The sequence below is a fragment of the Lacticaseibacillus daqingensis genome (assembly GCF_003946115.1).
GTDB lineage: Bacteria > Bacillota > Bacilli > Lactobacillales > Lactobacillaceae > Lacticaseibacillus > Lacticaseibacillus daqingensis.
In genome coordinates, this window is sequence record NZ_RHOH01000007.1 from 1 (window position 1) to 55,612 (window position 55,612).

Annotated in this window: 61 protein-coding genes and 1 other RNA gene (1 of these 62 cut by a window edge); 17 read left to right on the top strand and 45 right to left on the bottom strand. The window is 57.5% G+C overall.

What is annotated here, in order from left to right; translation table 11 throughout:
- Positions 1-292: 292 nt before the first annotated feature.
- From serS to EKM88_RS09140, 3 genes are all read right to left on the bottom strand, one after another.
- Entirely contained in the window at positions 293-1,576 is a 1,284-nt protein-coding gene (gene serS / locus EKM88_RS09130; protein WP_125705438.1) for a serine--tRNA ligase, read from the bottom strand.
- A 291-nt stretch (positions 1,577-1,867) separates the two neighbouring features.
- A complete protein-coding gene (locus EKM88_RS09135; protein WP_125705440.1) occupies positions 1,868-2,527 on the bottom strand; it encodes a Crp/Fnr family transcriptional regulator in 660 nt (219 codons plus the stop codon).
- Positions 2,514-4,076: a helix-turn-helix domain-containing protein gene (locus EKM88_RS09140; protein WP_125705442.1), complete on the bottom strand. Its 1,563-nt coding sequence runs from the start codon at positions 4,074-4,076 to the stop codon at positions 2,514-2,516. Before EKM88_RS09140 ends, EKM88_RS09135 begins: the two co-directional genes overlap by 14 nt.
- A gap of 233 nt (positions 4,077-4,309) precedes the next feature.
- Between EKM88_RS09140 and EKM88_RS09145 the strand changes: the two genes are divergently transcribed.
- Together EKM88_RS09145 and EKM88_RS09150 are read left to right on the top strand one after the other, a co-directional pair.
- Positions 4,310-4,963 (top strand): deoxynucleoside kinase, encoded by a 654-nt coding sequence (locus EKM88_RS09145; RefSeq protein WP_191988715.1) that lies wholly within the window; start codon positions 4,310-4,312, stop codon positions 4,961-4,963.
- A 275-nt stretch (positions 4,964-5,238) separates the two neighbouring features.
- Positions 5,239-6,756: a helix-turn-helix domain-containing protein gene (locus tag EKM88_RS09150; RefSeq protein ID WP_125705444.1), complete on the top strand. Its 1,518-nt coding sequence runs from the start codon at positions 5,239-5,241 to the stop codon at positions 6,754-6,756.
- 43 nt (positions 6,757-6,799) lie between these two features.
- Here EKM88_RS09150 and EKM88_RS09155 read toward each other — a convergent pair whose 3' ends face one another.
- The 7 genes from EKM88_RS09155 to rpmG form a co-directional block, all read right to left on the bottom strand.
- Positions 6,800-7,579, bottom strand: coding sequence for a hypothetical protein (locus EKM88_RS09155; RefSeq protein WP_125705446.1), 780 nt, complete (start codon positions 7,577-7,579; stop codon positions 6,800-6,802).
- 81 nt (positions 7,580-7,660) lie between these two features.
- On the bottom strand, positions 7,661-9,058 hold the full coding sequence (locus EKM88_RS09160) for an amino acid permease (protein WP_225418467.1): 1,398 nt from the start codon (positions 9,056-9,058) through the stop codon (positions 7,661-7,663).
- 161 nt (positions 9,059-9,219) lie between these two features.
- The gene (gene budA / locus EKM88_RS09165) at positions 9,220-9,933 is read right to left on the bottom strand and encodes an acetolactate decarboxylase (protein ID WP_125705450.1); all 714 of its coding nucleotides are present in this window, start codon (positions 9,931-9,933) and stop codon (positions 9,220-9,222) included.
- 22 nt (positions 9,934-9,955) lie between these two features.
- Positions 9,956-11,626, bottom strand: a complete 1,671-nt coding sequence (gene alsS, locus EKM88_RS09170; RefSeq protein WP_125705452.1) for an acetolactate synthase AlsS — start codon at positions 11,624-11,626, stop codon at positions 9,956-9,958.
- Between the two features lie 253 nt (positions 11,627-11,879).
- Entirely contained in the window at positions 11,880-12,434 is a 555-nt protein-coding gene (locus EKM88_RS09175) for a hypothetical protein (protein WP_125705454.1), read from the bottom strand.
- A 98-nt stretch (positions 12,435-12,532) separates the two neighbouring features.
- The gene (locus tag EKM88_RS09180; protein ID WP_125705456.1) at positions 12,533-13,063 is read right to left on the bottom strand and encodes a GNAT family N-acetyltransferase; all 531 of its coding nucleotides are present in this window, start codon (positions 13,061-13,063) and stop codon (positions 12,533-12,535) included.
- Positions 13,064-13,375: 312 nt separating this feature from the next.
- The gene (gene rpmG / locus EKM88_RS09185) at positions 13,376-13,528 is read right to left on the bottom strand and encodes a 50S ribosomal protein L33 (RefSeq protein WP_125705459.1); all 153 of its coding nucleotides are present in this window, start codon (positions 13,526-13,528) and stop codon (positions 13,376-13,378) included.
- 241 nt (positions 13,529-13,769) lie between these two features.
- On the opposite strand from rpmG, the gene EKM88_RS09190 reads away from it, so the two are divergent.
- The 4 genes from EKM88_RS09190 (at position 13,770) to EKM88_RS09205 (ending at position 16,773) form a co-directional block, all read left to right on the top strand.
- Positions 13,770-14,219, top strand: a complete 450-nt coding sequence (locus EKM88_RS09190; protein WP_125705461.1) for a PTS sugar transporter subunit IIA — start codon at positions 13,770-13,772, stop codon at positions 14,217-14,219.
- Between the two features lie 113 nt (positions 14,220-14,332).
- Complete coding sequence (locus EKM88_RS09195; protein ID WP_125705463.1) at positions 14,333-15,268, top strand: LacI family DNA-binding transcriptional regulator; 936 nt, start codon at positions 14,333-14,335, stop codon at positions 15,266-15,268.
- Positions 15,269-15,324: 56 nt separating this feature from the next.
- On the top strand, positions 15,325-16,230 hold the full coding sequence (locus EKM88_RS09200) for a proline-specific peptidase family protein (RefSeq protein WP_125705465.1): 906 nt from the start codon (positions 15,325-15,327) through the stop codon (positions 16,228-16,230).
- Between the two features lie 210 nt (positions 16,231-16,440).
- Positions 16,441-16,773 carry a DsrE family protein gene (locus tag EKM88_RS09205; protein ID WP_125705467.1) on the top strand — a complete coding sequence of 111 codons (333 nt, stop codon included), beginning with the start codon at positions 16,441-16,443 and terminating at the stop codon, positions 16,771-16,773.
- A gap of 274 nt (positions 16,774-17,047) precedes the next feature.
- Here EKM88_RS09205 and EKM88_RS09210 read toward each other — a convergent pair whose 3' ends face one another.
- Both EKM88_RS09210 and EKM88_RS09215 read right to left on the bottom strand, forming a co-directional pair.
- Entirely contained in the window at positions 17,048-18,931 is a 1,884-nt protein-coding gene (locus tag EKM88_RS09210) for an OPT/YSL family transporter (RefSeq protein WP_125705469.1), read from the bottom strand.
- Between the two features lie 198 nt (positions 18,932-19,129).
- On the bottom strand, positions 19,130-19,597 hold the full coding sequence (locus tag EKM88_RS09215; protein WP_125705471.1) for a nucleoside deaminase: 468 nt from the start codon (positions 19,595-19,597) through the stop codon (positions 19,130-19,132).
- Between the two features lie 61 nt (positions 19,598-19,658).
- Between EKM88_RS09215 and EKM88_RS13585 the strand changes: the two genes are divergently transcribed.
- Entirely contained in the window at positions 19,659-19,784 is a 126-nt protein-coding gene (locus tag EKM88_RS13585; RefSeq protein ID WP_263853034.1) for a hypothetical protein, read from the top strand.
- 38 nt (positions 19,785-19,822) lie between these two features.
- On the opposite strand, the gene EKM88_RS09220 is transcribed toward EKM88_RS13585, so the two are convergent.
- Positions 19,823-20,731 (bottom strand): Gfo/Idh/MocA family protein, encoded by a 909-nt coding sequence (locus EKM88_RS09220; RefSeq protein WP_125705473.1) that lies wholly within the window; start codon positions 20,729-20,731, stop codon positions 19,823-19,825.
- Positions 20,732-20,903: 172 nt separating this feature from the next.
- Here EKM88_RS09220 and EKM88_RS09225 point away from each other — a divergent pair, with 172 nt between their 5' ends.
- Positions 20,904-21,503, top strand: coding sequence for a sunset domain-containing protein (locus EKM88_RS09225; RefSeq protein ID WP_125705474.1), 600 nt, complete (start codon positions 20,904-20,906; stop codon positions 21,501-21,503).
- The gene (locus EKM88_RS09230) at positions 21,500-22,357 is read left to right on the top strand and encodes a DNA/RNA non-specific endonuclease (protein ID WP_164512062.1); all 858 of its coding nucleotides are present in this window, start codon (positions 21,500-21,502) and stop codon (positions 22,355-22,357) included. The genes EKM88_RS09225 and EKM88_RS09230 overlap by 4 nt, the downstream gene beginning before the upstream one ends.
- Before the next feature lie 200 nt (positions 22,358-22,557).
- Here the strand turns inward: EKM88_RS09230 and EKM88_RS09235 are convergent, their stop codons facing one another.
- From EKM88_RS09235 to EKM88_RS09245, 3 genes are all read right to left on the bottom strand, one after another.
- Positions 22,558-23,898, bottom strand: a complete 1,341-nt coding sequence (locus EKM88_RS09235; RefSeq protein ID WP_125705476.1) for a glucose-6-phosphate isomerase — start codon at positions 23,896-23,898, stop codon at positions 22,558-22,560.
- Positions 23,899-24,036: 138 nt separating this feature from the next.
- On the bottom strand, positions 24,037-24,888 hold the full coding sequence (locus EKM88_RS09240; RefSeq protein WP_125705478.1) for a GRP family sugar transporter: 852 nt from the start codon (positions 24,886-24,888) through the stop codon (positions 24,037-24,039).
- Between the two features lie 416 nt (positions 24,889-25,304).
- On the bottom strand, positions 25,305-25,913 hold the full coding sequence (locus EKM88_RS09245) for a VanZ family protein (RefSeq protein ID WP_125705479.1): 609 nt from the start codon (positions 25,911-25,913) through the stop codon (positions 25,305-25,307).
- Positions 25,914-26,073: 160 nt separating this feature from the next.
- Between EKM88_RS09245 and EKM88_RS09250 the strand changes: the two genes are divergently transcribed.
- The 4 genes from EKM88_RS09250 to EKM88_RS09265 all read left to right on the top strand — a co-directional run bounded on the left by EKM88_RS09250 (position 26,074) and on the right by EKM88_RS09265 (position 31,423).
- Positions 26,074-28,320, top strand: a complete 2,247-nt coding sequence (locus EKM88_RS09250) for an LTA synthase family protein (RefSeq protein WP_225418462.1) — start codon at positions 26,074-26,076, stop codon at positions 28,318-28,320.
- Between the two features lie 283 nt (positions 28,321-28,603).
- Positions 28,604-29,350 carry a hypothetical protein gene (locus EKM88_RS09255; RefSeq protein ID WP_125705481.1) on the top strand — a complete coding sequence of 249 codons (747 nt, stop codon included), beginning with the start codon at positions 28,604-28,606 and terminating at the stop codon, positions 29,348-29,350.
- Between the two features lie 32 nt (positions 29,351-29,382).
- Complete coding sequence (locus tag EKM88_RS09260; protein WP_125705483.1) at positions 29,383-29,949, top strand: hypothetical protein; 567 nt, start codon at positions 29,383-29,385, stop codon at positions 29,947-29,949.
- Positions 29,950-30,121: 172 nt separating this feature from the next.
- On the top strand, positions 30,122-31,423 hold the full coding sequence (locus EKM88_RS09265; protein ID WP_125705485.1) for a Y-family DNA polymerase: 1,302 nt from the start codon (positions 30,122-30,124) through the stop codon (positions 31,421-31,423).
- Here the strand turns inward: EKM88_RS09265 and EKM88_RS09270 are convergent, their stop codons facing one another.
- The 6 genes from EKM88_RS09270 to EKM88_RS09295 all read right to left on the bottom strand — a co-directional run bounded on the left by EKM88_RS09270 (position 31,424) and on the right by EKM88_RS09295 (position 35,503).
- Positions 31,424-31,918, bottom strand: coding sequence for a hypothetical protein (locus EKM88_RS09270; protein ID WP_125705487.1), 495 nt, complete (start codon positions 31,916-31,918; stop codon positions 31,424-31,426).
- 134 nt (positions 31,919-32,052) lie between these two features.
- Positions 32,053-32,487: an ACT domain-containing protein gene (locus tag EKM88_RS09275; protein WP_125705489.1), complete on the bottom strand. Its 435-nt coding sequence runs from the start codon at positions 32,485-32,487 to the stop codon at positions 32,053-32,055.
- Positions 32,488-32,555: 68 nt separating this feature from the next.
- On the bottom strand, positions 32,556-32,843 hold the full coding sequence (locus tag EKM88_RS09280) for a hypothetical protein (RefSeq protein ID WP_125705491.1): 288 nt from the start codon (positions 32,841-32,843) through the stop codon (positions 32,556-32,558).
- 21 nt (positions 32,844-32,864) lie between these two features.
- Positions 32,865-34,340: a sensor histidine kinase gene (locus EKM88_RS09285; protein WP_125705493.1), complete on the bottom strand. Its 1,476-nt coding sequence runs from the start codon at positions 34,338-34,340 to the stop codon at positions 32,865-32,867.
- A gap of 3 nt (positions 34,341-34,343) precedes the next feature.
- Positions 34,344-35,066: a response regulator transcription factor gene (locus EKM88_RS09290; protein WP_125705495.1), complete on the bottom strand. Its 723-nt coding sequence runs from the start codon at positions 35,064-35,066 to the stop codon at positions 34,344-34,346.
- 17 nt (positions 35,067-35,083) lie between these two features.
- A complete protein-coding gene (locus EKM88_RS09295; protein ID WP_125705497.1) occupies positions 35,084-35,503 on the bottom strand; it encodes an SdpI family protein in 420 nt (139 codons plus the stop codon).
- 120 nt (positions 35,504-35,623) lie between these two features.
- Here EKM88_RS09295 and ssrA point away from each other — a divergent pair.
- Positions 35,624-35,990, top strand: a transfer-messenger RNA (tmRNA) gene (ssrA, locus tag EKM88_RS09300).
- Positions 35,991-36,750: 760 nt separating this feature from the next.
- Here ssrA and EKM88_RS09305 read toward each other — a convergent pair.
- The 12 genes from EKM88_RS09305 to EKM88_RS09360 form a co-directional block, all read right to left on the bottom strand.
- On the bottom strand, positions 36,751-37,395 hold the full coding sequence (locus tag EKM88_RS09305; RefSeq protein WP_125705499.1) for a hypothetical protein: 645 nt from the start codon (positions 37,393-37,395) through the stop codon (positions 36,751-36,753).
- Positions 37,396-37,487: 92 nt separating this feature from the next.
- On the bottom strand, positions 37,488-37,907 hold the full coding sequence (locus EKM88_RS09310; RefSeq protein ID WP_125705501.1) for an ArpU family phage packaging/lysis transcriptional regulator: 420 nt from the start codon (positions 37,905-37,907) through the stop codon (positions 37,488-37,490).
- Complete coding sequence (locus tag EKM88_RS09315; protein WP_125705502.1) at positions 37,894-38,355, bottom strand: ArpU family phage packaging/lysis transcriptional regulator; 462 nt, start codon at positions 38,353-38,355, stop codon at positions 37,894-37,896. The genes EKM88_RS09310 and EKM88_RS09315 overlap by 14 nt, the downstream gene beginning before the upstream one ends.
- Before the next feature lie 509 nt (positions 38,356-38,864).
- Positions 38,865-39,659 (bottom strand): P-loop NTPase family protein, encoded by a 795-nt coding sequence (locus EKM88_RS09325; RefSeq protein WP_125705506.1) that lies wholly within the window; start codon positions 39,657-39,659, stop codon positions 38,865-38,867.
- Position 39,660: 1 nt separating this feature from the next.
- Complete coding sequence (locus EKM88_RS09330; protein ID WP_125705507.1) at positions 39,661-40,533, bottom strand: helix-turn-helix domain-containing protein; 873 nt, start codon at positions 40,531-40,533, stop codon at positions 39,661-39,663.
- Entirely contained in the window at positions 40,520-40,978 is a 459-nt protein-coding gene (locus tag EKM88_RS09335; protein ID WP_125705508.1) for a hypothetical protein, read from the bottom strand. Before EKM88_RS09335 ends, EKM88_RS09330 begins: the two co-directional genes overlap by 14 nt.
- On the bottom strand, positions 40,978-41,382 hold the full coding sequence (locus EKM88_RS13495; protein WP_225418463.1) for a hypothetical protein: 405 nt from the start codon (positions 41,380-41,382) through the stop codon (positions 40,978-40,980). The genes EKM88_RS09335 and EKM88_RS13495 overlap by 1 nt, the downstream gene beginning before the upstream one ends.
- Complete coding sequence (locus EKM88_RS09345) at positions 41,379-41,831, bottom strand: hypothetical protein (RefSeq protein ID WP_125705509.1); 453 nt, start codon at positions 41,829-41,831, stop codon at positions 41,379-41,381. The genes EKM88_RS13495 and EKM88_RS09345 overlap by 4 nt, the downstream gene beginning before the upstream one ends.
- A 94-nt stretch (positions 41,832-41,925) precedes the next feature.
- Positions 41,926-42,084 (bottom strand): hypothetical protein, encoded by a 159-nt coding sequence (locus tag EKM88_RS13335; protein WP_164512063.1) that lies wholly within the window; start codon positions 42,082-42,084, stop codon positions 41,926-41,928.
- Positions 42,077-42,376: a hypothetical protein gene (locus tag EKM88_RS09350; protein WP_125705511.1), complete on the bottom strand. Its 300-nt coding sequence runs from the start codon at positions 42,374-42,376 to the stop codon at positions 42,077-42,079. The genes EKM88_RS13335 and EKM88_RS09350 overlap by 8 nt, the downstream gene beginning before the upstream one ends.
- 70 nt (positions 42,377-42,446) lie before the next feature.
- Positions 42,447-42,722: a helix-turn-helix transcriptional regulator gene (locus EKM88_RS09355; protein WP_125705513.1), complete on the bottom strand. Its 276-nt coding sequence runs from the start codon at positions 42,720-42,722 to the stop codon at positions 42,447-42,449.
- Positions 42,723-42,769: 47 nt separating this feature from the next.
- The gene (locus EKM88_RS09360; protein ID WP_164512064.1) at positions 42,770-42,988 is read right to left on the bottom strand and encodes a helix-turn-helix domain-containing protein; all 219 of its coding nucleotides are present in this window, start codon (positions 42,986-42,988) and stop codon (positions 42,770-42,772) included.
- A 146-nt stretch (positions 42,989-43,134) separates the two neighbouring features.
- Between EKM88_RS09360 and EKM88_RS09365 the strand changes: the two genes are divergently transcribed.
- The 3 genes from EKM88_RS09365 to EKM88_RS13590 all read left to right on the top strand — a co-directional run bounded on the left by EKM88_RS09365 (position 43,135) and on the right by EKM88_RS13590 (position 45,629).
- Positions 43,135-43,722, top strand: coding sequence for a helix-turn-helix domain-containing protein (locus EKM88_RS09365; RefSeq protein WP_125705517.1), 588 nt, complete (start codon positions 43,135-43,137; stop codon positions 43,720-43,722).
- Positions 43,723-43,894: 172 nt separating this feature from the next.
- Positions 43,895-45,064 carry a tyrosine-type recombinase/integrase gene (locus EKM88_RS09370; RefSeq protein ID WP_125705519.1) on the top strand — a complete coding sequence of 390 codons (1,170 nt, stop codon included), beginning with the start codon at positions 43,895-43,897 and terminating at the stop codon, positions 45,062-45,064.
- Positions 45,065-45,506: 442 nt separating this feature from the next.
- Positions 45,507-45,629: a hypothetical protein gene (locus EKM88_RS13590; RefSeq protein WP_263853035.1), complete on the top strand. Its 123-nt coding sequence runs from the start codon at positions 45,507-45,509 to the stop codon at positions 45,627-45,629.
- 1,868 nt (positions 45,630-47,497) lie between these two features.
- On the opposite strand, the gene EKM88_RS09375 is transcribed toward EKM88_RS13590, so the two are convergent.
- From EKM88_RS09375 to EKM88_RS09425, 11 genes are all read right to left on the bottom strand, one after another.
- Positions 47,498-48,859, bottom strand: a complete 1,362-nt coding sequence (locus EKM88_RS09375) for an amino acid permease (protein ID WP_125705521.1) — start codon at positions 48,857-48,859, stop codon at positions 47,498-47,500.
- A 132-nt stretch (positions 48,860-48,991) separates the two neighbouring features.
- Entirely contained in the window at positions 48,992-50,368 is a 1,377-nt protein-coding gene (locus EKM88_RS09380; RefSeq protein WP_125705523.1) for an amino acid permease, read from the bottom strand.
- Positions 50,369-50,518: 150 nt separating this feature from the next.
- A complete protein-coding gene (locus EKM88_RS09385) occupies positions 50,519-50,971 on the bottom strand; it encodes a hypothetical protein (RefSeq protein WP_125705525.1) in 453 nt (150 codons plus the stop codon).
- Between the two features lie 55 nt (positions 50,972-51,026).
- Positions 51,027-52,217, bottom strand: coding sequence for an acetate/propionate family kinase (locus EKM88_RS09390; RefSeq protein ID WP_125705527.1), 1,191 nt, complete (start codon positions 52,215-52,217; stop codon positions 51,027-51,029).
- Between the two features lie 12 nt (positions 52,218-52,229).
- A complete protein-coding gene (locus EKM88_RS09395) occupies positions 52,230-53,240 on the bottom strand; it encodes a class I SAM-dependent methyltransferase (RefSeq protein ID WP_125705529.1) in 1,011 nt (336 codons plus the stop codon).
- Positions 53,241-53,324: 84 nt separating this feature from the next.
- Positions 53,325-53,525: a hypothetical protein gene (locus EKM88_RS09400; RefSeq protein ID WP_125705531.1), complete on the bottom strand. Its 201-nt coding sequence runs from the start codon at positions 53,523-53,525 to the stop codon at positions 53,325-53,327.
- Positions 53,506-53,970 (bottom strand): type II secretion system protein, encoded by a 465-nt coding sequence (locus EKM88_RS09405; RefSeq protein WP_125705533.1) that lies wholly within the window; start codon positions 53,968-53,970, stop codon positions 53,506-53,508. The genes EKM88_RS09400 and EKM88_RS09405 overlap by 20 nt, the downstream gene beginning before the upstream one ends.
- Positions 53,930-54,223: a hypothetical protein gene (locus EKM88_RS09410; RefSeq protein ID WP_125705535.1), complete on the bottom strand. Its 294-nt coding sequence runs from the start codon at positions 54,221-54,223 to the stop codon at positions 53,930-53,932. The genes EKM88_RS09405 and EKM88_RS09410 overlap by 41 nt, the downstream gene beginning before the upstream one ends.
- Positions 54,220-54,600 (bottom strand): hypothetical protein, encoded by a 381-nt coding sequence (locus EKM88_RS09415; protein ID WP_125705537.1) that lies wholly within the window; start codon positions 54,598-54,600, stop codon positions 54,220-54,222. Before EKM88_RS09415 ends, EKM88_RS09410 begins: the two co-directional genes overlap by 4 nt.
- A 35-nt stretch (positions 54,601-54,635) precedes the next feature.
- Positions 54,636-54,965: a type II secretion system protein gene (locus EKM88_RS09420; RefSeq protein ID WP_125705539.1), complete on the bottom strand. Its 330-nt coding sequence runs from the start codon at positions 54,963-54,965 to the stop codon at positions 54,636-54,638.
- Positions 54,962-55,612, bottom strand: the 3' portion of a protein-coding gene (locus EKM88_RS09425; protein ID WP_164512065.1) for a type II secretion system F family protein. 321 nt of this gene lie beyond the right edge of the window; only the last 651 of its 972 coding nucleotides appear in the window; the start codon falls outside the window, past its right edge; it ends in the stop codon at positions 54,962-54,964. Before EKM88_RS09425 ends, EKM88_RS09420 begins: the two co-directional genes overlap by 4 nt.

Consider the following 55,612-nt stretch of genomic DNA (forward strand, 5'->3'; position numbering starts at 1 on the left):
GCAATGTTTTAATTCTCTTCGATTCAAGATCGAAGACCCTATCACATTTACGAAACTTTGTTCAGTTTTCAAAGGACTACTTTGTCCAAAAGACAACTTGATTAGTCTATCAATTGGATGTTCACTTGTCAACGATAACTTTCAAAAACTTGTTTGAATAAAAATTCAATCAGTGGCTTTTCATAAGCTATCTCGCTGACAACGTTGACTATCATACCAACTGGGATATGGCCCGTCAACCCCTTTTTCACAAAAAAACAGCCGCATTGCTGCGACTGTATAAAGATACGACTTACCCCTCTGGCACAATAACGGTCTGACCGGCCATATAAGGGACCAGCACCTCGGGGATCGTGACCGTGCCATCCGCGTTTTGATAGTTCTCAAGGATGGCCGCCACGGCGCGCCCAACTGCGAGACCGGAACCGTTCAGGGTGTGCACGAACTGCGGCTTCCCGTTGTCATCGCGGTAGCGAATCTGCGCCCGCCGCGCCTGAAAATCCGTACAGTTGGAGCAACTGGAGATTTCGCGGTAACGGTCTTGGGCAGGCAGCCACACTTCCAGGTCATTGGTCTTGGCGCTGGTGAAGCTGGCATCCCCGGCCGCTAAGGTGATGACGTGGTAAGGCAGACCCAGCTTTTGCAGCAAGTCCTCTGCATCATGCACCAGCTTCTTGAGCTCCGTCCAGGAGTCTTCCGGCTTGCAGAACTTCACCATTTCCACTTTGTTGAACTGGTGCATCCGGATCAGTCCACGGGTGTCGCGCCCGGCACTGCCGGCCTCGGAACGAAACGCCGGCGACAGCGCAGTGAAGCTGACTGGCAACTTTTCACTTGGCACGATCTCGACACGGTAGTAGTTTACCAATGGCACCTCGGCCGTTGGGATCAGCGTCAGCGGTTCGCCGTCGTTGGTGATGCTGTAGACGTCTTCCGTAAACTTGGGAAACTGGCCCGTCCCAAACATGGAATCGTTATTCACGAGGTACGGCGTGATCATTTCGGTGTAGCCTTCCTTGGCGTGCTCATCCAAGAAGAAGTTGTACACGGCACGTTCAAGCCGCGCCCCGGCGCCTTTATAGTAAACAAAGCGGCTGCCGGAGACCTTCGCGGCGCGCTCGAAGTCTAAGATCCCCAAGTCTTCGCCGAGTTCAAAGTGGGCCTTCGGGGTGAAGTCAAAAGTCCGTGGGGTGCCCCACTTGTACTCTTCGCGTGCATCTGCCTCATCCATCGACATCGGCACATCATCCGCCGGGAAGTTGGGCAGGCGAACAAGAATGTGAGTCACTTTGGCTTCAACTTCTGCCAGTTGTTGATCCAGCGCGCTGATCTCCGTCCCGACGGCGCGCATGGCGGCAATCTGATCATCGGCGTTTTCCTTCGCGCGCTTCTTAGCTGCGATTTCACCTGACACCGCGTTGCGCTTCGCCTTCAAGTCCTCGGTTTGCACAATGATGCGGCGCCGTTGTTCATCCAGCGCCAGCGCGTCGTCGATCGTCTCTGGCTTCACGCCGCGCGCCGCAAGCTTGGCTTTGGCCCAGTCGGGGTCTTGGCGCAATTGCTTAATATCTAACATGATGGTCCTCCCTTAGTAACGTCTTCGTGAACGCAAAAAAGCGTCAATTCATCCCCACAATGGGACGAATTGACGCTTACTCCGCGGTACCACCCAAGTTCAGCCAAACGGCCACCCTCATTCTGGTAACGGTCAGCTGCCGTGCGGCTTCTCGCCGCCCACTGTCGCGCTGGAATGCGGGCTTGAATGGCTTGCACCGACCGCCATCTCTCTGCACTGCCCTTAGGCGCCTAATCACGTGTTTGTTGTGTGCCTTAAGAATACGATAGTTTCACGCGGGTTGCAAGCCCTTCACGCCTGGTTGGCCAGTGCATGCCGGTCCAGAATGGTGATCACATTCCCCTTGGCTTGCTTCAGCCAACCGGCAGCCTCGAACTGCTTCATTTTGCGACTGACGGTTTCCGGGGTCGTTCCCAGGTAGCGCGCCAGGTCCTGACGCTTCATCGGCAGCGTGAACGTGGTATCCGCTTGCGCCGCCAGATAGGTGCCCAGTCGCGTCCCCACCGGTGTGGTGGCTAAGGTGTTGCGTTGCTCTAAGGTCTCGATCCGCTGCGTCAACGCCTGGATCAACGGCAAACTCAGCGCCGGCTCGGTCAGCAGCAGGTGTTGAAAGTCTTTTTGGTACAGGACACACGCAGAGACCGGGGCCATGGCCGTGGCACTTGCCTGGTGCGTGGCCGCGATGAACAGCGCGTGATCGCCGTCAAAGTCGCCCGGCGTCAAGACGCGCAAAATGTGCTCATCGCCATCCGCGCTGGTTTGGGCCAGCTTGACCTGCCCTTGATGAATGATGTACAAGGCGGCCGCTGGCGTACCAGCGGCGTACAGGGTGGCCCCTTGGGCAAACTGAGTATGCTGAACGAGCGCTTCGAGCTGTTCCAGAACCGACTGAGGGAGGTGCGCAAAAATCGGCACCGTCCCCACACACAGATGCGCGTTAGTAGTCAACATTGCCTCCCAAACTTAGCTTGTCATCCCAGATCTGGCGCACTTCCGCGTATAGTTCGCCGAACCAGTCATTGGACGAATTGGCCGCCCACTTGTAGGTCAACACATCTCCACGCCGCGCAACGGCATCCGGGACAGTGGAGCTTTCGATGACCAGATCCGCCGCGGCGACCTGCTCCGGTGGCAGCAGTTCAACGATCGGCTGGCTGATCAAGAAGGCCAGCAAGTCAATGTAGCCCAGCACGGTTTGCTCGATCATCAGCGCGACCTTCACCTTCACCGGTGGCACGAATTGGGTCGCCAAGTGCAACAGATTGCGGTAGTAAGACTCGATGAGCGTCTCCAAGTACGGGTCAAACTCGTTGAGCTTGCGTGCAAAAACCACGTGTTCCAGCGTCTGGCGCACTTTTTTGGCAAGGGCTGGATTGTCCGGGATCTGACGCAGCTTGTCGTTCATCTCGTACGCGATCGCCTGCGAGATGTCGTCCCCAAACTCAACGGTGGAAACGGTATTGGCCAGCAGATTCGCCTTGAGCATGTTCATCGCCTGCTCCGGTAGCCGGTCTTGCTCGACAAAGCTCACCGGCAGTTTGGCTAAAAAGTCCGTCACCAGCGTGTAGATAGCCAAGTTGTAATGCTTGAAGCGCTGCATCGTCTTGGCCAGGTCGGTCGCGCTCGTGGTGACGTAAAACGGCAGGAAATTGAACAGGAAGTAGACCGCTGCGCTTTCGCCCAGCTGCTCGGACAGGCTCAATTCGGGCCACGGGAAGTCCGCTGCCAGCTCCTCGAAGATGTTGGCCGTTGGGTACTTCAGCGTGAGGCTGCTTTCATCGTACGGAATGGTTGCCCCGTCCTGAATCCGGTACTGAGAGATAGCCGTGTAGTACATGGCGATTTCGCGCGTGACCATGTTCGGCGTGCCCACATCATACAGCTTCACGACGCCGTCCACCAGCGCCCCCGTGGTGTCGCGCGCGACGTTGTCGAATGGCCAGACTGCCCCGTCTGTCGCCAGCCAACAGATCATCGTCAAAAACAGGCGGACGCGCTTCTCCTCGCCCTGGATGGTCAGGGTCTCGTAGGAAAACCGGACGCCGAACTTGCGCGAAAAATCGCGCAGTGCCTTAAGGTGCCGCAACATTGTGGCCTTGCTCGTCTCCTCGTGGGTCAAGAACGCGTCAAAGTTCTCGTACTCATGGGTGAGCAGTGCCTGCAGAAACTTGTACGGGTGACTTTGCATCACAAAGTACGCGCGCACGGCACTCGAAGACAAGTTGAACAGCTTTTTAGCCGACACGCTTTTGCTGCCCGTCATCGCCTCCAGCGCTGCGACTAACCCATTGTAGGTGTTATAAACACTCCCATAATTGCGGCCCGTTAAGGAGGCAATCTGCTTCAAGTTCACGTCTTTAACCAGTGGTTCATGCGCCCGTTCCGCGCCCAATCGGTCTGCCACAGGTGTCTGGGCAGTCCGAGAGTTCACGATCTTGCGGAACAGGCTCATTTTTTCCGCCTCTGACATAGACAGAAAGATATCCTCGCGTCCCCGCATTTTATATTCCCCCAAAAATCTTATATATGACCGGTTGCTTCGATAATTATAACCTTGAGTTATGACCGGTTTCAAACTGATTTATCTAAAAATGAGTTTCGTTCTCATGCACCCGTCCCAACAATTCTGCCGGGGGTGTCTTGCAATCTGGCTAAGCGGCCATTAAGATGGAATCTGCGTCACCTGGCGCCACATTCCACGGGCCACCGCCCACCAGACAAAAGAGGACACCCATGACACTGATCGTATTAGCCGGCACCATTGGCGCGGGTAAAACCAGCCTCACCACCATGTTGGCCGACCACCTCGGCACCCAAGCCTTCTATGAATCCGTTGAGGACAACGAGGTTTTGCCCCTGTTCTACGAGAACCCGAAGCAGTACGCCTTTTTGCTTCAAATCTACTTTCTTAACAAGCGCTTCGACGCCATCAAGCAGGCCTACTCAGAGGATAACAACATTCTCGACCGGTCGATCTTCGAAGACTCCCTGCTTTTTCATCTGAATGCGGACCTCGGGCGGGCGACCGCCACGGAGGTCCGTGTCTATGATGCCCTGCTGGCCAATATGATGCAGGAGTTGCCCTACGCTGCTTACAAAAAGCGCCCCGATTTGCTGGTGCATATCCGCGTCTCGTTTGACACGATGCTGCAACGCATCAAGCGGCGCGGCCGCAGCTACGAGCAACTGGACGTGGACCCGAGCTTGTACCACTACTATGAAGAGCTGAACCGGCGCTATGACCAGTGGTACGCCGATTACGACCAAAGCCCCAAGATGCAGATCGACGGCGACCAGCTCGACTTCGTCACCAATGCGGCCGACCGCGCCGAGTGCCTGCGCTTGATCGATGCGCGCTTGGCGCAACTCAAGGCCCCCACCGCGTAACCCCGAAGGAACCGTTGCCCTTGGCAGCGGTTCTTTTTTTGAGGCTGAGCCAAAAAGCGGTTGTGTCCGGAATGGCAACACGGGCGTTGCGTTTTAATTTGAACATTCTGGCATGTCGTGGTTCATTCTTAGGCCATTAATGATGTCCCGCCCCATCTTTCTCACGCCACCAACGGGCTCAACCTGGTCGTCCAGATTAGAATCCTGTTTTATTATTTTGAGATTTTGATATACTAGGAATGAAAAACTGACTGGATTTGGAGGTGCCCGTGGCGATGCGCTTTGAAGAACTCTTCCTCGAAAAGGCTGACCTGCAAAAATTCGACATGTTTCGCCGGCTCGTCCGCGCGCACAATGACACGCTGACGATCACGGACCTCAGTTTGCAAATGAATCTCTCCTACCAGCAAAGCTACAACATCTTCCAGGAACTCCTGCAGGATGTCGCCGCGTTGACCGGGTTATCACGCGCAACGGCCAAGCGGGCCCTCACGCAGGGGACGCTGACGCTTTCGGTCGACCGCTACCGCTACACCTTGCTGGAGGACACCATCGCCTTCCAGTTTCTCGACTACGTGGTTCAGGCCAGTCAACCGCGCGTGGATCAATTCTCGGCGGACCACTACATCAGCCACTCCACGCTACTGCGCAAAACCACGCCGCTGCGGCGCTTTTTGACGCGTTACCGGCTCAAGCTATCCCTCACCCAGGCCAAACTGACCGGGGACGAAAAGCAGATCCGGCTGTTCCTCCAGCAAGTCTACTGGCTGGCGTACCGCGGGTTACGCTGGCCCTTTAAGGCGATCGATCAACCCGCACTTGTCGCCCAGTACCAGGCCCTGCCCACCGCGGCCACGGATCCGATCCTCGCGATGCAGGAGCAGGTCTTTTGGGCCGTTTGCCGCACGCGGATCGCCCACAATGACATCCTCAAATGGACGGACCGGTTCAAGCAGCTGTTCACGGGGTACCCGACCCCGTCCCTGATTTATCAGACCAGCCAGTTTCCGCGGCTCACCCAGCGCGAAGTGCAAGCGGAAAGCGACTTCTTTGACTTTTACCAGCAAAAAAACGTCCGCTTCACCCCGCTCACACCGCGCGAAGATGCGCTCATGACTTACCTCAAGGCGCGCCCGCACACAGGCTGGTCGGTCGTCAGCCGTCTCATCAACGCCCTCAACGCCGAGGATGCCACCACGGTTGCGCCGCTGTGGGCCGACCCGCAGCTGGTGATGAACATGTTACGACTGGCCACGTCCTTTTACCTGATGGACGGCAACTACCTGAAGCAAGCGGACTTTTTCACCACGGCGCAGCTTGTGTACCAGCAAACCCAATTGCGTGACTATCTGACGGCGGTCATCAACGGCCTGCCAGACACTCCTGAATTTGCCCCGTACAAACGGGAGGCAGCCGTGTTCAGCCAGATGTTGTCCCTGCTGTTCGTGCCGGTGCTGAACCGCTTCGCCCAAGACACCACCGTGGCTGTCAAACTGGTCATGGCCTCAAGCGACATCGTGCACGGCGACATTCGGGAATTTCTGGCTAACATCGCGGTGGTCACCGTTTTGCCGGCCGACGCACCACTCACCGCGGCTGACCTGCTGATCACCGCCGAAGACGACTTCATCACCCCGCACCAAGTCTTCACCCCGCCAGCCGTTGCCACCTTCGATTGGTACTTGGACGCCACAGAAACCGACTACTACCTGCTTTACCAGCGCATCTACCAGCTGTACCAAGCCAAACTGCAGGCCACTGGCACCGCATTGAACGCAGCAAAAAGCGGCTGACCCCCACCGGGATCAGCCGCTTTCGTGTGCTGGCACGCATTGCTCAGGCCCGCATCTTCGCGGTGGTCAGGTACGCCGCGCCCTGATTGCGCGCGGCGGCGGCCTCATAGAGCCACACTAGCTTGGCCGTGTTGTTGGCCAGCTCGTACATCACAATGGTCATCAGTTCCAGCCGCGTGAACAGCCGCGGCGTGCGCGGCTGGGTTTCAAGCCACTCGGAAAAGCGCATCTCAAAGTCTGCCAGCGTCCAGTTCAGCCGACTCAGCAGTGTCTTGAGCATCTGCTTTTCAAACTCGGTCACCTTGGCCCAAGTTGTGTGGTAGCTAAAGGTCGCTGGGTCGCACGGCCGCTGAATGTCGAGGTCTTGGTCGATCAGCGCCATCAGGGTCTGGATCGCGGCCAGATCGTGCTGGGTCTCGTACTCAAGCCGCAATTCGTGCCGTAACAGGACCGCCATATACGCCGTATCATCCTTGAAGCGGTGCTTGGCCTGGCTCAGCAACTCCTGCAACAAGGGATACCCCGTGAGCTTGGGTTGCCAGAACCCGCGACGGGCGCGCGCAAAATCGATCACGTCTGGCAGGTAATACTCGTGAATCCACAGCCAGTCGGCGATATCACCCAAGGCGGTTTGCCCCGCCGTGGTGAGCGTATACGGACCGCCGACCGCTTGCGTCAACACGCCGCGCCGTTCAAGCTGGGCAATCGTGCGGACCGGGTCGAGGTGATAGCGCTCTTGCCACACCGGATCCGTGCAAGTGTCCGTCGCGTCTGCCATCGTCAATAGATAAAGGAACACTTTGGTTGCAGGGGTCAACCGCATGAGCCGTTCTCCTTCCGGGCAAATTTCACCTTATTTTAACCGGCGGTGAAAACGCTGTCAACAACATTCCACCGCAATGGGTCATCCAGCGTCCCGGTGATGCGGCGTGAGGTCAATTTCATCCAAGCGCAGCAGGTGCGTCTTATGCCGCCACTTGTACCCGATAAATAGCACCAAAAACAGCGGGATAGACATGTACGACACCAGCAAGCGGCCCCAGTTGAAGTGGCTGACCGCATTCATGTCCTGCCCCAGCAACACCACCGCGCTCATCAAGATGGCCAGCAGCGGGCCCACCGGGAACCACTTGGCGTGATACACCAGCTCACTGACCTGGTGCCCTTGCCGCAGGAAGGCACGGCGGAAACGGTAGTGGGACACCGCAATGCCCAGCCAGGCGATGAAGCCGGTCAGCCCACTGGCCGCAACCAACAAGCTGTAGACCTCATTGCCCATCACGCTGGTCAAAAACGTCAGTGCCCCGACCACGGTGGTGGCCAAAAGCGCCGGCAGGGGCACACCGCGGTCGTTGGTTTTGGCAAATAACCGCGGGGCGAACCCGCTGGCTCCCATCGCCCAAAGCATACGCGTCGAAGCGTACATGCCGGAGTTCGCGCTGGACAGCACGGAGGTCAGGATCACCGCGTTCATCACACTGGCTGCCCCAGCCAACCCGATGCGCTGAAAGACCAGCGTGAAGGGCGAGATCGCCACATCCTTGGCACTGGCCCCCAGCAGGTTCGGGCTGGTGTACGGAATGATCGCCGCGATCACGGCAATCGCGAGCACGTAAAACAGCAAGATGCGCCAGAAGACCGAATGAATCGCCTTGGGGATGCTGGTTTCCGGCGTCTCGGACTCCCCGGCCGTGATCCCGATCAACTCAGTGCCCTGAAAGGAGAACCCCGCCACGACAAAAACGGCGAGCCCCGCGGGCAGTCCACCGACAAACGGGGCCGAACCGATCTGATAGTTGTGCAGGCCGATGGCGGGCCCGGCGCCGAGCACCCCGACGATCGTCAGAAGCCCCACGGCCAGAAACACCAGCACCGTGACCACTTTGATCAGGGCCAGCCAGTACTCCGTCTCGCCAAACGCGCGCACCGAGATAATGTTGATCAGAAAAATCAACGCCAAAAAACTCAGCGAAAACACCCACCCCGGCACCGCCGGGAGCCAGAAGTGCATCACAATGGCGGTCGTGGCAACATCGACCGCCACCGTGATCGCCCAATTGAACCAGTAGTTCCACCCGAGCGCAAACCCGAGCGCCGGGTCCACGAAGCGGCTCGCGTATTCCGAAAACGAACCGGACACCGGCATGTACGTCGCCATTTCACCGAGGCTCGTCATCAGGAAATACACCATCAGCCCAATCGCGCAGTAGGCCAAGATGGCGCCCCCGGGCCCGGCGGTGGCGATCGCGCCGCCGCTGGCGACAAACAGCCCGGTGCCAATCGAGCCGCCCAACGCGATCATCGACAGGTGTCGCGTCTTCAGGGTGCGGGCCACTGTATCTGTTGCTTTTGCCAAAAAATAAACGTCCCTTCCTATTCTCGTCTCTGGTGTCTAGACCGCTAGCAGTATAACAAAAGAGCCGGCCCGTTGGCGACCGACTCTCATTTCATCCTCATCTGAGGTTAGTTGGCTGACCCCTCGGCCTGCTGGATCTGGGCCACCACGTCTGCCCCGCCGAGGTCCCGTTGCCGAAATTCAAGGTCTTCAGCCGGTAGGTGCAACTGCACATCGGCAAACGACTGCACCGCTAGCGTCCCTGCTACCCCGGCAAAGTCGAGTACGTGGCCCCCGAAGTCGTGGGCATCACTCAGGAAGTGCAAGTGGAAGCCCGGCGCGGCCATGCCCGCATAAAGCGCAGGGCTAAAGTAGCCCATCAGCGTCCCCGTGATCGCCGTGGCGGTGAACTCACGCTGCGCCGCCGCGGTTTGGGTCAGCGTCGGGTACGGTGGGGTCTGCTTGGCCACCGCCCGAGTGTGCATGCGCGCAAAGCGGCCGTGCAGCATGACTGCGCCAAACAGATTGGCCGAGCCAAGCGCTTGCGCCATCGCGGCCTTAGCAGCCGCCGATGTTGCGACCTCAAGCGCGCTGACTTGGTCAAACGCGGCCGGGTGCACATTGGCAAACGGCACCAGCGCTTGCGCGTCCGGCTGGTGCACGGCCCCGGTCGCCGTGACCTGATACACGATCCCCTTGAGGATGATCAGCTCGCCGTCCAACCCGGTCAGTGTGCCGATCCCCGTGTCGCCGTGTTGCAACAGGTCGCCTAGGCGCAACGTGCCGGCAAAGCCGCCGGGCACGAGGTTGGCCAGCGTCCCGTGTTGATACATCACTGTCATTTCGCTTCCCCCGATCACCTGATTAATAGAACTGATCCGCCAGCATCGCGGCGCCCAGCTTCGGGTTGTCCGCGTAGTCGACCGGAATGTCGACCACCACCGGCCCGGCTGTGGCAAATGCCTGATCCAGCACCGCCGCTAGCTCTTCCGGTTGGGTGACCCGCAGGCCGGTGGCACCGAAGCTCTCGGCGTACTTCACGAAGTCCACCGGGCCAAAGTCGACCCCGGCGGCGTGCCCGTACTTCGCCTCTTCTTGGAACTTCACCATGTCGTAGTGGCCATCGTTCCAGATGATGTGCACCAAGTTGGCGTGCAAGCGCACCGCCGTCTCAAGCTCCTGCGCGGAGAATAGGAAGCCCCCATCACCGGACACCGAGATCGCTTTTTCCCCCGGCCGCACCAGCGTGGCCGCGATGGCCCACGGCAGGGCCACGCCAAGCGTCTGCATCCCGTTGCTGAACAGCAGGCGTCGCGGTTCGTAACTGCGGAAGTGGCGCGCCATCCAGATGTAAAAGCTGCCAACGTCCACGGCCACAGTCATCTGATCCGTGACACGCTGCTGCAAGGCGGCCACAATGGCCAGCGGGTGCACCAGCCCCGGCTTGCTTGCCGGTGGCACATCGCGCACCTTCAGCTGCTCTTGCAGCGTCGCCAGCGTTGTCTGGGCCTCTGGCGCCACGCGGTAGCCCCGCAAAAGTGGCATCAACACGTCCAGCGTCTGCGCGATGTCCCCCACCAGTTCGCTTTCCGGTTGGAAATTGTGGTCAATTTCCGCGGCCCGCGAGTCGATGACAATGATGCGCGCCGTGCCCGCCGGGTTCCAGTTGCGCGGCTCGTACTCGATCGGGTCGTACCCGATCGTGACGACGAGGTCGCTTTGCTGCAGCAGCTGATCGCCTGGCTGGTTGCGGAACAGCCCAACGCGGCCAAAGAAATCGTGTTCCTGGGCGTGGGACACGATCCCTGCCCCCTGGAAAGTTTCCACCACCGGCAGGTCGGCGACCGCAAGCAGGTCGCGCAACGCACTCGTGACCTCCGCAGACGAGGCGCGCATCCCCAGTAAAAGCACTGGAAGCTTCGCGTCTTTGATCTGTCTTGCCAGGTTGGTCATGTCAGCTGGACTCGCCGGGCCAAGCTTCGGTGCCGGAATCGGCCGGATGGCCTTCGTTGTGACCGGACTATCGGTGACATCCTGCGGAATGGAGACAAAACTAGCCCCTTGCTTGCCCGACTCGGCCGCACGAAACGCGTTGGCGATCGTCTCGCTGACGTTATCGGGATCCTGCACCTCAACGGCATACTTCGTGATCGGGGCCAGCATCTCGGCATTCTTCATACTTTGGTGGGCCGAGCGCTGAAGGTCGGCTCGCTTCACTTGCCCGGAAATCGCGACCACCGGGTCCCCTTCCGCCGTGGCCGTGACCAGCGGGGTCGCCAGATTGGACACCCCAGGACCGGAAGTCGTCAGCACCACGCCGGCCTGTCCGGTCAGTCGGCCCACCCCAGCCGCCATGAACGCCGCATTGGCCTCATGGCGCGCAACAATTAGTTGCGGCGCCTGGGGGTCGCGTGGGTACTCCAGGCGTTCGAACAGCCGGTCGATTTTCGCGCCGGGGATCCCGAAGGCGTACTTCACCCCATGGTTGATCAAGCTCGCCACGATTAAGTCAGCACCATAATCTGTTTCAGTCATCAAGAGTTCCTCCTTGTTAGTCAGCACTATTATCTTTAAAAGCGCCTGATTAGCTGTTACACAGATTATCATAAAACTGTTTCATTTGCCAGCGCATTTTGCATCCACTCGCCCTAGTTTGTGCAGCTTAGCCAGCACACCGTTCGGTGCCCGGTGACTCAGTCGACCGGCAGTGCTCGGGTGGTGACGCTTACATTAAGTGGTCAAAAAATCGCCAACCAGCTGTTCGCACAGTGCCGGTTGGCGATGTGACTCAGTCCTTCAGCGTTAAGAGAATCTTCCCAATGCCCTGATCCGAGTCGGCAATTTTTAAGGTGAATGCAAACTTCGTGAAGATGTGCTGTAGCTTAGCAAAGTTTTCCCGGTCAAACGAGCTCAGATTGCCATCGATCTGGGCCACGTCCACCTTCTTGGCCAAGTTGATGAATGCCTTGAGCGCCAGTTGGGACAGCCCCATGTTCTGGAAGTCATAAAACGCCAAGCGCGATTCCGAGCCCAAGGTCTCAAGCACCGTGATGTGCATCGAGTTCTCCCACCGGTTCAGGTCAAACAGCAGTTGCGATTGGAAGTCTGCCTTAGAATGACCATACTTGTCAACATTTTCAAACGGCGTGTAGACGCTGATGGTGAAGCTGTTGCGCTTCAAGTTGTCAGGCTTGTAATCTGTGTAGACGATGTACTGCGTGGCCTGATGCTCGCCTGAGGCTTGCGGGCGGTTCATGCTAGACAGAATCGTGTACTGTGGGTCCTTTTCAATTGCGGCAAGCCGCTTCGCGTACACCTGGTCATACTCAATTTGGGCAGTCATTCTGAAACCTCCACGGTTAATGTTGATTTCATTATAGCATTAATCTGTGAAAGCCACGAGATTTCTTTCAATCAATGAAATGAAAAAAATATTTTCCATTACAATTCAGAAACGTCATTTTCATTTTTCATTTTTCGACTGTAGTACGCTTCTTCTCGTGGCGCGCCTCCAGTCAGGCTGAACGCCAAGGGGACCGTGAAGCGGTGGGCAAACCCCAGCCGCGTCAACAGCGCCACCGAGCGCGTGTTATCCGGGAAGACCCCGGCCCACACCTCTGTGATGCCGTGCCTAGCCAGATCGCGTAACACCAGTATCAGCGCCTCGGTCATCAGCCCTTGCCCCCAAAACGGCCGCGCCAGCGCGTACCCGATTTCCCGGGTGGTCCCATCCGGGCCCTCAGGGTCACCAGCACGCGGATAGACGCCAACCTGACCGATCACCTGACCCGCGCGCACAATGGCCAGCTCAGCCCGTGCCCCCGCGATAAAGTGCTGCGCTGCCGCTAAATCCGTCAACGGCCGCATTCCGGCGGGTTCAGTCACCGCTGGATCTTGCGCGTACCGAAGTAGGTCTGGCGCATCCGGCGCCACAAACGGCCGTAAAATCAGCGTTTCCCCTTGAAGTCGCATGGTCATCCCTCCTTGTCTCCAGTGTATCACCGCGCGGCCCACTGGTGTTGGGGCCAGCCTAACTCAGGTGTGCTGGCGACGGTTTAGCCTCACCGCATACTATAGCAGGACTTTCCGCGCTTCGCCGCGCGCCACCAAGCAACGCAAGTACATCTAGCTACGCCAAGTCACTCGGGGCCAAGAACGCCCCAAGCGCCTCGGCTAGGCTAGCTGATCTGCTAAGTGCGCTTTGCTCTGCTCTGGTAAAACAAAACGGGCCATCAGGTTGCCCTGGTGGCCCGTCGGTTAGTCGCTACGGCCGTAAGCGACGAACTACTTCTTAACTTCTGTGAAGACAACGCGCTTACGCAACTTTGGAGAGTACTTCTTCAAAGAAAGGCGATCTGGCGTGTTGCGCTTGTTCTTAGAAGTCAGATAGATCCGTTCGCCGGTTTCGGCGCAAGCAAGAAGAATGTTATCACGCATCTTACTTTCACCTCTTTCTATCAGATTACTAACCTAACTAGCATACCGGATTCCAAGGGAAAGTCAAGCCTTTTTGCTTGTCACCGCGGTTTGACTCGCTTGGGGGCGCGTTTTATCCCACAAAAAAACTTTTTGCGTCAAACCGCTTGACCTGAAACGCGTTTCACACCCTACACTGATTTTGCCGGTAAGAAAGCGCCGTTGCGGGGCGCGTCTGGTCACTCAAAAAGGAGGAAGTCTCATGTTCAAATTATTCAGTCCTAAGCACGTGGCGGTTGCAGTCACCCTTGAAAATGCCAATGAGCTGAGCGCCTTGAGCGCGATTGCGACCGTTGCCGCTGAGCGCCTCGCCCTTTCTGCCACCGCACTCAAAGCCAGCTTTATCGCAAGCGTTGTTCAAGGCGATCAGCTAGCCGCTGAGCGCGTGGTGGTGCTTCACGCGACCAGCGACGGCGTCACCACCCCGCAGTCCGTGCTGCTGAGCTTCGCTGAACCGGTGCTGTGGGGCACGCCCGGCACGCCCATCGATTTTGCCCTCGCCGTCGTGATCCCAGACGCCGCCCCAGAAGACACGTGGGCGACGCTTCAAGCCCAGACAATTGCCCGTCTGGAAGCCCACGCCGCTGACCTTACGGCGCTGAAATCCAACGCTTCAGCGCTCAACCGGCTGAACCAAAGTCTGCTGGCATGACGCCTGCCGCCGTGCCGGGGTCTCGCTCCATCCCAGGTCGATCGCCTTCGCCTGAGGGTGGGGCTTTTTGGTCGCTTGGGGTACACTAACCGTAGCAGTAAAGGAGGACCCTCATGACAACTATCCATGATATTGCGCGTGAAAGTGGCTACTCCGCGGCCACGGTGTCGCGCGTGCTGAACCACCACAAATACGTCTCGCCACGCGTGCGCGCTGAGGTCGAGGCGGTCATCCAGCGGCTAAACTACGTCCCCAACGCGGTGGCCCGCGATCTGAGCCGCGGCTCGACGCAAACCATCGGCGTGGTCCTTCCGATGCTTGACCACCCCTATTATACCGACTTGATCGCAGGCATCATGAAGACCGCCTTCACCCACCACTACCGGGTGGTGATGCTACCGTCAGATTATGTCCGTCAAGTGGAGCTGGACTACCTTGAACAGCTACGCCGCCACGCCTATGACGGGCTTATTTTCACCTCACACAACCTACCGCTGGCCGACCTGTTGCGCTACCAACAGTTCGGACCAGTGGTCGTCTGCCAGGACCCAGGGCCGCTTGAGCTGCCCGCGGCCTTCACGGACCGCGGGACCAGCTACCTGGAGGCGATGCGCTGGATCCAGGCCCAAGGTGCGACCCGCGTCAGCCTGATGCTGCCGCGGGACCCTGCACTGTCTGCGACAGCCAGCGCGATGGTGGCCGCCTTCACCGCAGTATTTGGGCACGCCCCGGACCCAGCCGACAACTGGGTGGGCTCCATGACCAACGAGGACGGTTACGCGGCCGGCAGTTTTTTGGCGGCCCGTCAGCCAGACTTTATCTTCGCCAATGGGGATGACATCGCCGCCGGGGTGCGCCGCTACTACCTGGATCACCAGCGCCCCGTTCCACCCATGATGGGGCAGGAAAACCAGCTATCGGGCCAGCTGATGAATATTGCGACCATCGATCACCACTTTAAGCGCGTCGGGGCCGCGGCCCTGGAATTGGCCATCGGGGTGCGCCAAGGGCAGGTCAAGATCGCCTCGGATTTTATCGCGCGTAGCTGAGCACACGCGCGGCTTTAGTGGTAGAATGAGAGCATTCTTAGAAAGTGGTGAATGCATTGAAGCAAGGAACAACGATTTTAACGCTCGACAACGGCTACCACCTTTGGACCAACACACAAGGCACCGGTGACATTCACCTGCTTTGCCTGCACGGCGGCCCCGGCGGCAACCATGAATACTGGGAAAACTTCGGCGAAAAGCTGGCCGACCTTGGCGTTCAGGTCCACATGTACGATCAGCTGGGTTCGTTTTACTCCGACCAGCCCGACTACTCGGACCCCGAAATTGCGGCCAAGTACCTGACCACGGACTACTTCTTGGGTGAAGTCGAAGAAGTCCGCCAAAAGCTCGGCCTGGACCAGTTCTACCTCATTGGCCAAAGCTGGGGCGGCGCGCTGACGCAACTTTACGCGCTTAAGTACGGCGAGCACCTGAAGGGCGCCATTATCTCCTCGATGATCGACAATATCGAGGAATACGTCACGCACATCAACCTCGTGCGCGAGGAGGCCCTGCCACCAGCGGCCGTCGCTTACATGAAAGCCATCGAGGCCAAAGGCGACTGGGCCGACCCGCAGTACCAAAAGTACGTGGACGTTTTGAACGCCGGCTACGTCGACCGCAAGCAGCCGCCGGCCATCTCGCATCTGATCAACACCACTGGCACCGCCGTGTACAACGCCTTCCAAGGCGACAACGAGTTCGTGGTCACCGGCAAGCTGAAGGACTGGGACATTCGCGACCAGATCCACAACATCACCGTGCCGACCCTGTTGACCTTCGGCGAGCATGAAACCATGCCGCTGCGTTCCGCGCAACGCATGGCCGAAGTGATCCCCCACGCGCGCCTCGTCACCACGCCAGATGGCGGTCACCACCACATGATCGACAACGCGCCGGTGTACTTCGCTAACCTGAAGCAGTTCATTTCAGACGTCGAAAACGGTACGTTCAACGACTAGCGACCCAAGAGGCTGAGACAAAAACGGTTTTAGCCCAGAGTATCAGCATGGCCTCCTGTAAAACCCGCACTTAGGTTTTATAGGAGGCCATGCTGATGTAGCTCGGGCGGCGCTTTTTGTGTCGTACCGGCCTGGAATAGTCGTGGTTCATTCTTAGGCCGTTAATGATGTCTCTGTCTCGTTTCAATTCACCCCAAAGGAGGGGCTCACATGGATGTTATTTTTCACCTCGATTCGGCCGCCAAGTGGCCTGTCGCCCTCAGCAACATCACCAACTACTTGGCCGCCGCCCGTGCGGCTAACACGCCCGGCCAAGTTGAGCTGTTGATCAACGGCGCACCGGTCACCGATGCCACAACCACTAGCACCATTGACTTAGCCCCGCTGATCGAAGCGGGTGTGACCGTGGCCGTCTGCGCCAACGCGATGCGCAGCCACCAAGTCACGGCCGCACAACTTCAACGCGGACTGACGATCGTGCCAGCTGGCGTTTACGAGCTCGCCTTGCGTCAGCATGCGGGGTTTGCGTACATCAAGCCCTAATCATCACGCCGTGTCAGCGCGGTCGCACGCCCCCACATCGCCCATAGTGTGAGCCCGTGTCCTAAAACTGCGAGGATCAGCCATTGCCACCAACTCATGTGACTCACCCGCTTTCTATCCTGTTAACGTCACTGTACCGCGTTTTTGTATCGGGGCATGCCTGCGAATGTAAAAAGCGGGTAACGATTCGGTAAATGCCTGCGCAGCAACCGGTTCAACCGCACAAAAGACCTGTGCGCCGCAGTGGCCGCACAGGTCTTTTGGCGTCTCACGCCTACTCTTTCTTCGCTTCAGCCGCTGGCCGCTTGCGCAGGACCCAGAGGATCGAAAGTGCCAGTGCCGCCAACAGAATGGCTGGTGCGGCATTGCTTGCTAGGAACCCACTTGGCGTCCCTGGCGTTACCACGCCAGAGATGGTCAGGAGGATACCCGCCAGGCCGACAATGGAGCCCCCAGCGATCAGCCCAGAGGACAGGCTCACGCCGTTTTGCACGCGTTCCGCGTTGGCTTCCTTGTTCTTCCCTTCAACGATCAGGCGGATCAGGGCACCGGCGAGGATGATCGCGGTGGTGGCCATTGGCAGGTAGAACCCGATCGCCACGGTCATCACCGGCAACTTCAGCAGGTGCAACACGATGCCGATCACGGCGCCGATGATGATGATGGTAAATGGCAACTTCCCAGTAATGATCCCACTGGTCAGCGTTGCGATCAGGTTCGCCTGTGGCAGTGCGAACGCGGCGTTTTCAGACACATCCGCCAGCTGGTTGGCCAAGAGGACGATCACCCCAACCACGGTGATGGTGCCCAAGATCCCGGCCAACAGGAAGCGGCGTTGCATCTTCGGCCGGTCTGCGCCGACCAGGTTGGTGGCCTTTTGCGTTTGCGTGTAGCCCCCACCAGTCGAGATGGCGGTCACGGCGAAGGTCGCCAGAAGCAGCAGTGAGCGGGTGTCAAAGTTGGAGGTCCAACCCATCACCACAAACAGTAAGGTCAACAGCACCAGCGACGCGATGGTCATCCCCGACACCGGCAGGTTGGAGGTCCCCAGCGTCCCAGTCAGGTTCGCCGCCACGACCACGAAGACGAAGGCCAAAAGCATTGCGAGGCCGCCACCGATCAGACCGATCAGCAGGTTGCCGGAGAAAATTGCGCCGAGCACAAAGGTCGCGATGATGGAGAAGCCCAGCAGCATGATGCCGAACTTCGACTTCTTTTCGTTGCCCCCCAGCGTTGCCTTGAGGGAGCGGCCGATAACCGGGATGAGGCGCAAGGCGCCGATGATCCCCCCGGCCAGCATCATGCCGGCCCCCAGGTAGCGGATGTAGCCGCCGGAAATGCCGTCAAAGGCCAGGCCGCGAATCGCGGCATCGGAGTTGTTCCACAGCACCGCGGAGCCGTGGGCCATGTCGGTGAAGTAGCCGATCAGCGGCACCACCGCGAAGTTGGCCAGGATGGAGCCGGCAAACATGGTCAGCGCGACGTTGATCCCAACGATGAAGCCGATCCCCGCCAGCAACGGGTTCACTTCCAGTTCAAACTTCCACTTGAATTCCTTGGCCCCGTATAAGACGAAGTGGTTGTTGATCCACCCGAACACGGAACCGGTCATCATGGTCAACGCGCCGCCGATCCCAAAGCCAGAGGCCATCATCTTGAGGCCCTGGCCGCCGCTTGCGCTGGCGCGGATAGTTTCGGCGATAGCCATCGCTTCCGGATACACCAGGGTGTCTTTGGAGGCGATGATCAGGTGGTTTTCAACGATTGCCGCAGTGCCGATCCCGAACAGGACCCCCATCGTGCCGACAAGTACGGCTTCGAAGAAGTTAATGTCGGCACCGATCAGCAGCACAGCCGGCAGAACAAAGATCATCCCGCTGGCGATGGTTTCGCCCCCACTGGCCATGCCTTGCATGGCGTTGGTGCCCGCGTACCCCTGCCGTTTGGCAAAAGCACGCACCACCGCGGAGCCGATGATGGCCCCCGGGATCCCGGCGGCCACGGTGAGGCCGGCCTTCATCCCGGAGTAAGCCGTTGAGGCGGCAAAGAGGATGGCCAGCAGAATGCCGACCCCTAAGACAATGGTGCTTCCTGCTTTGGTTTGGGCTTTTGGTGTCGCCTTTGCCTTAGCTTTGGGAATGCTAACAGGCTTTTCCATATGAGTTCCCCCTTATGCGAATGATAATTAACTATGTTTATAGATAAAGCCTATCATGTTGATAAGGGGTCTGTACATCCATAACGCCCGTGATAAATAAAAAAAACGCCGCGGCGCCAAAATTGGTTTTGCCACCGCGGTTTGCGCCCACAAAAAACCCGGGACTTCAACCACTCGTCCCGGGTTTTGCGCGCCTGATCAGTAAAGTTGTTTGTTTTGGGCCTGGTACGCCTCAAACGTTGGGAGGCTCAGTGCCCGATCATGCTGACTCAAGGTCAGCGTGTCCCCTTGCAGGCCGTGATCGATGAAGTCATAAATGGCCGCATCACGGAACCCGATCGCGGCCGCATCATCGGCCGAGTTGCCGTAGTACACGACCTTAATGTTCGCCCAGATAATCGCACTCAAGCACATTGGGCACGGCATCGCACTGGTGTACAGCTCACAGCCGGTCAGGTCGTGGGTGTTAAGTGCCGCCCCTGCGGCGCGAATCGCCTCAACCTCACCGTGGGCCGTCGCATCATGACTGGCCAGCACGCGGTTGTGGGCCCGCGCGAGCACCTGACCGTTTTGAACGATCACGCAGCCGAACGGGCCGCCTTCATTGGTGGTCAGGTTCAAAGCGGCCTGATCGATGGCTTGTTGCATGAACTCACGTTGATACATTTCATTCGCCTTCCTTTCACGGTACAATAAAGCTATTCCAACTGACTTAGGAGGTCCCTTCATGACCAAATCTGCTGTCCGGCCACTGGGCATCATCACCACTGTGGCTGGCGCCCTGACGCTGGCAACCGGGGCGATGACGCTTGCCAGCGGCATTCTCACCCTGATCAAGGCAACGAAAGACTAGCCACAAAACGCGCCGTGACTCGGCGCGTTTTTGTGTGCTTACAGGTGTTGCGCCATGTCAAACAGGAGCTGGTGGGTCAGGCGACTGGTGGCCGGGGCCACCGGATTCACCTGACCGCGCGCCACCGCGGCCAAGAATGCCCGAATCATCGGGGCAAAACCGCGAGTCTCAAGCATCGGCGCCCAATCCGGCGCGGCTTGGGTCGTCGTATGCGTCTCCTGGTAGGTCTGCAACACGCTGAGGTCCTGGACCCGGGACATGCCGCCGGTCGTGGCAACCGTTGCCTCCTCCAGATTCGTCCCCGCGACTAAGTTGATCGCCGCCTCGCCACGGATGCCGGCGGCGGTGAACATGACACTCGCCTGTTCAACGTTACCGTCATCATCGAGGTGCATGCTGTAGCGCGCCTTGGCCTCCTCGGGAAATCCGGCCAGTGCCAATGCCGTATCCAGCGGGTGAATCAGCAAGTCAAAAATTGCCTGCATCGGCGTCTGCGGATCTGCGACGCGGTTTTTGGTCACCTGCACCAAGGTCTTGCCGGGCAGCGCCGCCAGTGTCTCGATCTGCGGGGCAAACCGCCGGTTGAAGCCTACCGTCAACAGCCGCCGATGCTGCGCTGCCAGCAAGTACAACTCATTGACCTGACTGGCCTCAAGCGCCAGCGGTTTGTCGACGAACACATGCACATCGCGTGCTAAGAAGTGCTTCACGAGTTCATAGTGGACGCTGGTGGCCGAGTGGATCATCACGGCATCAAGTGCCAAGGCGTCCAAGGCGGCAACATCCGTGCCGGCCGCCACCATGTGGAACTGGTTGGCGATCCGCGTTAGCTTCGCCAAATCCCGACTTTCTAGGAACCACTGACACTGGTCCTGCATCTGGGCATAGACGGGCAAATAGGCTTTCTGGGCGATCCCGCCCAGCCCGATAACCCCAATACTTAACATCCGCACCCCTTCTTTCTTGGTTTCCTTTAACGCTAGCACAGCGACACGTCATGGTCAAAACGTGTCTTCACGGGGCGTCATTTTGGTGTAAGCGGTTAACTAACTAATTCTAGCAATCTCACGATAAATATTCAATAATAAGAGTTAATCAAACCCTTTGGAGGAACGCACAATGACGCATACCCCTGCTCGATATCACTGGGCACGATTCGCTATCGCGCTTTTGAGCCCACTTCTCATTGCGACCGCTGGCTGCACCGCTGCCCCTCACGCCGAGGCCCCACAAGCCAAACCGACCGCAGCCCAGAAACAGGAATCCCGCGCCTTGAAGGCCAGTCAAAAAAAGCTCGAGCAGACTTTGGCCGCCAAAAAGGCCGAGGCCGCCTCGCTTAAGGCCCAGCAAGCAAGCCTTGCTTCGGCCCAGTCTGCTGCCGCCTCATCCAGCAAGGCGGCCGCAGCTAGCCAGGCCGCCGCTTCCAGTACGGCGCAGGCTTCAAGTCAAGCGGCGGCCGCCAGTGCGGCCCAAGCTTCGGCAGCCCAAGCTTCGGCCCAGGCGAGTCAGCAAGCTGAGGCCGCCGCCCGGGCAAGCAGTGCCGCGGCGCCCCACGGAGATACCAACACGGCCACAGTCGGTCAGATCATTGGCAACCGCAATTCACACATTTATCACGTTCCGGGTCAGGCCGGCTACCACATGAACTCGGCCAACGCCGTTTACTTTGCCACGGAAGCCGAGGCCCAAGCAGCGGGTTACAGGAGGTCGCAGCGATGACAAAAATGACCCGCAGCATCCTCGCCTTGGTCGCGCTGCTCGCTTTGAGCGGGTGTCAAGCGAGCGCTGATCCGCCCACTAAACCTCGGCCTGCCGCCATTGTCGCCCAGATCGCCGCGACAAAGCAGGCCAACACCGCCCTCAAGCGCCAAATCGCCCAGCAAACGGACGCGATCAAGGCGGCGCAGGCGGCTCTGGCCAAACTGGCACCGGCCGCACCGGCGCAACCGACTCAGCCAACGCCAACCGTAACACCACCGCCAGAGGCGACCGACACCGCCAAGCTGGCGGCATTGACCCCGGGCGCTGCGCAAGAACTCACCGTGGCCAATAATGACCCGGGGTTCAGCCCCGCCGAGCTCAGCACCACCGCCGGCGCCTGGGAACGCTACGCCGACCTCGACAGCCTGAACCGCGCGACAGACGCCAATGCCATGCTGAATTTTAGCCTGATGCCGACCGAAAAGCGTGAGGCGCTGACATGGGACCCCACGGGCTGGCGTAACAAGCGCACCGCCCACGGCTGGCTGTACAACCGCAGCCACCTCATCGGCTTTCAGCTCTCCGGGGAAAACAATAACCCGAAGAACCTGATCACCGGCACCCAATCCCTGAACAATCCGCTGATGCTCGCACATGAAATGGACGTGGCCACTTACCTGAAGGCGGACCACAACCGCTTGGTCCGCTACGAAGTCCGGCCTATTTACCGCGATGCCGAGTTGGTCGCCCGCGGGGTGCAAATGCGGGCCCAATCCATCGGCGATAACAGCATTCACTTCAACGTCTACATCTTCAATCTCGAAGCGGGCTATACCATCAATTACGCGGATGGCACCAGCACCGTGAACTAACTGAACCACTGGCGTCACCCTTTTCAACGGGTGGCGCCTTTTTAGCCGGATCAATCAAAAAAGAGCCTCCGAGGAGACTCTTCGCTCGACCGGCTTGCGCTGGCCTCAACCATTTTGACAACCACGACTCGTTTTTGCCAATCTGTTGGGCATCAAAACCCGATTCCCATGATCAGCGCAAACCGCTGTAAGCCGCGCCATTACAGGCGTGCGTTCAATTCCTTGGTCATGTCTTCGTAACCCGGGCGACCGAGCAGCGCGAACATGTTCTTCTTGTAGGCTTCAACCCCGGGCTGGTTGAACGGGTTGATGCCGTTCAGGTAACCGGAGATGGACACAGCGGCTTCGAAGAAGTAGATCAAGTAGCCCAGCGTGTAGGCGTCCTGCTTCGGAATGGAGACGGTCATGACCGGCACACCGCCATCGGTGTGCGCCAGCACAACGCCTTCGTAGGCCTTGCGGTTGACTTCAGCCATGGAGCGACCTTCCAGGTATTCCAGGCCGTCCAACGAGCCAGGTTCGGCCGGGATGGTCAGGTCGTGATTCGGCTGTTCCACCCAAACGACGGTTTCCATCAGGTTGCGCAGACCTTCCTGAATGTACTGGCCCAAAGAGTGCAGGTCGGTACTGAAGTTGGCGCTGGATGGGTAGATGCCCTTTTGGTCTTTCCCTTCGGATTCGCCCATGAGCTGCTTCCACCATTCGCCGAGGTATTGCAGGGTTGGCTCGTAGTTTTCAAGTAGCTCCGTGGTGTAGCCCTTGCGGTACAAAATGTTCCGGTAGGCCGCGTACTGGTAAGCTTCGTTCTTGCTCAAATCCGCATCGCTGTATTCGGTGCGTGCGTCTGCGGCGCCCTTCATCAGCTGGTCGATGTCGCCACCGGCCACGGCGATCGGCAACAGCCCCACAGCGGACAGCACGGAGAAGCGGCCACCGATGTCATCCGGCACAACGAACTCTTCGTAGCCTTCCGCATCGGATTCGTCCTTCAACGCGCCCTTTGCGCGGTCGGTGGTGGCGTAGATGCGGCCCTTGGCAGCGTCCTTGCCGTACTTTTCGATCAACTTGGCCTTCAGCACACGGAAGGCGATCGAAGGTTCGGTGGTGGTCCCAGACTTGGAGATCACGTTCAAAGAGAAGTCGCGGTCGCCAATGACGTCCAGCAGGTCAGCTAAGTACGAGCTGGAGATCGAGTTGCCGGCGAAGTAAACCTCTGGCAGCTTGCGACCCGGTTCAGCATTACGGAAGGTGTGCGACAAGAAGTCGATGGCCGCACGGGCGCCCAAGTAGGAGCCGCCGATCCCGATGGCAACGAAGACTTCAGAGTCGGACTGGATCTTCTTGGCCGCCGCCTGGATGCGGGCGAATTCGTCCTTGTCGTAAGCCACTGGCAGGTCGATGAAGCCGCGGAAGTCGTTACCGACACCGGTGCCCTCGCGCAATTCGGTGTCAGCCGCCGTCACCAGCGCCTGCATCTGGCCGAGTTCGTTCGCGTGGACGAACTTGTCCAGCTTGGATGAATCAAATGAAATGTGAGCCATAATAAGTCTGTTCCTCCTCAAAGTGATCAGGTATCGGTTTCAACTTTAAGCATCTTTTCATGAAAAATCAAGGCACCTTATTGCGAATGTAATAAGTCCTCTTCGCAAAACATGCCCTGATTCAGTATAGCATTATTCCTATTTCATGATGCCAAGGACGACTCCCCCAGCGATGATCAACAAGGAACCCCAAGTGATCCACGTCATCTCCTTGTGCGTCTTGCGCTCGCCCAGCAGGAAGATGGCCCCGAAAGTAGAGATTACAATGCCCATCTGTGACATGGAAAAGGCGATCGCCAAGCCAATCTGGCTCATGGCCAGCAACATGAAGACGTTCCCCGTTCCCCACAGTAGCCCGGTCAGCACATTCTTCGCCGTTTCCCGGTTGACCGCTGCGTGGCCGATCGAGAACAGCGAGGCGCCCACGACCATCCCCACCGCCTGCGGTAGGACCACTGCGGTCGCGTCCAAGTGGCCGGCGTTGACCACGATCGTGTAGCCGGCGTAACCGGCCGTCGAGATGATCAGCGTACGCAGCCCCTTCGCAAACTCGGTTTGCCCGCCGTTTTTAGCCGCATTTTCCTTGCGGGACGTCAGCACCGCCCCAAGCACCAGCAGCACCATCGCCAACAGGCCCAGCGAGATGTCCTTGCCGCTTTGCCACTCGTGGAACAGCAAGGCGCCCGCCAACGTGTTGGTGACCAGCTGCATGCCCGTTGACATCGGCACGGTCATGGACACGCCGATGTACTTCATCGTCTGGAACTGCTGGCTCTGGCCCAGGCTCCAGAACAGCCCGGAGAGAATACCGAGTGCCCAGACTTGTGCATCCAAAACAGGGTGCATGACCAAGAAGGTGCCAACGCCAAAGATCAACGCCCCCAATGTCATCCCAAGCGTCTGCTGGTATGCGTTACCGCCCAATTTAGCACTGACCAGCCCGATTGATCCCCAAGCCAGTGCCGGGATCAGCGCGATAATGATTGCCATGTTTGTGTCCTCTTTTCAGTCTTGTTCGGTTTCAGTCTAAAAACCACAAGAAGTTATTTTATCGTGGTTTCGTTTTCAGTGCAACCGCCAGCCCTCGGCATTCGCATTTTGAAACCGGATTCGGTCGCAGTCGCAAAATGGTGGGCCGCGGGCCCTGAACTCAGCCAGCCGCCGCGCGACCACGGCTCGGCGGATTGTGTGTTAATGAGCGTATTGACCAGGCCACAACGGAAACTTTTTTTCGCGTTCGCCGATTCGCCTGGTCCGTTTTCAAACCCGCGCCGGTCTAGACTGATTTTTCTGAAAGTGGTTGTTCTCGAACGTTCCGTCGATTCGTCGTCAAAACGTTATGCAACTGGTGTCCCGTTGCGCGATGTGGCACAAAAAAAGCTGGCAGGTGGCTGTCAGCTTCAAGGTTACCGGTGCCGCCCCAGCAGCAGCCGGTAGGCAAGCGCGCCGATGATGGCACCCAGTGTATTAAACAGCAGGTCGTCGATGTCCGCAACGCCGCTGTAAAGTAAAAACTGCATGGTCTCAATCAATAGGGAGAATAAAAGGCTGATCCCCACCACCGCCGGCACGCCCAACCGCCGGCGGCTGACCCACGGCAGGCCGAAGCCGAAGGGCACGAACCAAACCACGTTGCCCAGCGACTGGTACCAAAAGTCGAATTGGCTGAAACCGGCGCGCAACTTCAGGGTCTCCACTAGCGGCGTCCAGTTGATGTCGCGTAGCGGGTGATCGAAGTAAAACTGCAGCTCCCACGGATAGTACCAGCGGCGAAAGACCGTCAGCATCAACAGGAGGATGACATACCCGGCAAACACCACGACCTTGAGCTCATGCCCCAAAGTTGTGCGCCGCCGCGTCACCCGAAGCCACACCAAGCGCCCCACCCAAAATAGCAGCAGGTAAAGGATCGTTTTATCTAAACTGTACATGATCAGCCGCACCAGCGGCCAATGGTTGATGCGGTGCTCCAGCTGGGTTTGAACCAGCTGATAAACCGGCCCTAAAAACAGCATACGCGCCTCCAACTTATCGATTTTATTGTACCCAATCCGCCCCGACCGCCCCCATGCGCCGCTCAGGGTTTAAGTCATTCTTACAAAAGCGTCATTCGTTTGCCCCACCGTCTTGAGACGGGTACAATATTGAAGACAAAACTGCCCAAAGGAGGATTCCGTGAAACCTTTAATCCATTGGTTGCGCACGACCCGACTCGGGTTTTTGAGCCTGCTGTTAGGCCTGATCTGGCTGAAGACCCTGTTCGCCTATTACGTCGATTTCACACTCGGTGCTACCGGGGTTTTGCAGCAACTCCTCTTGTTCCTGAATCCGCTCGGCACCAGCGCAGCCCTCCTGTCGTTGGCGCTCTATGTCCGCAAACCGCGGCGCGCCTACGCACTGGGGGCACTGCTTTACGTCCTAATGACTGCGCTGTTGCTCACCAACGTCTTATACTACCGGGAATTCACCGACTTCATGACCGTTGGTACCGTGATGAGCGTCAAAAACGTGTCCGCCGGCTTGGGTGGGAGCTTCGTGAACATGATCATCTGGCGCGATGCCGTGTATGTCCTCGATGTGGGACTGGCCTTGCTGGCCCTGGTGGGCTATGCCGGATGGAACGTCTGGCGCTTCATTCACCGCCAGCCGCTACGCTGGCCACACTTCGGCTTGGTGCGAGACCGCCAGCCGGTGGCTTACCATGTGCCCCAGGCCGTCAGCGCCGTGGCCGTGGCCTGCTTTGGGATCACCATGGCGGTATCCGAGCTGAACCGCCCGCAGCTGTTGACCCGGACGTTTGACCGCAACTACATCGTCAAGTACCTCGGCCTCACGCCGTTCACGGTTTACGATGCGTTTCAGACGGCCCAAAACAATCAGGTTCGCGCCAGCGCCGACAGTGCCGACATGGACAAGGTGCTGGCCTACACCAAGGCCCACTACGCCGCGCCGGACGCCAACTACTTTGGGACCGCGAAGGGCAAGAACGTGATCATCATCCACTTGGAAAGCTTCCAACAGTTTCTGATCGGCGCGAAGATCGACGGTCAGGAGGTCACGCCGTTTTTGAACGCGCTGATCAAAGATGACAACACCTTGAGCTTCGATAACTTTTTCCATGAAGTCGGCCTCGGCAAAACCTCCGATGCCGAAAACATGCTCGAAACCAGCACCTTCGGCCTCCCCACCGGTTCCCTATTCTCCAGCCTCGGCACGGACAACACCTTCCAAGGGGCCCCGGCGCTTTTGGAACAGTACGCCGGGTACACCACGGCGGTGTTCCACGGCGGCGAAGGGACCTTCTGGAACCGGACAAACACCTACAAGAGCCTCGGCTACAATTATTTCTTTGATGGCAACTTTTACGCGCACGACTCTGGCACCATCACAGAGTACGGCATCAAGGACAAGCTGATGTTTGCGGAAACCAGCAAGTACCTGGAACACCTGCAGCAGCCGTTTTACGCCAAAATCATCACGACCTCGAACCACTACCCGTTTTTCATCACGGATGCGGACACGGACTTCCCGGATGCTGGGACTGATGATGCCTACATCAACGGCTACTTCCGCACCGCACACTACCTCGATGCGGCCCTCAAGGAGTTCTTCGCCTACTTGAAGGCCAGTGGCCTGTACGATAAGAGCTTGATCATGCTGTACGGGGATCACTACGGGATTTCCAATGATCGCAACCAGACCCTGTCAACCGTTTTGAATAAGAGCACCTCTGACCCGACTGGCGATACCGGCAGTGAGTGGACCCCCTTTGACGATGCCAATCTGCAGCGTGTGCCGTTGATTTTCCACGCCCCAGGGCTCACTGGCGGTATCAACCACACGTACGGCGGTGAAATCGACGCCTTACCGACGCTGCTGCACCTGCTCGGCGTCGACACGCAAAACTTCGTACAGTTCGGGGCGGACCTGCTGTCGCCGCAGCACGACAACGTGGTCGCATTCCGGAACCACAATTTCGTGACCAGCCAGTACACGGTTCTGGGCACCACCGTTTACAAAAATTCGACCGGTGCAGTCGTCACGCCGGATGCGGCGCTCAAAAAGCAGCTGGCCGCAACGCAAGCGTCCGTTGATACACGTTTGGGTCTGTCCGACACGCTAGCGACAAAGAACCTACTGCGTTTCTACGTCCCCGCCGGCTTCACCCCGGTCGACCCAAGCAAGGCCAACTACGCCAAGAGCCTCCAAAGCGTCCTTCAAACGGAACGCCAGCGCGGCCGCCAATCGACCTCACTGTTCAGCCAAAACGACGAGAACAGCACCATCGACCAGTACGTGACCGACGCCCCTGAAGTGGCCAACGACCGTAGCATCATCACCGATTACCCGGCCACGGTGGCCGCTCAAGCCAGCACCACCATTCCGCCAGCATCTGGCACCGCCAACACCAAAAGTCAATAATTCCCCAGCGGTCGCGCCACATACGGTTGCACCCAGAGGATACGCCAATCGCCCCGCAAACTTAGGTTGTGGGGCGATTGGCGTATCCGGCCTGCTTCGTCGGCACGCGCGGCTGGCCGTTCGGCTGCCTTACTGCGGCAGCCAGAAGCAAGGACGGCCCTTGTTGGCGGGCGGTGGGCCGGCACGCTCGCCTGAAATCGAATCCCCGCGCGTTTCTTCAGCAGAAGTTCATATTTTGTTCAAACCTCGCCGCTATACTGAGGCCATAAGGTGAGGTGACGAGATGCGTTTTCTAGACCGCGCCCTGGGCGCCCTGCGATTTCATCGCCGCGCATACTTGGGCGAATTATTCGGGATCCTGGTGTTTACCTGCACCAGTCTGTTCCTGCTGACCTGTCAAAACAACATCACCGTCATGCGTCAGGGTTTCTTAAGTCGCCTCGACCAGTTCGACCACTCAGCCGTCACCCAGGCCGCAAGCTTGATCCGCACGGTCAAACACACCTATGCCACCTTGGCCCAATCCTACCAGTGGGGCTGGTGGGGCCTCTTGGTTGCGCTGGCCGGCATCAGTTTTGCGCTGACCCTGTGGGCCGGCCGCCAGCGGCAAGGCGAAACCACCGCCTACCTGCTGGTGGGCAAAAGCCCGTGGGACATTGCCGCTCAGTACTTGCTGGAAAGCCTGATCGTGTACGCTGCCGGCTTTACGCTCGTCTGGCTCAGCGTGACGCTGATCGGTACCAGTCTGGGCAGCCAGCTAAGCCAGTTCACCAATACCGCCTTTACCCGCACTCTGACGGCGGCGCTCAGTGGCACAACCGCCGCCCAGGACCTAGAGGCCCTCATGCACGCCCATCTGACTAGCTTCAGTGGTCCTGGCCTGCTTGCCCCCGGCGCTGGCCCGCAGCCGCAGGTGCCCCTCAATGGCGGGCTACGCACCCTTCTTGCCGGCGCGTTGGCCTTGCTTGGCGGGCAAGGGGCCGCGTTGTGCCTCACCCTGCTGCTGGCCCGCCGGCGGCTTCACCCCTAGTCCCCACTCACACGAAATTTCGGAGGCCCCCGATGCCGCTATTTCAATCTAACACCACCAAAACCTTTCAGGCGCAGGTGCGCCAACTCTTCACCCCTGCCGACCTGTACTTCATCTACTGTGCGAATTTGAGCGCCCTTGAAACCTGCTACCGCCAATACATCCAGGCGTTCATGGCCAACGGCGCGCGCAAAAGCCTGGGGCTCATCACACCCACGGATACCGGCGTTGTGCCGTACCTCAGCGTGCGCAACAACCTGCTGATCAACGGCCGTACGAAGGACCTGGCGTTGATTCCCGATGCCTTCCGCCGCGATCTGTTGCAAGCTGACGTGCCAGCCACAGCGCTCACCGTCACCCAAACACTGTACCTGCAACTGTTTCGTGGCGTGGTGGCCGGCCGCGAGTTTCTGCTGATGCACGATTTCCCGGCGCGCATGACCCTGCAGGAGCGGCGCGATTTTCTCAACGTCGCCGCCACCAGCGTCCGGGCGCGCGGCACCAGTCTAATTCTGCTCACGCAAGACGAGAATCTGATCACCGCCCACCCTGCGACAAGCTGGACCACTGCCCCGCAGCTGAGCGATGCGACCGCTTAGCCCCACACCAAAACCCGCGTTTACCCCTTTCGGCAAACGCGGGTTTTGGTGTCTCATGGCTCATGGGGCGCGCACGCACACCGATCACTAATTCCTCGACCCTGATCAACTCGTCAATATTTTGCTTGCGAAAAGGGAACGTGCGTTCGTATAATAAAGCGAGGTGATCGGCATGCTCTACGATAACGAGCCCCGCGGCGTCTATTTTTTGATCGATAACAAATCCTTTTACGCCTCCATCGAGTGCACCACGCGCGGGCTCAATCCGCTCAAAACGGCGCTGGTAGTCATGTCCGACCAGGCCAACACGAACGGGGGGCTCATTCTGGCCACCAGTCCCTTGGCCAAACAGCGCTACGGCCTGCAAGCTAACGTCAGCCGCCAGCGCGACCTGCCCCAAGACGACCGCTTGTTGGTCGTGCCGCCGCGGATGACCTTGTACATTCAGCGCAACCTGGCCATCAATGCCATTTTCCGCCGGTTCACCGCGCCTGCCACGCTTTGGCCGTATTCCATCGACGAGTCCATTCTTGACATGACGGCCACCTGGCGGCTGTTCGGGACTACGCCTCGCGCCGCCGCGCAATGCATTCAGCGCACCGTCCAAGACGAGCTGGGCCTGTACACCACCATTGGCATCGGTGAAAATCCGCTGCAGGCGAAGCTGGCGCTGGATTTGCTGGCCAAGCACACCCCCGATCTCATCGGCAGCCTTTCGTTTGACAGCATCCCCGAGAAGCTGTGGACCATCACCACGCTGACAGACGTCTGGAGTATCGCACACCGCACGGCCAAGCGGCTGAGGCGCCTGCACATCACAAGCCTTTACGCCCTTGCGCACACCGATCCCGCCGTGCTCAAAGTCGAGTTCGGGCTCATCGGCACCCAGCTGTTCGCACTAAGCTGGGGCATCGACCGGAGTCAGCTTGCCGTGCGCCCGGTGACGCGCGCCCCCAGCCTCGGCAACTCACAAGTCTTGCCACGCGACTACGCTGAGGCCGCGCAGATCGAAGTGGTGATCAAAGAAATTGCCGAACAAGTTGCGGCGCGACTGCGGCACCACCGCCAGCAGGCCGGCACGCTCAGCCTCAGCATCGGCTTCTCCTACGCAGCCAGCGAAACAACCGGCCGCACCGGATTCAGCCACGCGATGCGGATCCCCCCAACAGATCAAAACGGGCCGCTAGTCGCCGCGGCCCTCACCTTATTTCACACCCATTGGCATGGCGAAGTCATTCGCAACATTGCCATCACCACCAGCCACCTCAGCGCCGCCACCGGCGAACAGCTGAACCTGTTCGAGCCCGTCCGCACCCAACTTCACCGCACCGACCTCGCCCGTGTCACCGATGAGATCCGCACGCGGTTCGGTTTCACCAAGCTGGTCTACGCCAAAAGCAAGCTGCTCGGTGGCACCGCCATCAACCGCGCCAGCCTGGTCGGTGGCCACAACGGCGGCAATGCGTACGAGTAATTACAGCGAAACGTAATACGCCTGCTCATCCGCCAAGTGCATCGCATCGGCCACCGCGACACCGTGCTGAGCCCGCACCTGTTGCAGCAAATAATCGCGCAGGTCGTCTTCAAAGTAGGCGTCAACCGCCCCTTCCCAGGCGGTGACCCAGGGCGTCCCCTGACTCCGCCGCACCTGTGCCTGTGCCCAGAGGTGGTGGTAAATCGCCCGGCCTGTCAGGTCAACGCGCACGCGGATCCGGCGCGTTTCGTGGTGCGTGCGGAAGCGTAGCGTCATATGGTGAAAATGCGCCACCCACAAGCCGCCAAATAGCCCACCACCGATCCCGATCAGCGCTGCCAGCGCCAGCCCAACCCCGCGCACAATACTGGTCAGGCTGGGACTGGCGGCCAGGCCGGCGGTGATGATCAGCACCCCGCACACCAAACCCAGCGCGGGAAGTGCCACAATAAGGCCGAAAAACACGGCGAATAACGTTTTGACGAGTTGACTCATACGCAGATCCTCTTTGATGATATTTAAATTAGAATATCTCGGAAGTTCCTCATTTTCAAGCCATTTATTGTTTTTTCCAATCAAATAGCGGTCCTGTCACCGCCCGTGAGGCAATGCAGAACCGCTGTTTAGCGTTATTCAACCGAAATCAGCGTCACATCTGTCACCCCACGCGAGTGCTTCAGGGCCGTCAACAGCGCGTCCAACGTCCCAGCCAGGTTGCTGATGTCAAAGGAAATCACCACACTGGCCCAGTCGTGAATCGGAATGTTCTGGTTAATGGTCACGATGCTCGCGTTGGCGGCGGACATTGTGTTGAGCACTTCCGACAGAATGCCGCGATCGTGGTGCAGCATCAGTGAAATGACCGCCTTGCGCTGGGTCAACCCCGCATCTGGCAGAAACACGTAATCCTTGTACTTGTAATAGGTGCCGCGACTGATGCCGACCTGCTTAACGGCCTCGGAAACCTGGCGCACCTGACCGTTCTCGATCAGCGTGCGCGCCTTGATCACCTTCTCGACGACCTCGGGCAAAATTGAGCTATCTACGATGTAATACTTTTCCACGGCGTTGGCCTCACTTCTTGTGAACTATTCGCCTCATTGTACCACGACACGTAGACATGTAGGCACTTTCATTGTGATTTTCGCCGTAGTTGCCACATCTGCGCGTAACGCCAGGCCAAGCGGCAACACAACCCACCAAAAAGCACCAGCAGCAACCCGCCCAAGCCAAGGGCCCAGCCGTCGTGCGGCGCGAACCCTTGGCTGATCAGCCAGCCGCCCATCGCCGCGAGCGTGCCGTTAACCAGCAACGCCACCACGAGCTGCACCGCACTGCGGCGCGGATAACGCGCGTCAAAATGCGGCGCGATCAAAAGCCCCAGTAGTGGTTCCAACAAACAACCCAGTAACTCCGCCATCGTGGTCCAGCCTCCTCAATGTTAAGTGGTGTGGGTGATCGGCGCCTGCTCTGGCGCGGTTTCAGCGTCTGGGAACGTTAACGTGAAGGTCGTGCCCTCACCCAGCGTTGAATCCACCGTGATCGTGCCACCGTGCAGCGTGACCAGCTGGTGCACGATGGCCAGCCCGAGCCCGGATTCGCCGTACTGAGTGTTCTTACGGGACGGATCTGCCTTGTAGTAACGCTCCCAGATGTTTTGCACCTGGTCGGGGCTCATGCCGATGCCGGTGTCCGCCACCGTCAGCTCGGTTTGGTGGTACCCGGTCTTGGCGCTGATGGTGATGGTGCCGTTTTGGGTGAACTGGATCGCGTTTTGGGTGATGTTGAACAGCACCTGCACGAAGCGGTCCTTATCGGCGTAAACCGAAACATCCGAAGCCGCATCCAGTACCAGGGTGTCGCCAGCGGTCTGCGCCTTTTGCGTCAGCTGCGAGAGGATGTCTTGCAGCGTTTCCGTGGCGTTGAAGGTGGTCTTTTTCAGCAGGATCTGGTTGGTGCGAATCTTTTCGTAGTCCAGGTTCTCGTTGACCAGACGAATTAAGCGTTTGGTCTCTTTTTGCATCAGCGCGATCGAATCACCCTTGCTTTCCTCGGGGATCGCATCATAAGCGAGTCCCTCAAGCAGGCCATTGATGGTGGTCAGTGGCGTGCGCATTTCGTGCGCCGCATCCGCCATGAACTGCCGCCGCCGCTCTTCTTGGCGGTGGATCTCCGTTTGACTGGCGCGCAAAGAGGCGATCATGTCCTGAAAATCGGCCGCCAACCCCGCGACCTCATCGTGACCCTTGGACTTGAGCTGAACGTCCACCTCGTAATCGCCTTCGGCCACCTGGTGAGTGACCTGACGCAGCCGGTTGATCCGGTCGACCTGATAGCGCGCCACGAAGTAGGAGACGACAATCGCCACCAGCGCCGACAGCAGGAACGCGATGAACAGGTTGTACTCGGTTTTACGAATCGAGCTTTGAATGTTATCCACTGGGGCGAACGCGGCGATGACGAACAGGAGCTTGCCAGACAAGTACACCGGCTTGTAGTAGATCGTCATGCTCTGTTGCTTCCCATCACGCGGGTTGGTGGTCAGCTCCGGCAGCGCCACCGGATTGCCTTTTTTCAGCTCTTTCCACGTGCTTTTGCTGATAGCGTTGACTGTGTTGCCTTCCAAATTCGGGTACACGGCCTCGTTGTCGGCATTGTAGATCATGAAATGTACGCGCTGGTTCGAAAGGATCTTCTCCGCGTTTTGGATAAAATCCGTGTTCGGCACGTACACGTTGCGCGACACGTCGGCCTTGAGTGCATTGCCTTCTAGCACATCCGTATACTGTGCCAGCTGATTGAAACTGTTATCCCAGACGTTGGCGGCGGTGCTGCGAATGAACAGGACGCTGACGATTGCCATGGTGACAAAGATCACCCCGAAAATCGCCAGCATTTGCTGGTAAAGAAGTTTCATCGGCTAGGCGTCCAGCGCCGAGTCATCGAACTTGTAGCCAACGCCCCAGACCGTCTGGATGATCTGCGGGCCGACCTTTTCGATTTTCTGACGCAGCTTCTTGATGTGCGCATCCACCGTGCGTTCATCCCCGTAGTACTCGTAGTCCCACACCAGCTGCAGCAGCTGCTCACGCGAGAACACCTGCTTGGGGTTCTTGGCCAGCGTGTGCAACAGGTCAAACTCCTTGGGGGTGAGGCCCGCGATCGGCTGATCGTCCAGGTACGCCTCGCGCGTCTTGGTGCTCAGCTTGAAGTGCGCGGTCACCACGTCAAACGCGTCCCCAGCCGCTGAAGCTTCGGGGCTCGGACCGCTGTCCACCTCGGCGCGCCGATGCAGGGCCTTGATGCGCGCCACCAGCGTGATGGGAGAAAACGGCTTGGTCACGTAGTCATCCGCACCCAACTCCAGCCCCAGCACCTGGTCGCTTTCGGAGTCGCGCGCCGTCAGCATCACCAGCGGCACCGTTGCGGACAGCTTGCGGATCTCCTGCGCCACCTGCATCCCGTCCATCTTCGGCAAGTTCAAGTCCAGCGTGATGATATCGAACGCATCGGGCGCGGCCTTGAACGCGGCCAACCCTGCTTCCCCATCGTAGGCGTTGACCACTTCCCACTGTTCCTTCTTAAAAAACATATCCATCATTTGGGCAACACTTTCGTTGTCCTCAATCATCAAAATTTTCATGGTATCCTCCTCATTGGTTATTTCTTCAGACGGTCCCGCAGCCCGGTTTCATAATGCCGCGACTGGCTCTTTTGCTTCAAGGCGTCATCGGGATCCACGTAGTCGGCCGGCAGTTGATCCGTGGCGACCAAGTACGCCTTCAGCTTGCCCTCCGTGTAGATAAACATCGGTAAAAACAAGAACGCCGCGACCAGAAGCCAGAGGATGAACAGCCGGTCTAAACCACCCCAGCGAATCAGCACCCCGGCCGCAGCCTCAAGCGCCCCAGTGACCAGCAGCGCATGGCGTGCCCAGACCTGGGCCTTTTGGTAGCCCGCATCGCTGATCGATGCAAGGTACGAGGAATAGCCATAAAAGCCGCTGATCCGGCGCGGGGGGAAAACCCACAAGACCAAGCCGATCGCAAACTGCACGGCCCCTGCTCCCATCAAAATCATCACGTTGCCTCCGTTTCCTTATCGTTCTTTCATTATACCCATTCCACGCCCGTTATGGCACCTTGACCCCGCTTTTGACAAGGCAAATGCAGGCGTGTTAGTATGTAGGTTGCAAGTTCTGGGGGTGTAATGGTCTCGACATTGGTCTTGGCACCCGTGGTGCACTCCGGAGGCTCGGCTCCGTCATCAACGGACACAGTTAATATAACTGCAAAAAACGAAAACTCTTACGCCCTGGCTGCTTAATCTCAGCCTAGCGTGATCCTCCCGTTGTCGCTCAAGCGGCGGATCTGGGTCTCAAATTAATTGAGCTACGGGTCGCGATCCCGTCTGAATCGCGGCCAAGAGACGATCAGACTAGCTTCGGTGGGTTAGCCCTGTGACCTGGCGCGCCATCTCAGCGAAATTTTAAATTAGGTGACTATGAGTGTAGACCTGCGGGTAGCGGGGCTGATGGACAGGAGTTCGATTCTCCTCACCTCCATTATGACCTAAAAGCGTGGTGTGTATGAGCTGAAAAAGCCCATTACACCGCGTTTTTTCTTTCTCCGGGCGTTGCGTCAATAGCTCGCAATAGTCGGAAATATCACCACATATATCACCACGAATATCACCGGCCGGCGGGCAGGATGCGGCGTCTCCCTAGGGATGACGCTTTTTTGGTTTTATGGCATATCACCATTTGGACCCGACACACTTCACTGGTACCAGTGTGCCAGCTACTTGTGAACTTTCTGCTAACGAATCTAGAAGAGAATCAGCAGGTTGACAGGCTCCCCCCCGCGAGAAAATGAGGTGCCCTATTCACTAGGGCCAGTCTTAGTTGTCCTCCTTGATGTTTGTCGGGAGTTGCACGCATTAGATGGCAGTTTAAGCGCGTGCAGGGGTCTGCGGTATCCGCAGGCCTCTTTATTTGTGGAAAGTCACACCCCTTTTATAGTCTCTAAAATGTCTAGATAGGACGCTAACATTTGCTAACATCTAAGCCTTAACATTTCTTAACATGTACCTCGTATTTCCTAGTATCCGCTTGCCTGGTATTAGCGACCGTATACTGAGCTGTAAGCATCCCCAGGGCGCTTTAGAGGGTTCCAGAGTGATCGCAAAAATGGGTGCAAAAAGGGTGCACCCAAAAAGGTGAAAAGGGTCGCACTTAAAAACCCGCCACTTGGGCGGGCATGTATGACAGTCAATCGACTGCTCTTTCTTTTTTATTAGGTGTCCGATTTGTCCGGTTAAGCCACGCGCTACGCTTCGGGCTTGTGTGTCTCGTTGAAGACGCTGGCGGCAATCTTACCATCAACGACCATGAAAGGTGCGTCTTTTAGATTGTCGTAACGGACAACGTGCTCGGCCATCAGGTTTAACCCAATTCTCGCCACCATCCCAGTTCCATCCCCCTGGGCAGTTGGTAGTGCATCAATGATCTGCTGACCATCGTGCTTAATCGTGCCCAGCAGGTAAACAAGGCTATCATACGTGGCACCGGTGACTGCATAGCCTTTGGCTTTCGCCATTGCGGACAGGCGCCGCAGCGCGAGCTTGTTATCTTTGTACTTTTTCAGGTACATGCCAAGTTCGTCACGCGTGACCCCGCTCTTTTCGATTTGGTCAAGCTCCGCGCCAATGTCGGCGGTCATATCGGCCCCATAATCCAGATTAAGCCGGGCCTGCTCACCTTCGATATGAGTATCAAAGTCGGCCCGTGCCTTGGCGACCAGTGCCGCCAGTTGGGCGGTAGCTTTGTCCGTATCCGCCTTGTCTTGTTGTAGAGCGCTATCCGGTAAGAAGGTGGTGTGATTGGATTCAATCTTCTTTTCCAGACTAACGCGAATGGCGCTGGCGTTATCGTATGCGGTTGCCAGTTCTAGTTCTGCTGTATCTAGGCTCATGTGTTTACCTCTTTCTCGATTTGTGTGTACGACTATCGACTGGCAGCGAATGGCTGCCCCCGTGCCCGTGCGTGTGTCATGCTGCCACTTCCTCACTTGTATACTTGCAATGTGCCACCTTTGTATGCCTCTGCGAACTCATCTAATGCCAAGCGCTTTCTGTAATCGACTGCATCCGAGTTTGCGACCCCAATCAGGTCAGCAATGCTGATCATCGCAATTGGGCACATGACGCAGTAGCTGAATACCAAAACGGCTCGATGATCGGCTCGTAGTAGCCACAGGGCGGCGTCCACAGCATCTATCTCAGCTTGTGCTTCCCGCACTCTATTGATCTGAGCAACTAGTGCATTCTCAGTGCCGTTCTGGTTGGTATGTTGTGGTGGCATGCCATCCAGCAAGGGAGACTTGTAGCGGTTCAATACTCGGCCAGCGACTCGACACCATGTTCGGTACTGCCCCAATACCTGCCGCACATTGATGCGAGTTTCCACATGATTAATTTGATTCATGGCGATCACCTCCACTCACCACCAGTAGCTCGCCCCAGTCAACTGGGAATGCCTCGGCAAAGCCGACTAATGCATCTTCCTTGGCGTGATAATAGGCCGTGTTACTCATCCCCAGCCGCAGCATGATGTTCTCTGCCGTCACCGGGGCACCTAAGTACAGGCATTTCAGTATTGTGTACTTTTCCTCGCCGTACACCTCTCTAACGGTCTGAGCGGCCTGAGTGGCTGCATCAACGAACGCCCTGGCGTTGATAGCCTCCACCATATGTCGCTCGGTACGGCCTGCCTCTGGGGCACTGGCGGGCATCCCAGTCAAGGGACCCGCCCCAGTGACAATCGGGCGCCGCGCAATTGCCCGCATACGGTGATAATTTTGTAACATTGCGGCCGCGTTTGTGGCAGTGGCCTTCGTGTCTATGTTGGGAATCACATGCTGCGGCCGCCTCATTGCGCATCCCCTAAACCGACACAATTGCAAAGTAGCACCTTGGCAATTTCTGCGGTGGCTCTTTCATCTAGCCGTGCCACCCGGCTCATGTAATGGCCCATGGCTCACCCCTCCGAATTGGTGTAGTATGTTCAGTGAGCGATCACCGAACACGCACCAGCCCCGCGCCTATGCCAAGGCGCTATTTTTATAGCTTAATTTCTCGCAGGCGATCTACCCGCTGCTGAATCACAGCCGCATTGCTTTGCAGTGGTGTGATGGCCGCTAGCCGTTCCGCCTCGTTAGTCGCGATAAAGACCCCGTGGCGGCCGTCAGCACGCACGCCACCGATCGGCACACCGTACCTCGTGACCAGCTCGCTAATGATGCTATGAACGCTACGGACACTGATACCCGTTATGCGGCTTATTTCTGCCACTGTGACGGGTTTTTCTATGCCTCGGGGGATTTGCCGTAAAACCCTGCTAAAACGCCCCTGGGGGATGCTCTGCCCCGTATAAACCATATTGCTACCCTTCCTTTCTGTGGTCGGCACCCTTGAACACGAAGCCAAAGCCCTTAGCGTGTTTGGTGTAGCGGCTTGCCGTCCGATCGTCATAACGCCCGGCCAGTGTCTGAGTGTCGCAGTTAGTCGTAACAATGACGGTCTTGTCCTCGCGGTAGCGCCAGAAGTCATCCCCCTGCTGCCGGGTCCACGGGGTAGGCCGCTCGCTGCCAAAGTCATCTAGGACAATCACGTCTGCGGTCTTAATGCGCTTCTTGGCGTCTCTCGCCCAGCGCTTAGCCTCAGCATCCCCGTCGAACGCATCTTGCTGCCGATCTAGGTACTCGCGCCAGTCCAAGAAAATGCATTGCTTCATGTAGCCACTGGCGGCCATGATGGCAAGCAGCAGCCCGTGAGCTAGGTGCGTTTTACCACGGCCCGCAGCACCCATGAAGAAGGAGTGCACCGTGTCGCCGTTCATGATGGCTGTACCGACCGCCAGCGCCTGCTGCTTGGCCTTGCGTTGCTCATCCGTGCCCGTCTCGAAGCCGTCCAGCGTGTAGCTGCGGGCGGCACTGTTCGCATAGGTCGAATAGGCTTTCAGGTAGCTGCGCGCTTGGTTACGCTGCGCAACGAACATCCAGGTCTGCGCGTCCGCCTTGGCGTCTGCCTTGTGCTCATCGTGAAAGCAGGTCGGACAAACGGCGTCAATCGTCACGCCCTCGCCGTTAGTGGCAACCGTTAGCATCTCGCCGCCACAGGTAGGGCATGGCCCCGCCTTGCGCAGCTTACTCATCCAGTTAGTTTCAGTTTCACTCATGCTAGAATCCCTCCATGTGTTCCCAGTCTGTGTCCGTGTCTCGGTATAGGTGATCTGGATTATTTACTGCTCGCCGCTTGCTACGGCGTTCCCGCTTGCTCTTGCGCGCCTCAGCGTCTGCCTCGATGGCTGCCACGGTGATCAGGCGGCTGTTAGCATACCGGTTCAGGATCGTGCGCAAGTATCTCAGGTTACGCGTGTCAGCGCCGGCCTCTACACATTCAAGCATCCCCCGCTCGATAATCGCGGTGGCGTCTGCCTCACTTGCACCCAGTTTCTCGAAGTCTGCAAGCCACTGGCCGAACTCTTGCCACCACTCACCGCCGTTCACTGTGCCAAAGCCGTGGTTCTCCCAGTAGCGTTGAATCTGCTTCAAGGGGTCGAGAGTAGTAGTAGTGTCTTTTTCTTGGTTAAGTAAGTTCTTGGTATAGTCAGTACTTGGTAGTGGGCGATTATCTGACGACACGTTTTCTGATGACGCAAAAGCAGACAACGGTTGTTCGTTCGTAGGCCCATTGACTGGCAATTGCTGATTTTGGGGCATTTCCGCCGTGGGTCGGTTTTCAGACAACGGTCGTTGGGGGGTATCAAACACCGTCCAAACGGAATTTCCAAAGCCGCCACCGTTCCGGCGGCCTTGCTCCCTGATTAGATAGCCGCATGCCTCTAACTCTTTTAGCGCTGAGCGAACGGCGGCGCGACCCTCAGTTGTGTGCTCGATGAGTTCACGTTCGTAAAATACCCAATCATCAGACTTGGACAGCATGTAGCTCAACAATCCGCGTGCCTTGAAACTCAGCCCGTCATCTTCGAGTGCTGCGTTAGGGATGATTGTGAAATGTTGCTTTCTAGGCGCTCGTTTAATTGGCATCATGAGAACCCTCCTGGTGCTGATCTAACTGCTTTCCCTGAGCCACGGCATACCGATAACGATAGTGATCCACAATGTCCTCTGGCGTTCCGCTACCAAGGTTAGAAATATCTAAGTCAGACAGATATTTCTCAGCTTCCCGAATATGTTCAAGCATGACATTTACAACTTGATTGGGCGTTTCAATACTCTCGACAAGCCGCCAAGAATGAAAGTGCTTCGAGTATTCGATATAGCCCGCTTGTCGCAATTCATCTAGAGCGCTTTTGACTTCGTGAGATGTTGCAAGGCCGCTGTCTATGAGCGCAGTAGGCTCCATATACATTTCGTTCGGGACGAGTAAGGCTGACAGAATCCCGCGCGCCCCAAATGAAAGCCTGCTATCTAACGCAATCCGCTTGGGCACTTCCGCCACGTCCGATAAAAGTTGTCTGCGAATAATTGGCATTACTTAGCCTCCGTCTTCTTGTGTTCTAGCTGCCACTCGTAGAGATCACGGGCAATCTGTGAATCAGGCGTTAAGCGCCAGACGCCATTGACCTGGATAACCCACTGATCGGCAGGGTGTGCTTCGTCTGCTGCCACGTAGCCCGGAACGGCCCCGGCGGCTATGGCAGCAAACAGGCGCGGGCTATCCGTTAGCAGCATGTTGGGGCTGACCCGAATGCCCTGGGTGACGGGGTTGGCCACGCGATTGGGCGCGTAACTGATCGGGCCGCCTTGTCGTAACCATTTGCGTACTAGGTGCGCGCGTAGCTTGCGGACGCCCTTTGAAGCATCGGGGCGTAGCACGCGGACATATCTATTCATGAGCACCAGGCCCTGCGATGTGGTCATGTTATCCCAGTTCATCGTGCCACCTCCCGCCATTCGATTACGGCGGGCCAGTTATGCTCGCGTAGTGGCTGGCTTGGCTCTGCTACGTCTTCCCGATGAGCTGGAACCAGCTCCGGTGCTCCAGTCTCTGCCTGGACACTCGGTTGCTCTGGTTGGACCGTATTCTTTGCTGTCCGTGGTACCCGAATGGCCTTGATAGTGACTAAGGGCAACCGGCGGCGTCCATCTCTGCGGGGCAGCGGCTTGACCTCATGCGGTCCAAACTCAGCCATGAGCTGCTTAGCGAACATGAGCGTCTGCTGCTGATCGTGCAGCGCTGCCTTGACGTGATCTAGGGCCTCCATCATGTTGGCAGCGTTGGCCGGTTCCTCGTACTTAATCCAGTTCAGCAGGCTCACCAGCTCGAAGCGTACTTGCTTAGTGTCGCGAATCTGGCTCTCGATTTCGTCCATAGTGATCTTCATGAATATTTCTCCCCTCAGAATTCAAAAATTGGCACGAATCTGGTAATATTGGGGACAGAAAAGCCCCGTAGAATGGATTTTTCTGTCCTAGGTCTCATCGCGATGCAACGCGGTGGGCCTTTTTTGCGTCCTCTGCGGCGAATTGCACGAATGCCCCGGCAATCACCCCCAGCATGAACACAAGCACCAGGGCGGCTACTGTGGGGCCGTGTGACAGCAGCCAAAGCAGTAGGGTAGTCAGCAGGTCATTCATGCAACCGCCCTCCCAACTCTGGGACCTCGTCTAGTGCCTCCGTCATAGTGCTGGCAGCAACCTGCAACCGGCGCAGCGTGCCGGCGCTGACTGGCAGCACGTCCGCAGGCTCGCCGTGGGCTGACCAACGCACCTCATCCCCCACCCCTAGCTCTGCGGCCAAGTCTCTAATGTCGGCCACTAGTTCCTCCCTGATCGGGTCGCCGTTTGCATCTCTTATCGTTTCGGGGATGGCGGTGGCCAGTATCAGCAGCCCTGTCAACCGGTCCCCGATGTCTGTGTGATTAATCATGTTTGCCTCCTGCTGCTCTTGCAGCCTGTCTGAGTGTTGTAGCTAATAGTCCTGCCCGCCAGCCGGATTCTTACATCTCGTGTTTTAGTAGCCACTGGTCAACGCTCGCGCGCCGCCACAGTTTCAATCCATCAATGACAACGCAAGGCATCCCCTGCGCGGTCAATTTGTCTAGTGTTGAGACGCTGACACCTATCATCTCAGCCGCGTCCTTGCGTTGCAGGTACTCGGCCCAGCGATGACGCCCGGCTGCTGACCGGAACGCCTCAACCGCCGCGGCGCGCATCTCCTGCTTTAGTCCTTGCTCGTACTCATCAGGCACGGGCAAGGTGATCGTCTTGACCATAAAAAGTCCTCCCCACCGTCTCCGGGCGGCTTAGTGTTGTGAACCGGCTAGGCGGTCGGCCGCTTACTTCGTGGATCGTAATCAATGAGTTCATGCAGCGGAATCTGCAAGAAGTCACACAGCTTCATGAGCGTGGGAATAGTGACGTTCTTAGCACGTTTATTGCGAATACGAGAAACCGTATTTCGCTGCAGCCCCGCCCCCTCTGCGACTTCATTCACTGTCAGCAGCCTGGTGCCCATAATTGCCGAAAGTTGATTATTCATGAGATCATCTCCATCAATATTAGTATGTGCACGCCTAAATTCGTTTGTGCACATTAAGGGTAACTTGTAAATATTTACCTGTCAATGTTTATTTGCACGTTAATATTGGCAAATGCTACAATGTGCAAAAGACGAGGTGAAAATACATGCTTGCAAACAGATTAAATGTTCTACTGGCAGAACGTCAGCTTTCAATTAAGGACGTGGTAACTGATACAGGTATATCTAGGAATACAATTTCTAATATCAGCAACAGTCCGTCGGCAAATATTGCGACTGATACCATCGACCGGCTCTGTAACTATCTTGAAATAACCCCGGCAAATTTTTTCGAGTATTCACCGTACTTGTTAAAATATAATTGGACAACGAGCCCATATGACAACAGCCCGGCAGTTGCGGTTCAAGTACAAAACGGACAGACCGAATTGACGCATTACGTGTTTCCTTCCGTTGAAAATACCGACCAGGACATAGAAGTAACATTGTCTGCTGATGATTTATATGAATCTCTCATCATCAAATTGCCGGTACGTTTTCAAAAGTTAATTCAGGCTACTCTTTTTTCGCTGTTAGAAGACTTTCTCTTGAAACAATCTGATTTATTGACTTCTAATACTTTTGCGGATAAGACGAGAATTAATGTTCAGTTTGATATTATGTTGAACGAAGGTGATGGAACTCATGCGCGGCGATCGAAACAACTCGATCTAGATACAAAAAGATTCAAGTGAGAGCACTTTTTAAGGTATTTGATTTATGAGTGTTTCGCTTTTTAGGGTGTTACCTTTGTTACCATGCGAAGATGCCAAAACATCGAACGTGTCAATTTTTAGCAAGTCCTCATTGAACCGTCACAGCAACTCCCTTACATACCTGCCCGCCAGCCGGTACGGAGGGAAAACAATGGCATCAATCACGACATACACAACAAAAGCCGGCGAAGAGCGCTACCAGATTAGCGTCTTTGTCGGCAGGGATGATCTAACTAGCAGGCCTCGTTACCTGCACAAACGTGGCTTTACGTCAAAAAAAGAAGCCACCCTGGCAGCGTCCAGACTGACCCTGGATGCTGCCGGCGATGACTTGACTAAACGTAAGCGGCTACGGTTTCGAGATGTCTACGAACAATGGTACCTGTCATACGTGAATGAGGTGGCTGAATCCACCTACGCTAAGACACGCGGCATGTTCGACAACCACATTTTACCATTTTTTGGTGATCGGCATATCGGCGACATTTCAACGGCGCAGCTACAAAAGGCGGTGAATCACTGGGCCAAAGAGGTCACACACAACAACAAGGGCTGGTTTGGCTACGTATCTGCGGTGCTCCAATACGCCCAGGAACAAGGCTACATCCCCGCAAACCCGGCCAAGCGGGTCAAGGTGCCCAAGCAGCAGCGCAAGCCCGGGGACGCGCCGGAAAACTTCTGGGATAGGCAAGAACTAGCAGCCTTCTTTGGCTATATTGACCAAGCTAGCGAGCCACAAAAGTATGCCCTGTTCCGGGTGCTGGCCTTTGGCGGTCTACGCCGTGGGGAGGTGCTGGCGCTAACCTGGGGGGATGTCTCTTTCTCTGACGGGGCTATACGGGTCAATAAGACGCTGACACAGGGCGTTAAGGGTAAACAGATAGTGCAGGCCCCGAAGACACCAAAGAGCCGGAGAACGGTAGCCATGGACGATAAAACTATGGCCGCGCTACGTACCTGGCGAGTGATGCAACTTAAGAAGCTCATGGCCCAGGGGTTCAACGGGAATACGCCCGATCAGCTTATTTTTTCGAGCAGGAACAATACCCACATGTTTCTCTACCAGCCGTCCAAGTGGCTGCGGGCAATCGAAGATGCGGACGCCAAGGCGGAGCATCCCCAACTATCTCACCCGATCACCACCCACGGCTTTCGCCACAGCCATGCGTCCGCCTGCTTTGCGGCTGGCATGACGATCAAAGAGGTGCAGGACAGGCTTGGCCATGAGGACGCTCAGACAACCCTAAACGTGTATACTCACGTCACCAAGGGCCAAGGCGAAAAGGCAGCCGTCAAGGTCGCCAATTATCTCGGATTTTGACCAAATATCACCACGCATATCACCACGGGCCACATTTCAAGGCCAAAAACGGCTATACACCGTGCCACGCAAGGGATGAGGAAAAATGGTATACGATTCTCCTCACCTCCATTTTTAGTGCTTCGTTGAACTTGTTTGAACACCGAAAACGCCGATATAAAGGCGTTTCGGTGTTTTTGTTTGCCGTTGTTTTCCACTGTTGCCCACGAACTCGTGGGCAACAGTGGGCGAGCGCTTTTTTGACTGTCATTATAGTCTCAAAACTTTGTGAAAATTAAATAACCAAATCGTGAATTCTTGTTGCCAAACCTGCGAGGTAAGGTGCTGGGATACAGTGGTGCTGACAGCGTGGCACTCAGCTCGGGCGACACAATGCCCATCGACCGCATTAGACACGTCAAAATCATATCAGCAACGTAGGCCTCGGGGAACTGGGGCCTTTTTGCGTAATCTCCATAAAGGAGTTGAGCGCGCGGATGAGACAACCATCATCGCGGTGGACGGTACACGCGTGATCCAGTTAAGCGTCCACGACCTCGCCACTGCCGAAGAGGCTGCGGACTAATTTGAGATACTTGCCGAACTTTTTGGAACAAAATAAAAAAACGCATTGCGGGGAAACTCTACATCGTACTCCAAGGCTACCCAGACTGTTACTTAAAAGTCTACCGTCTTGATCTCGGCATGCTCTTCCCCCAGTGAAAAAGCGGGTGGTTATTGTTGACTGATGATTTTACTTAAGTTAACCTGATTCGCGAAAGGGGGTGAACTAACCAAACTCGACTCTAGCATAGGTAAAGGAGAGATTACTGTGAGAAAAAAGACGCTCTTAGTTGCTCTGACAACGATTCTTATAGGCTCCACAACCACTCCGGCTGTAAATATCAAAGCCACAGAATCCCCCTCAATTCCATTGCATGAACGGTCTACAATCTTGACAACTCCTGCCCAATTCGTTCGAATGGACAACTACGTTCAGGTACGAAATAACCAGTACGTGCTCTCTGACGAGGCGACTCGAAGCGAGGATACCAATACTGTGAAGTCTATTCAGCAAAGTCTTAATCTTGCGAACCAGGCGGTACGGTCCTCAAGCATGCTAATTGATCCAGTCTCGAAGGTAGCGTCAAGCTACACAGCGCTAAATTCTCTGCCAGGTAAAACGACATATCTTGAGTGGTACGGTGTCAGGAATATATATCGCTCAAATGCAGCTATATATAAGGACATCAGCCAGCTTCGTAACGCATCACAAAGCGAGGGCTCTTTATCTACGCCCGCAGGTGTTGCTGGGGTACTCACATATCTATTCCCGGCAGTATCTTTCGGATTAGGCTTCTTGTCAGCAGTCTCGGGAGTACGCTCATGGGTATTCAAAAACTGGTACCAAACATTAAGCGAAGCTCAAAGAGCTTACCCAACCAAGAAGATTAGATGGGACGTTTACTGGACCACCAATAGCCAGGCAGGAGTGTGGAATGGAAATTGACAACATTCTTAGTCGTGCTTGCCGGACTCTTGGATATGGTAGCTGCGGTTAATGGCAAAAATAGCAGCCATTCCAAGTGGCGACTAGCCGCCATTGGACTGGCGGCCATATGCCTTATAGTTGCTCTGATCATGATGACGTTGAAATAAGTGCTCACATCGAAATCTTTTATGCTTCGAAGGTTTCTCAGAGATGAGAAGCCTTTTTTATTGAGTGTATTGGTTTGGCCGCCAAGGTGCGTAGGTTTGATTGCAAGTGCTATGGGCATGGGTAGTGTCTTATACAATGTCTGTTCCAGGGTGGATTAAGTGTTTTGTGTCTCGGTACTCGATTGAAATGTTGCTCCACTCGCGGAGGTTGCTTATGACGTGCAGTAATCATCAGGATTTAGTTTGAAGTGTACTAGCTCCTAACTGCGAAGTAGGCGGGTGTGCTGCTTTTGTGCGTAGTTGCACAAAAAGTAAAATAAAAAGGCCCACCCCTTTCGGAGTGAGCCTAGATTGATGAGCTGTGGTGAACTTTAATGAGCTTTAATGAGCCGTGGTGAGCTAGAACGGCCGCTTCCCCGCATTGATGCTACGCTGGAGGTACATCACCTCCATTAAGTCCCTTTCCAGATATTGCGATTGTCTCCCAGAATGCTGTTACAGCAGCGTTTCGGGAGTTTTTTATTGCCACTCATTCTGATTTTAGTTAGACCATTTTGATTTTCGGTCGGACCCCTACCGACACTTGTTGCCACCTTCTATGTTGCCAGTAACTTATGAACATTTTGTGCACAAAGTCCAAAGAAAGATCACGTACACGCCTGTACGCCGGATCATGGCCACTGCAAGCCGCGGCAGCCGCCCCGCGCTAAAACTCACGCGCTCAGGGCAGCTGTCGCGGGCCAGCGCTAGGTCCACCGATCCGCAGTCAAAAAAACTGAGCCGACAACTGTCGACTCAGTTTTTTGTGTGTTTTACGCCGGTACGCCCCTGCCACACCGCCAGCCCCACAATAACGGCGCCGGCGACCAGTGTGGCGATCGCGGTGTCGCGTGCCAGCATCATGATGACGACGATCATCGCCAGAAATGCAAGGACGAACCAATCGCCCAGTGGATACAACGGCGCGGCAAATGTTGGCCGCCTCGGCCGCGTTTTTTTGAACGCCAGGTGGGCCAAGACGATCATCACCCACACGAAGAGGAAACTGATGGTTGCCACGCTGGCCACCAGCGTGAACACCGCGGCCGGCAGGAAGTAGTTCAAGCCCACCGCCACCGCGATCACAGCCGTTGACGCGGTGATGGCGCGCGCCGGCACCTGACGCTTGGACAGCTTCGCCAGCCGGTGCAGGTGCGGGTCGCGGCTGGTGATGGCCATCGAAAACAACAGCCGACCAGTGCTGTACAGCCCCGAGTTGCAGGCCGATGCCGCCGCGGTCAGCACCACGAAGTTGATGATGTCGGCGCCCCCGGGAATGCCCAGAGTCTGGAACACCTGCACGAACGGGCTGCGGTCCGCACTGACGGCCGTCCACGGCGACAGGCTCATGATGACCACCAGCGCCCCCACGTAGAACAAGATGATGCGCACTGGCAGCTGGTTGATGGCGCTGGGGATCGTTTTGGCCGGATCGCGCGTCTCGCTGGCGGTCAGCCCCACGAGCTCGATCCCGGTGAAGCTGAACACCACCATCTGAAAGGCCATGATGAAGCCGCCCACGCCGCGCGGGAAAAAGCCCCCGTGCGTCCACAGGTTCGTCAGCGTTGCCGTACCCGCCGCGGTATGCACCCGACCGATCAGGAGAACGGCGCCCAGGGCGATCAGCGCGAGTATCGCCACCACTTTGATCAGCGCAAACCAGAATTCCGCCTCACCGAACAGGCCCACCGAAATCAGGTTGACCGCCCACAGGACCAGCAGGATCACCAGCCCGGGTAGCCACTGCGGCAAGTTCGGCCACCAGAAGCGGACGTACACCCCGACTGCGGTGACTTCCGCCATTGCCAGCGCCACCCAGCACAGCCAGTAGGTCCAGCCGGTCACCGCGGCCGCGCGCGGGCCCAGATAGCGGCCCACGAAGTCGAGGAAGGAGTGCTGGGTCAGATCAGACATGAGCAGCTCGCCCAGCGCGCGCATCAAAAAGAAGCACATTAGCCCGCACAGCAGGTACGCCAATATAATGGCCGGGCCGGCAGCATGGATCGCCTTGCCCGCGCCCAGGAACAGGCCGGTGCCGATCGTGCCGCCAATTGCCATTAACTGAATGTGTCGCCCTTTGAGATTGCGGGCCAGTTGCTTATCTGTCTGCGTTGCCATGTCAGCCTCCTCATCAATAGTCTCCAGTATACACAAGTGTTTTTATTCAGTGAACAAAAATCGTTATGCTTCGGCCACGAAAAAAGGAACTGGGACAAGTATGGCGTTTGTCCCAGTTCCTTTTGGCCAGTCTCAGAAGGGCTGCTTCACGGCCCTGCCGTGCCGCGTGTGCCAGCGGTGGCCGAACCCGATCACCAGGAGCCAGGCGATAGCCAGCAGCGCCGGCACCATGGTGGTGCGATTCTTCAGCATGATCACACCGATCCCCAGCAAGAACGCCAGCACGAGGTAATCGCCGTACGGGAAGAACGGCGCCACGAACCCTTTGGCGTGCGGGTTTGCTTGACGATACTTCAGGTGTGCCAGAATGATCATCGCCCAGACGAACAGGAAACTGGTGGTGGAAACACTCGCAATCAACGTGAACACCGACCCCGGCAGGATCATGTTCAGCACCACCGCCGCGGCAATCACGACGCCGGAGCCGATGATGGCGTTGGCGGGGACTTGGCGCCGCGACAGCCGCCCAAACGGTTTTAGCGCGTGGTTCTTGGTGTTCAGCGTCAGGGAAAAAAGCATGCGGCCGGTGGTGAATAGGCTGGAGTTGCAGGCCGAAGCCGCCGCCGTCAGCACGACGAAGTTGATGATGTCTGCCGCTGCGCGCACCCCGACATTGTTGAAGACCTGCACGAAGGGACTGGAACTCGGGCTCACCGCGGACCACGGATAGATGCTCATGATCACGAGCAGCGCCCCAATGTAAAACAGAATGATGCGCACCGGCAACTCGTTGATCGCCTCTGGAATCACCTTCTTCGGATTGGCCGTTTCACTAGCGGTCATACCGACCATTTCGATTCCGGCAAAGCTGAAGGTCACCATCTGAAATGAAGCGAGAAAGCCCCCGAAGCCCTTGGGGAAAAAGCCCCCGTAATTGACCAAGTTACCCAAACTGGCGTGCCCACTGGTGGTTGGGTAATGCGTGGCGATCATCCACGCCCCCACGACGATCAAGGCGATGATGGCGCCCACTTTGATCAGTGAAAACCAGAACTCCGTTTCGCCAAACAGGCCCACGGAAATGAGGTTCAACAGTAGCAGTGCAACCAGTGCCAGCAAGCCCGGGATCCACTGGGGCAAACTCGGGAACCAGTAGCGGATGTACATCCCCACGGCCGTGACCTCTGCCATCGCGATCGACACCCAGCAGATCCAGTACGTCCAGCCGGTCACAAAGGCCGCGTTATCGCCCAGATACCGCTTGATGAAGTCGACAAAGCTGTGCTGAGACACATCGGAGACGAGCAATTCGCCCATGGCGCGCATCAGCAAAAAGCACATCCCCCCAGCCAGCATGTACGCCAGGACGATGGATGGCCCCGCAAGGTGAATCGACTGCCCCGCGCCAAGGAACAGGCCGGTGCCGATCGTGCCCCCGATGGCGATCCACTGAATGTGGCGGCTTTTGAGACTGCGGGCAAGCTCAGGGTGGGTTTCGGTAGTTGACATATGGGTTCCTCCAGACATTATTAAAATTATACCCACCTGTGCCTGCAACACCAAGCGCCCGGTTAGTGACATCGCGCGTGCAAAAGGCGGCCCCATCGCACGGGACCGCCTTTTTCGTCACGTTCATTCAACTTAGATGAAATTAATTCATCACAGCATGACCACCCGTTCCGGTGGCATCTGCCGCTTCAAAAACTGGGCTAGCGTGGCAGGGGCTTGGGCAAACACCAGCGTCACCACCACGACCTGCCCAACGCGGGCCTGTAGTTGCGTTCCCTGCGGCAGGGCCGTCAGCTGAATCTGGGTCAGCTGAGAATACGGGCGCATGCTCCCAAAGCCATTGATCAACTCTTGGCGGGTCAGTCCGCGCCGCCACGCGGCAAACACGAGGCACATGCCCACGATAAATCCACCGCTGACCGCCGCGTCCAGCGTCTTGCTGGTCACCGCTGTCAGCACCGTCATCAACCCGGCCAGCGTGAGGTAGCCAATTTGCCACGCGCGCTTGGGCCGCGCGACAAACTGCAGTGATCGTCGCACCAACACGACCGCGCCGGTCGCCACCACTAAGACCCCCACCAGTAGTATTGTCATCCAGTGCATGGTCTCACCTCCCCTCGATTGATCACGGGCCAACGCCCGCGATTAGTTTGCGAGGTTATTTGCTCAACCGCACGACATCGCGGGCGATCATCAGCTCTTCATTAGTCGGCACCAGCAGCACCTTGACCTTGGAATCGTCACTTGAGATCAGGCGCTCTTCGGCCATCACGTCGTTGCGTTCGTCGTCGATTTTGGCACCAAAGACGCTCAGCCCCTCGATGATGCGCTTGCGTTCGCGCTTGTCCCCTTCGCCCATGCCGGCGGTGAAGACCAAGGCATCCACGCCACCCATCTCGGCGATGTAACCGGCCACGTACTTCACGATGCGGTTGGTGAAGATGTCGATGGCCAGCTGGGAGTCCGGCCGCTCGTTGCGGGTGTTTTCCAGCTCGCGCATGTCAGGCGACAGCCCGGACAGCCCAAGCAAGCCGGACTGCTTGTTGAGGATGTCGATCATGTCCTCGGGATCGGTGATATTGAGCTTTTGCATCAGGTAAGCCACCAGTGAGGCATCGATGTCCCCGCTCCGGGTACTCATCGTGACGCCAGCCAGCGGCGTGAAGCCCATGGACGTGTCAAAGGACTGGCCGTCTTTTTCTGCCGTGATGGAGACCCCGGAGCCCAGGTGCATGGTGACCATGCGCAGGTCCTTCAAGTCCTTGCCCAGCAGTTCGGCGGCGCGGTTGGACACGTAGCGGTGGCTCGTCCCGTGGGCCCCGTACTTGCGGGCCCCATACTCATCGTAGTACTTCTGAGGGATGGAGTAGAGGTAGTTCATCTTCGGCATCGAGGTGTGGAACGAGGTGTCAAACACGCCGACCTCTGGCACCCCTGGTAGCAGCTTCATGAACGCGCGAATGCCATTGGCCTCCGCTGGGTTATGTAACGGCGCGTACTCCGCTAGATCGTCAACTTCCTTCAGGGACGCTTCCGTCAGTAGTTCGGATTCCTTGAAGCGCTCGCCCCCAGCCACGATACGGTGGCCGACCCCCTGGATCTCGTCATAGCTGGCGATGATCTTGAGTTCGATCAGCGCCTTGAGCAGCATGTCCACCGCCATGTCAGCCGTGGGAATGTCCTGGTTGATCACGTACTTTTGGCCGTCACCGTACTTCACCTTGAACTCAGAGTTCGACAGGCCCATACGGTCCACCATCCCGGAGGCCACAACGGTTTCATCCGGCATGACGAACAGCTTCCACTTCAGCGTGGAACTCCCGGCGTTAATTGCAAGAATCTTTGACATTTCTTCCATCTCCTACACTAAATTTGTTGCGGACCAGGTTTTAACCGCATCCAGAAAGGCCCCAAACGCGCTTGTGTCACTGAGCGCAGGGAAGGTGCCCAGTAGGACTTGCTTGACTTGTTGACTCTTCGGCCCCGGCTTTTGTAGCACCAGCAGCGATTTTTGCGCCGCGGTTGTCGCAAACAGCTCAGTCGGTAAGTTCAACAACCCCTGAAAATGCATGTGTGCGGTCAACCAGGCCGTCAGCCCCGCAGCCTCATCCGATTGGAACACGGTGCTCGGCACGAAGAACAGCCCCAGGCCATCCGGTGCCACCGCCGCCATGCTCTGCTCGATCAAGAGGTGATGCGCGTAGCTGTGCCCAGTTTGCGCTGCGGTTTCAAACTGCTTGGCCCGCTCGTCCACCGGGTAAAAACCCACCGGTAAATCTGCCACTGCCACGTCAACGGCGCCAAATTGCAGCGGCGCCAAGGCGTCCTGATGGTACAACGTTGTATCCAGCCGCTGCAGGTGACTGCTCATGTCTGCAAACGCCAAGAGCGTCTCATCGTTGTCCACCGCCAGCCCGCTCACGTGCTCGGCCCCGGCCTGATGCAGGCGGTTCATCACGGCAAAAAGCAGGTTCCCTGACCCCGCGGCCAAGTCAGCCACCGTCATGCGCGCCGGTACTTGCTTGAGAAATACCGTCACCATGAATGTGGCCAACCCCGCCATCAGATCAGGAGTGACCTGCTTGTTGGGTTCGATGCCGTCCACTTGAATCGCCTTGACCAATAGCAGTTGCAATGCCTCGCGAATTTCTTCAGGGGTGTAGTCAGCAAGCTTGATCCTCGCGTACTGCGCCGCAAGTGTTGCCGTTGCGGCTTCGTCCGGTAGCCCATCAAGATGCGTGATCTGACCCGTCAGGAGGTCATCGCCAGATTCTGTGGCTGCTTCCAAGTAGCTTGTGTTCAGTTGCTTGTGCAGCAGATCTGTCGTTTGTTCCAACACTGCATACAAAGCTTTTAAATGCTCGTTTGCCACGCTTCAACCTCCTTAGATGTACTCCTCAATTCTAACGGTGAACCAAGTGAGTTTCAAGCGGTTTCTTTCGCGTCAAATCGGCATTCATGGCGTTGGCGGACGCGGTGGCTCACCCGCCTGCCACGCCCGGTACGCGGCAGCCGCTGCCTGCGCTTGTTCCTGCAGGCGAAGCTGATACATCCCCCGCCAAACCGCCATCTGATGCAGCGTCACCGTGGCCATCAGCGTCACCACCAGCAGGACCATCATCGCGCTAAGCAGCGCACTACCCTGGCGTTTGTCCATAAAGCACCCCCTCAAGCATCAGCCCCGACTGCAGGCGCCAGGTGAACGCCACCACATTGGGCCGCACGGTGGTAAACGCAACCTCAGTCACGTCCAGAAGCACCGGCTGATAGCCACCATCAGACGTGGTGAGGCGCAGCTGTTGCCAGCCGCCGAGCCGGTAGTAGTACCCCAGCTCGTATCGCTTCATCGCCTTGTGGATCACTAGCCCCTGACCGGTTGACGTCGGTTCGATCGTCGCGTCCTTCACATAGGCCTGCAGGTCGTGCTGCGCCTGGTACAGCCGGAGCATCTGGGCATCCTGGCCCGGGGCGGTTGACGCCGCGCGCACCAGCGGCCGCCACAGCAGGGCAACACTCGCCAATACCCCCAGCGCCACCAGTGCCTCCACTAAGGTGAACGCGTCACGGCGCGCTAATCTGCCATACTTGCTGCTGCTGGTCATCCCACACCTCGATTCCGGCCGCCGTTACGGCCACCACGTAGCGTTCCCGTCCCACCCACACCGCCTCATGCCCTGGCACGCCTGGCGTCAAACGGCGCACGGCCACCTGAGCCGCTGTGGCCACCGCGACCTGGCGCGCCAGTGGACTGATCTGCTGCGTATAGACGCGCGCCACGATGACGAGCCACACCACCACCAGCGTCATCACGCTGAGGGCCGCCAAGTGTTCCGCCAGCAGCACGCCTTTTCTCACTGCCGTACCAACACCCCCCAATCCAAGCCAACACTGTATTTCACCTGCTGCCCATCCGCGCGCGTAAAGGTCAGTGTCTGCAGGATCCTCACTTCGCCGCCTTGCCGAAAATCCACCCACGGGGTGACACTGCTGACCGTCATCCCGGCCGGGAGCGGGAGCGTCACCGTCTGTGTGACCGGTACCCCGTACTTGAACGCCACACTGGCATGGGCATAGTTGACCTGGCCAGCAATGTTTTGCACTTGCAGCACCTGAACGAAGCGGGCCCACTCCGCCTCAACAGTGGTCAAGAACTGGTCCTCGGTTCGGCGCACGATGAGGGCATGGCCAAGGTGCACCCCCAGTAGCGCGGTCGCCACAATCAAACCTAACACCACTACCACTTCAACTAGCGTGACGCCTCGCCGCCTCACGGACTCACACTAAACGCCGGGGGCTGGGTCGTCGCCTCATAGCGCGCGGCGGTCAACTGATCGCGCTGTTCAGCGGTGATGATGCCATTTTTCACCAGTGCCGCCACACTGGTAAAGTTCGTCAGCAAGACCCCCGGCTGATCGTACGCGACCGCGATCTGCGTGTTCACGGTGGCGACCGTGGCGGCCAGTTGCTTGGCCTCCGCTTGCTTCAGTTGGGCGCGGATCGTGATCACTAGGGTCAGCGTCAGCACAATGATCAGCCCCAGCGCTGCTAACACCTCGATTAACGTAAACGCGCGTCGCCGCGCCTGCAATCGTTTCATCCGATGCCTCCTTGGCCGTACAGCGGCCCCAGCAATGCCTGATACATCAACACGATCTGCGCCCCGATCACCAGAAACAACAGCGGTTGCACCACCGCCAGCCAGCGCTCAAGCCGCGCCTGCAACGTCGCCAGCAGCGTTTGAGCCAACAGCGCCATGCCAGTTTGCACCAAGGCCGGGGGCTGGCCCAAGGTCATCAGCTCGCGCGCGGGCGGGTACACCAACGGGTGGCGTAGCGCCACTTCCAAGGACTGGCCCGCCGCCACTTGCCCCAGCACCGACTGCGCAAGCACCGGTAAAACCGCCGGCGGCAGCGCGGCCAGCTGGGCCAGGTACGCCGTGACCGGCTGACCCGCCGCCAAAAACTGCGCCACCCCGCTGACTAAGACCGCCTGATAGTACAGCCGCGCAAGCTGTCGTACCCCCGGCCAGGCCAACAGGAGCCGCCCCCGTTGCAAGGGCGTGCACCGGCGCCACCCAACCAAAGCCAGCAGCCCGACCCCACCGCCTAGCCCCAGCCCCACCAACGGTAGCCACACCACCCCCGGCGGCGTGGCGCCGAGCATGGGAATAACGCCGAGGATCAAGACACCTTGCAGCACGAGCAGCAGGGTCATCAAAACAGCTGGGTACACGAGCAGCTGCAT

Bases quoted from the DNA above. Each gene is read 5' to 3' on its own strand.
- EKM88_RS09380 (WP_125705523.1), bottom strand. From the start codon at position 50,368: ATGTCAACTACCGAAACCCACCCTGAGCTTGCCCGCAGTCTCAAAAGC.
- EKM88_RS09235 (WP_125705476.1), bottom strand. From the start codon at position 23,898: ATGGCTCACATTTCATTTGATTCATCCAAGCTGGACAAGTTCGTCCAC.
- EKM88_RS09230 (WP_164512062.1), top strand. From the start codon at position 21,500: ATGACAAAAATGACCCGCAGCATCCTCGCCTTGGTCGCGCTGCTCGCT.
- EKM88_RS09195 (WP_125705463.1), top strand. From the start codon at position 14,333: ATGACAACTATCCATGATATTGCGCGTGAAAGTGGCTACTCCGCGGCC.
- EKM88_RS13335 (WP_164512063.1), bottom strand. From the start codon at position 42,084: ATGAATGACCTGCTGACTACCCTACTGCTTTGGCTGCTGTCACACGGC.
- EKM88_RS09175 (WP_125705454.1), bottom strand. From the start codon at position 12,434: ATGACTGCCCAAATTGAGTATGACCAGGTGTACGCGAAGCGGCTTGCC.
- EKM88_RS09375 (WP_125705521.1), bottom strand. From the start codon at position 48,859: ATGGCAACGCAGACAGATAAGCAACTGGCCCGCAATCTCAAAGGGCGA.
- EKM88_RS09255 (WP_125705481.1), top strand. From the start codon at position 28,604: ATGCGTTTTCTAGACCGCGCCCTGGGCGCCCTGCGATTTCATCGCCGC.
- EKM88_RS09190 (WP_125705461.1), top strand. From the start codon at position 13,770: ATGTTCAAATTATTCAGTCCTAAGCACGTGGCGGTTGCAGTCACCCTT.
- EKM88_RS09160 (WP_225418467.1), bottom strand. From the start codon at position 9,058: ATGATCGCGTTGGGCGGCTCGATTGGCACCGGGCTGTTTGTCGCCAGC.
- EKM88_RS09270 (WP_125705487.1), bottom strand. From the start codon at position 31,918: ATGAGTCAACTCGTCAAAACGTTATTCGCCGTGTTTTTCGGCCTTATT.
- EKM88_RS09365 (WP_125705517.1), top strand. From the start codon at position 43,135: ATGCTTGCAAACAGATTAAATGTTCTACTGGCAGAACGTCAGCTTTCA.
- EKM88_RS09210 (WP_125705469.1), bottom strand. From the start codon at position 18,931: ATGGAAAAGCCTGTTAGCATTCCCAAAGCTAAGGCAAAGGCGACACCA.
- EKM88_RS09140 (WP_125705442.1), bottom strand. From the start codon at position 4,076: ATGCGGGGACGCGAGGATATCTTTCTGTCTATGTCAGAGGCGGAAAAA.
- budA (WP_125705450.1), bottom strand. From the start codon at position 9,933: ATGACAGTGATGTATCAACACGGGACGCTGGCCAACCTCGTGCCCGGC.
- EKM88_RS13495 (WP_225418463.1), bottom strand. From the start codon at position 41,382: ATGAACTGGGATAACATGACCACATCGCAGGGCCTGGTGCTCATGAAT.
- EKM88_RS09370 (WP_125705519.1), top strand. From the start codon at position 43,895: ATGGCATCAATCACGACATACACAACAAAAGCCGGCGAAGAGCGCTAC.
- EKM88_RS09325 (WP_125705506.1), bottom strand. From the start codon at position 39,659: ATGAGTGAAACTGAAACTAACTGGATGAGTAAGCTGCGCAAGGCGGGG.
- EKM88_RS09385 (WP_125705525.1), bottom strand. From the start codon at position 50,971: ATGCACTGGATGACAATACTACTGGTGGGGGTCTTAGTGGTGGCGACC.
- EKM88_RS09280 (WP_125705491.1), bottom strand. From the start codon at position 32,843: ATGGCGGAGTTACTGGGTTGTTTGTTGGAACCACTACTGGGGCTTTTG.
- EKM88_RS09350 (WP_125705511.1), bottom strand. From the start codon at position 42,376: ATGATTAATCACACAGACATCGGGGACCGGTTGACAGGGCTGCTGATA.
- EKM88_RS09245 (WP_125705479.1), bottom strand. From the start codon at position 25,913: ATGCTGTTTTTAGGGCCGGTTTATCAGCTGGTTCAAACCCAGCTGGAG.
- EKM88_RS09315 (WP_125705502.1), bottom strand. From the start codon at position 38,355: ATGAGGCGGCCGCAGCATGTGATTCCCAACATAGACACGAAGGCCACT.
- EKM88_RS09355 (WP_125705513.1), bottom strand. From the start codon at position 42,722: ATGGTCAAGACGATCACCTTGCCCGTGCCTGATGAGTACGAGCAAGGA.
- EKM88_RS09180 (WP_125705456.1), bottom strand. From the start codon at position 13,063: ATGCGACTTCAAGGGGAAACGCTGATTTTACGGCCGTTTGTGGCGCCG.
- EKM88_RS09295 (WP_125705497.1), bottom strand. From the start codon at position 35,503: ATGATTTTGATGGGAGCAGGGGCCGTGCAGTTTGCGATCGGCTTGGTC.
- EKM88_RS09360 (WP_164512064.1), bottom strand. From the start codon at position 42,988: ATGAATAATCAACTTTCGGCAATTATGGGCACCAGGCTGCTGACAGTG.
- EKM88_RS09265 (WP_125705485.1), top strand. From the start codon at position 30,122: ATGCTCTACGATAACGAGCCCCGCGGCGTCTATTTTTTGATCGATAAC.
- EKM88_RS09240 (WP_125705478.1), bottom strand. From the start codon at position 24,888: ATGGCAATCATTATCGCGCTGATCCCGGCACTGGCTTGGGGATCAATC.
- EKM88_RS09420 (WP_125705539.1), bottom strand. From the start codon at position 54,965: ATGAAACGATTGCAGGCGCGGCGACGCGCGTTTACGTTAATCGAGGTG.
- EKM88_RS09135 (WP_125705440.1), bottom strand. From the start codon at position 2,527: ATGTTGACTACTAACGCGCATCTGTGTGTGGGGACGGTGCCGATTTTT.
- EKM88_RS09285 (WP_125705493.1), bottom strand. From the start codon at position 34,340: ATGAAACTTCTTTACCAGCAAATGCTGGCGATTTTCGGGGTGATCTTT.
- EKM88_RS09225 (WP_125705474.1), top strand. From the start codon at position 20,904: ATGACGCATACCCCTGCTCGATATCACTGGGCACGATTCGCTATCGCG.
- EKM88_RS09215 (WP_125705471.1), bottom strand. From the start codon at position 19,597: ATGTATCAACGTGAGTTCATGCAACAAGCCATCGATCAGGCCGCTTTG.
- EKM88_RS09155 (WP_125705446.1), bottom strand. From the start codon at position 7,579: ATGCGGTTGACCCCTGCAACCAAAGTGTTCCTTTATCTATTGACGATG.
- EKM88_RS09310 (WP_125705501.1), bottom strand. From the start codon at position 37,907: ATGAATCAAATTAATCATGTGGAAACTCGCATCAATGTGCGGCAGGTA.
- EKM88_RS09330 (WP_125705507.1), bottom strand. From the start codon at position 40,533: ATGATGCCAATTAAACGAGCGCCTAGAAAGCAACATTTCACAATCATC.
- EKM88_RS09400 (WP_125705531.1), bottom strand. From the start codon at position 53,525: ATGGACAAACGCCAGGGTAGTGCGCTGCTTAGCGCGATGATGGTCCTG.
- EKM88_RS09305 (WP_125705499.1), bottom strand. From the start codon at position 37,395: ATGAGCCTAGATACAGCAGAACTAGAACTGGCAACCGCATACGATAAC.
- EKM88_RS09335 (WP_125705508.1), bottom strand. From the start codon at position 40,978: ATGCCAATTATTCGCAGACAACTTTTATCGGACGTGGCGGAAGTGCCC.
- EKM88_RS09405 (WP_125705533.1), bottom strand. From the start codon at position 53,970: ATGACCAGCAGCAGCAAGTATGGCAGATTAGCGCGCCGTGACGCGTTC.
- rpmG (WP_125705459.1), bottom strand. From the start codon at position 13,528: ATGCGTGATAACATTCTTCTTGCTTGCGCCGAAACCGGCGAACGGATC.
- EKM88_RS09205 (WP_125705467.1), top strand. From the start codon at position 16,441: ATGGATGTTATTTTTCACCTCGATTCGGCCGCCAAGTGGCCTGTCGCC.
- EKM88_RS09290 (WP_125705495.1), bottom strand. From the start codon at position 35,066: ATGAAAATTTTGATGATTGAGGACAACGAAAGTGTTGCCCAAATGATG.
- alsS (WP_125705452.1), bottom strand. From the start codon at position 11,626: ATGACTGAAACAGATTATGGTGCTGACTTAATCGTGGCGAGCTTGATC.
- serS (WP_125705438.1), bottom strand. From the start codon at position 1,576: ATGTTAGATATTAAGCAATTGCGCCAAGACCCCGACTGGGCCAAAGCC.
- EKM88_RS13585 (WP_263853034.1), top strand. From the start codon at position 19,659: ATGACCAAATCTGCTGTCCGGCCACTGGGCATCATCACCACTGTGGCT.
- EKM88_RS09145 (WP_191988715.1), top strand. From the start codon at position 4,310: ATGACACTGATCGTATTAGCCGGCACCATTGGCGCGGGTAAAACCAGC.
- EKM88_RS09345 (WP_125705509.1), bottom strand. From the start codon at position 41,831: ATGAAGATCACTATGGACGAAATCGAGAGCCAGATTCGCGACACTAAG.
- EKM88_RS09150 (WP_125705444.1), top strand. From the start codon at position 5,239: ATGCGCTTTGAAGAACTCTTCCTCGAAAAGGCTGACCTGCAAAAATTC.
- EKM88_RS09390 (WP_125705527.1), bottom strand. From the start codon at position 52,217: ATGTCAAAGATTCTTGCAATTAACGCCGGGAGTTCCACGCTGAAGTGG.
- EKM88_RS09260 (WP_125705483.1), top strand. From the start codon at position 29,383: ATGCCGCTATTTCAATCTAACACCACCAAAACCTTTCAGGCGCAGGTG.
- EKM88_RS09220 (WP_125705473.1), bottom strand. From the start codon at position 20,731: ATGTTAAGTATTGGGGTTATCGGGCTGGGCGGGATCGCCCAGAAAGCC.